The sequence below is a fragment of the Thauera sp. 63 genome (genome assembly GCF_000310165.2).
GTDB classification, from domain to species: Bacteria; Pseudomonadota; Gammaproteobacteria; order Burkholderiales; family Rhodocyclaceae; genus Thauera; species Thauera humireducens.
On record NZ_AMXC01000002.1, the window covers coordinates 222956 to 278520 of the forward strand.

The window sequence follows — 55565 nt, forward strand, 5'->3', positions numbered from 1 at the left end:
CTCATTCGCAGCCTCGGGCGGGCTCAGCCGGTCGATCCGGCGCCGACCGACAGCCAGCACAGGCAAAGCGTCATGATGCCGGCGCTGGCGCTGCAGGCCGACGCGCATACGCAGCGCGTACCCGACATGCCGGGGGAGACACGCGGCGTGCATCGTTCCGATCGTCTGGCGCGCATGCTGCCGGCAGAGGCCATGTTGCTCGGCCATCCCCGCCTGCGCTTCGTCTGGCATGCCCGTCGCGCCGAACGTACGCTGCTGTGCTATGAAGACGACGACCGTCTGCGCGAGCGGCATCACCACCCTCTGCCGGTGCCGCGCCCCCAGCCGCGTCCGGCGCCGGCCCCGCGGCTTGCGATGGGACCGATGCTGGTCTGCGTCGATACCTCGGGTTCGATGCAGGGTGGCGCCGAGGCGGTGGCCAAGGCCGTGGTGCTGGAGGCGGTGCGCACCGCCCACGCGCAGCGCAGGCCCTGTCGCGTCTTCGCGTTTGGCGGTGAGGGCGAGGTGGTCGAGATGTTGCTGGCGCTCGATCCCTCCGGTGTCGCGCAGCTTGCACGCTTTCTCGGTCAGGGCTTCCACGGCGGCACCGACATCTGCGGCCCGATCGAGCACGCCCTCGCGCGGCTGCAGGAAGAGGACTGGCGACTGGCCGACCTGCTGATCGCCTCCGACGGTGAATTCGGCGCCACCCCCGCGGTGGCGGCGCGTCTGCAGCAGGTGCGCCGTGAACAGGGGCTCCGCGTGCAGGGGGTGTTGATCGGCGACCGCGAAACCATCGGCCTGCTTGAGCTGAGCGACGCGATCTTCTGGGTGCGCGAATGGCGCCGCTTCGGCCCGGCGGTCGAGGCAGGCTGCCACGGCGAGGGGGGCGAGGGGGGCGGCTCGCCCGTGCATTCGAGCAGGCTGACGGCGGACTACTTTCCTGGTGCGCTGCGCACGCCGGACAATCTCGCCCGCACGCAGTCGCCCGAAACCGCTGCTGCGGCGGTGCGCGCCGGTCGGCGTCGCGACGCGGCGTCGTGACCACCTGCCTGAAGCCAACCCACAGACCGTGTCCGGGATCTCGCCCATGACCTTCGCTTCCGATCTCATCGCCGAACTCGAACGCGCCACGGCCGGCCACCCCGTGCCGCGCGTGCGTGCGCTCCACTTGCCGCCGCCCGAGGCGGCTGCGTCGAAGAATGGCGAATTCTGCGCGCTGGAACTCGACGACGGCGCGCTCGGCATCGCCTACGTGCTGCTCGACGACGCCCTCACGCGGCTGTGCGCTGCGGGCGACCGGGCGGGCGTGGCCGGCATGGATGCCCTGCAGCTTGCGCGCGAGTTCGTCGGCGGTGCCACCGACCTGCGGCGTACGCTCGGTTTCGCCGCGGCCAACGCGCTGTCGCGCAGTGTCATGGACCGCATCGGCTTTGCGCCGCCGAGGGCCACCGATTCGATCGGCGGCATCGCCCCGCAGGCTGGTGACCACATCGGCATGGTCGGGCTGTTCTCCCCTCTGCTGAAGCAGGTCACCGCCGCGGGTGCGCGACTGACGGTGGTGGAGTTGAACCCGGACTACGCCGGACAGTACGACGGCTACCGCGTCACGCTCGACGCGGCCGAGCTCGAAGGCTGCAACAAGGTGCTGTCGACCAGCACCATCCTGCTCAATCACTCGGTTGATCGCATGCTGGCGCATTGTCGCAACGCGACGCGCATCGCGCTCATCGGCCCGAGCGCGGGCTGCCTGCCCGATCCCTTGTTCGCGCGCGGCGTACGTGTCGTGGGCGGCAGCTGGGTGAGCGACCGCGCGGGCTTCGTCGATGCGCTGCGCAGTGGGGCGGCCTGGGGTGGGTTCGCCTACAAGTTCGCCCTCACGCCGGAAGACTGGGCCGTCGCCGATCGGCACTGGTCGGTGGCGTGACGGGCCGCGCCATGCCGTCCATCTACGACATCCTGGCCGAACAGCGCATCGCGGATGCGCTGCGTCGCGGCGAGTTCGACAATCTGCCGGGCGCGGGCAAGCCCCTGGTGCTCGACGACGAGCTCTTCGTGTCGCCCGAGCAGCGCATGGCGAACAAGGTCTTGCGCAATGCAGGCTTCAGTCCGCCCGAGGTCGGCCTGCGCAAGGAGATCGCGAAGTTGCGCGCCGAGATTGGCGAACTCGAGGACGGCGAACGGCGCAGCGCCCTGCGGCGCCGGCTGGCGATGCTGATCGTGCAACTGGGCGAGATTGCGCGCAGCGGGCCCTGACCGGGCTGTGATGCGCCGAGCGTGACATTGCTCACGCCGCGGAACGGCGTTGTCAATGTCACAATCGCGAGTCCGTTGAAGCCATGGAAGCGCCTGATGTCGGACAGGATCCTCACCGCAGTCGTCGCCAGTCTCGTGCTGGTCTTGCTGCTGCTCATCTACGGCATCGCCACGCTGGGCTCGAACACGGCGGATAGCGACCGCGTGCTGCCCGAACGCCACCATGCCCGCATTGGGCAGGTCGTGTTCCGTTCCGAAGGTGGAATGACGCGCATCAATCCCGCCGTTGCGTGCGCCACGCGCGACGCGTGCGAGCTGGTTGACCGGATCGCCGCAGAGGTCAAGGACGGCATCCAGGCGCTCGGCGGGGCGCACCCGGTTCACGCGCTCGAGACGACCGAAGGCAAGCTGCAGCTGCAATCCGCGCTCACGACCCATGTCCAGCAGCTTGTGCAACGGAACACCGGCAATCCGTCCGACATCGTGACGGTGTTCTTCGACGAGATCATCTCGACGACGGTCGATTGACGTGCCAGGCGGGGCGCGGAGGCGGCGCCCCGTGTCTCTGGCGCCCGCGCTTCGTCGTCTGCTATCGCCTAATGCATTCGCATATACTGTGCGCCGTTTTGCGGTGCAGCACGCTACGCCAGCGTTCGTGGCAGCGCTCGATTGACGCCGCCGCCAAGCAGATCGCCCCGATCGAACAAGGAGAATCACAGCATGAGCCGTCCTACCAAGATTGCGACCGCGCTGGTCGCGATCGCGCTGATCTACCCCGCCGCCACGTGGTTTTCCGGCCAACGCATCCAGGCGGTCCTGGACGAGCACTATGCGGACATGAAGTCGCACCCTTCGCTGAAGGTCAGCGAGCGGACCTATGAACGCGGTGTGTTCAGCAGCACCGAGAAGGTGAGCTTTGAAATGGCGATGCCGGTGGCGGCCGAGGACGGCACGGTGCAGGCGGGCGAGCCGCTGCGCATGACCATCAGCAGCCGCATCCAGCATGGTCCCGTGCCCGGTTTCGAAACGCTTGCCGCAGCCATGCTCGACAGCGAAGTCGTGCTGGAAGGCGAGGTCGGCGCTGCGCTGCGCGAGTCGCTGGGCGGCAAGGCGCCGCTGGTGGCGCGCACCGTGGTGAAGTTCGACGGCGGCGGACATTCGGCGATGACCAGCCCCGCCTTCGAGCTTGCCGTGCCCAACGGCACGGGCCAGGCCTTGCGCATCGGCTTCAGCGGCCTCAAGGCCGACATCGATTTCAGCGCCGGGATGCGCAGCTACACGATGAAGGGGACGGCAGACGGCCTGTCGATGGAAGACCCCGACATGCTGATAGAGCTGTCGGGGCTGGTGTTCGACGCGGACCAGTATCGTCTGTTCGACGACGAAGCCTGGCTGTATGCCGGCAAGCAGCGCGCGACGGTGGCTTCGATGAAGGCCGAGGCGAAGGAGGAGGGCGAGCTCGGCGACACCCGTTTCGAGCTGGAGCGCCTGAGCTACGACATCGATATGCCGGGCAAAGGCGAGTACCTCGACATCAAGGCACTGATGGGTACCGAAGTGCTGCGCGTGGCGGACGTCGACTACGGCCCCGCACACTACGACTTCTCGATCAAGCACCTGCATGGGCGCACGCTGATGGATCTGTATCGCAAGCTGCTGGAGATCAGCGGCAATCCTGCCCAGCTCGCCCTGCAGACCGAGGACCCGGCGGCGCTGTTCGCGCCCCTTGCCGGACCCGCGATGACGCTGCTGGCCCACGACCCCGAGTTCAGCATCGACCGCATCAGCTTCACCAGCCCCCACGGCACGGCGGCCCTGTCGGCTGAAGTCAGTCTCAAGGGCGTCCAGCCCGACGAGCTGAGCAATCCGCTGATGCTGCTCGCCAAGCTGCGCGCCTCCGCCGACCTTTCGGTGCCGCAAGGCCTGCTCCTGGCGTTCGCCAGCAACGAGGCAGAAGACCCGGAAGAGGCAGACCTCGCGGCCGCCCAGCTGCAGCAGCAGCTCGAGCTGCTGGAAGCCCAGGGCTATCTCCAGCGTCAGGGCGATCAGGTCAAGACCAGCGCGGCGTTCTCCCAGGGGCAGCTGACGGTGAATGGCAGGCCGTTCAATCCGCTGGCGATGGGCGGGCGCTGAGGCGACACGACCCCGGTCATAAGCGCTCCAAATCCGAGGATCACTGTGCAGCACGTCACAGCTCGGTCGGTGCGTCGGGCTGTCTGTCACAGAGCCGACGCAATCCGCATCTAGATTCCACGGCGCTCCGCTTTCGCCGTGAACTAGATGAAGATCCGACACCAACTGGTGAGCTTGCTCGTTGTCACCATCGCCGCCCTGATCGGGCTTTCCGTGCTTTCCTTTCTCCAGCTCAAGCGCACCGCTGAGCTGACGCGGGATCTGACCGATCGCGCCATTCCTGCGTTGGCTGCCGCCAATGAGCTGCGGTCGAGGGTCGTCCTCTACAACGAGACGACCGTCTCGGCCTTTCGGGCGCCGGACCTGTTGTCGACCGCCGAGCTTCGCGAGCGTGTGCAGTCAGGGCATGCCCAGATTGCGCAGCGCGTCTCCGAGCAGCTGGCCTACACGTCCGACCCGACGCAGCTCGGGCTCATCAGCCAGATTCGGGAGAGCCTGCAGCACTATGTCGAGGCCGGAGAGCAGGCGCTGGCGTTCGTGGGCGGTGATCAGGTCGAGCTGGCCCAGGCGGTGATATCCGGCAATGCCGAGCCCCACATCCGGGAAATCGAGCAAGTGCTCGAGACGCTGCTCGTCGAGAAGGGGCGGTCGCGCGACGAGGCGGTGCGGGCGCTGGAGACGGCGCAGCAGGATGCGCGGACACTGATGGGCATTGCGCTTGCCGTCACGGTGCTGTTGCTGCTCATCCTCGGTGTTCGCCTGTACCGGCGGATCGTGGGGCCCTTGCGGGTGATGGAGGCCAAGATGCATGCCATCGCGACGGACCTGGATTTCACGCAGCGCGTTCCGGTCGGTCGCGATGACGAGCTTGGACAGGCCGTTCGCACCTTCAACATGCTCATGGAGGCCGTGAGCGCGGCGCTCGGCGAGATGGCGGCCGTCATTCGCGACAACGAGGTCATCGCGCACGAGATGCAGCGCTCGGCGACGGAGGTGTCCCGCATCGCCGACGAGGGCAAGGGCTCGACCGTGGAGATCCGCGGCGCGGCGCGGGCGGTGCATGATCAGATCGAACAGATCGAAACGGCGACGAATACCGCGGGTGAGCTTGCTGCATCGTCCCGCGAACGTGCCATGACGAGCAGTGAGGCGACCGGCCGCACGGTCGAGGACATCAATGCGCTCGCAGCGAGCGTGGGGGCTGCGGCAGATCGCGTCTATGCGATGGAGTCGGTGGGCGCGAGCATCTCGACGCTGGTGGGCGAAATCCGGGACATTGCCGACCAGACGAACCTCCTCGTACTCAACGCCGCCATCGAAGCCGCCCGGGCTGGCGAATCCGGTCGCAGCTTCGCCGTCGTCGCCGACGAAGTGCGCAAGCTGGCTGAACGCGTCACGTCGGCCACACGCGCGATCACCGAGCAGGTGTCCGCCATCAATACCACGTCAGCCGAGTCGACGACCCTGATACGGCGCGTCGAGGCGGATCTGCGGCGCAACATCGCGCTTGCCGCTCAGGCCAAGTCCGCGATGGACGAGGTGCGGGCGTCGTCGCTCAAGGTCACGGCGGTGGTGGGTGACATCGGCGGCCAGGTTCAGGCCGGCTATCTCTCCGGCAGCGACATCCTGAGGCGTTCCGATACCATCGCGGGGCTGATGGCCGAGGCAGCCGATACGGCCGCAACCACCAGCGCGCTGGCCGACAACATGCGCCAGATGTCGGCCCGGATGCTGTCGATCGTGCACAGGTTCAGGGTCGGCTTGCCTGGTTGAGGGACATCGGGCGCGGTTTACCGTCGAGGCGTTCGCTGATCGCCAGCCTCGAGGAAGCGGGGTCTCTGGCCGTGATCGTCTATCCGCTGAGTACGCCTGCGCCGGAATGATCGAGGCATGGGGGCAGGTTTTCCATGCTGTCAGGATCATTGCCGGGCAGGCGGGGCCAGGACGACCGATCTGGCTGCCGAGGCAGCCCTTCGAGCTTACCTTGCGCTGGCGGTCTTCCGCTGCTCGCGGCTGAAACCGACTTCGCGCTCGGGATCGAGCAGGCGGTCGCCCGCGGCGTCGCGAATGCGGGTCGGCAGCCCCATGCCGTTCATCAGCTGGATGAAGGGCAGCGGATCGAGCTCCTCGACGTTGGCCATCTCGCCGATGTCCCAGGTGCCGTCGGCGATGAGCATCGCCGCCGCCACCGCTGGTACGCCAGCAGTGTAGGAGATCGCCTGGCTGCCCACTTCGCGGTAGCACGCCTCGTGGTCGCACACGTTGTACAGCAGCACTTCCTTGGCCTGGCCGTTGCGGGTGCCCTTGATCAGATCGCCGATGCAGGTCTTGCCGGTGTAGTCAGGCGCGAGCGAGGCCGGGTCGGGCAGCACCGCCTTCACCACCTCGAGCGGCACCACCTCCTGGCCGCGCGCGGTGCGCACCGGCTTCTCGGAGAGCAGGCCGAGATTCTTCAGCACGTTGAAGACGTTGATGTAGTGCTCGCCGAAACCCATCCAGAAACGGATGTTGGGCACGCCGAGGGTCTGCGACATCGAGTGCAGTTCGTCGTGGCCGGTGAGGTAGGCGGCCGATCTGCCGACCACCGGCAGGTCCCATTCCTTGCGATGCTCGAACATCGCGTTTGCCTTCCAGGCGTTGTCCTCCCACGACCACACGGTGGAGGTGAACTCGCGGAAGTTGATCTCCGGGTCGAAGTTGGTCGCGAAGTAGCGTCCGTGACTGCCGGCGTTGATGTCGATGATGTCGATCGACTCCACCTGGTCGAAGCAGTGGTCGACCGCGTAGCGCGCATAGGCATTGACCACGCCGGGGTCGAAACCGACACCGAGCACCGCGGTGACACGGGCGTCCTTGCACGCCTCGCGGCGCTTCCACTCGTAGTTGGCATACCAGGGCGGCGTCTCGCACACCTTGGCCGGGTCCTCGTGGATCGCGGTGTCGATGTAGGCCGCGCCGGTATCGATGCAGGCGGCCAGCACCGACATGTTGAGAAAGGGCGAGCCGACGTTGATGACGATCTGGCTGCGCGTGGCGCGGATCAGGAACTTGGTCGCCTCGACGTCCATTGCGTCGAGGGCGTGGGCCTTGAGCTGGCCCGGCTGCTGCATGCTGCCCTTGTCCTCGATGGAATCGATGATGGCCTGGCACTTTGCGAGCGTGCGCGACGCAATGTGGATATTGCCGAGAAGGGCATTGTTCTGTGCGCACTTGTGCGCCACCACGTGAGCCACGCCGCCCGCTCCGATAATCAGGACATTACGCTTCATTTACATCTCCCATCACTCTGGTTTGACCGCACTTCGTCAGGACAAGCTGCTGACGTAGTCGTCATACGAAAAATCGCGCACGAGGCGCACGCTGCCGTCCAGTTCGCGGACGGCGATGGCCGGCATGTGGATGCCGTTGAACCAGTTCTTCTTCACCATGGTGTAGCCGCCGGCATCTCCGATCGAGATGCGGTCGCCGACCTGCAGCGGGCGGGCGAAACGGCCCTCGCCGAAGATGTCGCCGGCCAGACAGGTTTTGCCGCAGATCTGATAGATGTGCTCACCCTGTCCATCGCCGATCGGCGCGGTTTCGCGGTAGATCAGCAGGTCGAGCATGTGGGCTTCGGTCGAGCTGTCGACCACCGCGAGCTGTTTGCCGTTGAAGCTGGTGTCGAGCACGCTGACTTCGAGCGTGGTGGTGTGGCGCACGGTGGCCTCGCCCGGTTCGAGATAGACCTGCACGCCCCATTTGCTGGAGAAGTGACGCAGACGCTCGCAGAAGGCGTCGAGCGCATAGCCCGGCGAGGTAAAGCTGATGCCGCCGCCCAGGCTCACCCATTGCAGCCGCTGCAGGATTGCGCCGTAGCGGCGCTCGACCTCGCACAGCAGCGCATCGAACCGCGCGAAATCGTCGTTCTCGCAGTTGTTGTGGATCATCACGCCGCTGAGGCGATCGATCACCGACAGGATGCGGGCAGGATCGGATTCGCCCAGCCGGCTGAAGGGCCGCGCCGGGTCGGCGAGATCGAATCCGGCGCAGCTGACGCCCGGGTTCAGGCGCAGGCCCACCGGCTTGCCCATTGCGGCGGGTGCAAAACGCTCGAGCTGATTGATCGAGTTGAAGATGATCTTGTCGCAGTGGGCGACGACTTCATCGATCTCGTGGTCGGCGAAAGCCACGCTGTAGGCATGAGTCTCGCCGCCGAACTTCTGCTGACCCAGTTTGACCTCGTACAGCGACGACGAGGTGGTGCCGTCCATGTGCTCGCGCATGAGATCGAACACCGACCAGGTCGCGAAGCACTTCAGCGCCAGCAGCACTTTTGCGCCGGACTGCGCGCGCACGCGGTCCATGATCTGAAGGTTGCGCAGCAGGGCCGACTTGTCGATGAGGTAGTAGGGGGTTGAGATCGTTTCTTGCATCAGGGTTCCTAGTGTTCGCCGGCGGTGAGCTTGGTCCGGCTGCCGCGTTTCTTCGCCGCTCTCGTCTCGCCGAGATGATCGATGATCACCGCGTTCTGATCCGGAAACGTCGCCACCAGCGCGAGCTGGCCACCGACACTCTCCACGTAGTGCCGCAGGGTGGACAGGAGCATGTCGCTGCGCTTTTCGAGGCGCGAGATGGTGTCCTGCCCGACGCCCAGCGTCTCCGCGAGGTCTTCCTGGGTCCGTTTCGCGCGTTTGCGCAGTTCCTTCAACGTAGCCAGCGGCAGGGCGACCAGCTCAGTGCTTCCATTGCGGCCGGCAGGACGTACCGGATCCTCGTCGCCGTGCTTTCTTGCCATGCCGAAGTCTCTTCGATCGCTTAAGGAGGCTGGATTATGGCATTAAAACCATATGCTTTCAATGCCATGTGTCTCTGCCGGCGGGTGGGCGTCGTAATGGCGGGTGCCAATCGGGCGGCGCCGCAGGAAACGGGGTGCTGCGTCGCAGCAAACATTGCATGCGTGTCACATTCGAGGACAAGAATCGCGCAGGTTCCGATCCTGGGCAGCGCATTCATGAGCATCAGACACAGTCTCGTATCCCTCATCGTCATCACCACTGCCTTGCTGATTTCGATCGGCGTGATCGGTGGCGGCCACTACCGTCACAACACCGAACTCATTCAGTCCCTGACCGACGATGCGATCCCCGGCGCATTGATTGCCGCCGACCTCAGTGCGGACCTCAAGCAGGCCGAGCTTGAACTGATCAAGCTGGTCATTGCGCCGACGCCGGACATCATCGAAAGCGTTGAGCGCAGCCTGCGCGCCCAGCATGCGCTGCTGGGCGAACGCCTCCGGTCCCTCAACCAGCTGCCCTCGTCACCGACGGAGCGCGCCCTGATCGAGCATGCATCGCAGCGGCTCGCGGACTATCAGGCCTCGACCGAGGACATCGTCGGCCTGGCGCGCTCGGGGCAGCGCCTGCTGGCCGAGGCAAGCCTTTACGCCAATGCGGCGGAATACGAGCGTGAGCTGCAGCAAGTGCTGGACACGCTGCGCATCGAGAAGCGCAGAAGCAAGGATCAGGTCGTCGAGGTGCTGGAAGCGGGGCTCGATAAGACGATCTGGGTGCTGGGCGGTGCAGGAGGGCTGACCCTCCTCGTGCTGATCGCGCTCGTCATGCGCCTGCATCGCAACATCGTCACGCCGCTGCGGGCGATGGAAGGCACCATGGGCGCCATTGCGAACTCACTCGATTTCACCCAGCGTGTGCCGGTGACGCGAAATGACGAGATCGGTCAGTCGGTGCGGGCCTTCAATACGCTGCTCGGTACCCTGCAGGCTAGCCTGGGGGCCATGATCGAGATCATCCGCAGCAACGAAGGTGCAACCGCCGAGATGCACCAGTCGGCCCAGGTTGTTGCGCACATCGCCTCCGAAGGCAGCGGCTCGTCGAAACGTATCCAGCAAGCGGTGCGCTCGATACAGGAGCACATCCGGGAGATCGACCGGGAATCGCGTCAGGCCGGGCGGATTACCGAGGAGTCCAGCCAGGCGGCGACGTCGCGCAGTGCCGTCATCCGCGAGACGGCGAACCGCATCGAGGCGTTATCGACGTGCCTCGAAGGCGCGTCGGGGCAGGTGTTCACCCTGGCCCGGGAGGTGGGCGAGATCGAAAGCGAGGTGTCCGAGATTCGCCAGATTGCCGATCAGACGAACCTTCTGGCACTCAACGCGGCGATCGAGGCCGCCCGTGCAGGAGAAACCGGCCGGGGTTTCGCAGTGGTTGCGGATGAAGTGCGCAAGCTCGCCGAGCGCTCGGCCGCTGCGACGGAGTTGATCAACCAGCGCCTCGGCCGCATCCACCATGCATCCCATGAGTCCACCGCGCTGATGGAGCAGGTCGGCGTTGAAATGGCGCACAGCGTCACCCTTGCGCGCTCGGCGGGAGAGGCGATCGAGAGCATTGAGCGTTCGGCGGTCAGGGTGATCGAGGTGGTCGGCGAGATCATTCGCCTGGTGCAAATCGGCCAGGGCTCGAGTTCCGAAATCGTCGAGCAAGTGGGCACCATCGACGTACTGCTCGATCAGGCCCATTCGGCGGCACGCCATACGAAGGGTGCCGCCGACCGCATCCGCGATATCTCGGTCGAGCTGGTAGCGATCGTGTCCCGCTTCCGTATTGAAACGGCAAGTGCGTCGGCGCGCGGGTGAGTGCGGGGAGGCTGATGCAAGGCCGGAAGGTGGCGCGCCGGCACGGGGTGATCCCGATCTCGGCAGCAGAGGCGGCCGTGGTATGGTGCCATTTGCCGGGCTGGGGGCTATCACTAAGGCGCAACAGTAAGCACGGTGTCCGGAAACGAAAAACCCACCGTCTCCGGTGGGTTCTCGTATCTACCATGTGCTTGCCGTGATTGTTGTCGCGTTGGCGAAACCACGATAAGCCTTCGAATTTTTGGGGCGACATACCGGGATCGAACCGGTGACACCTGGAGCCACAATCCAGTGCTCTACCAACTGAGCTAATGCCGCCACTACAGGACCCCGGTAAAACCGAAGCCCTCAAAACTTGTCCTGGCCTGCCCGGCAGGGATCGAACCTGCAACCCCCGGCTTAGAAGGCCGGTGCTCTATCCAATTGAGCTACGGGCAGATCCCGCGGGCATTTCGGAGTGTGAGCTGGTCGGGGTGGAGGGATTCGAACCCCCGACATCTTGCTCCCAAAGCAAGCGCGCTACCGGACTGCGCTACACCCCGAGAGCCGCGAACTATACAGATCTCTCCCGGAGGCGTCAAACATAAATAACAAAATTTTTTATGCGCGCCGGGCGCGTTGCCAGGCGCGGATCACGCGCAGCAGGTTGAGCAGTAGCCAGGTGAATTCGGCGGCCATCAGAAGTCCGGCCAGACGTGCGAGCAGCGGCTCGAAAATGCCGGCCACGAGCACGACGAGCACGACGAGATGGAGGCGGAGTTGCTGGCGGACCGGCGGGTCGGGGAGCAGCTTCTTCATGTTGGGCGCCTTCACGCCGGACTGGGTCAGATGCAGCCAGGTGAGGAAGGGGACGATCTTGTAAAGCATGGCACTGATTGCGCCACCGAAGCCGCCGTGCAGGATGAGGACGCCGGCGAGCACGCTCCAGTGGTCGGCGTCGTGTATGGCAGAGATGGCAAGGGCGACGAGCCCGAGGATCAGCGCCACCATTGCGCCGCGGAAACTGCGAAAGGGAGCGTCGGGTGTGCTGCGGCGGGTGCGCGATTGCAGGTGGAGCGTGAGCGCGGCAAAGCCGGCGACCACGCCGAGCAAGAGGAGGCCGAGCGCGATTGCAGCCATCCCTGCATCGGTGACGCGCGCGAGCGACCACAGCATCAAGCCGCCAAGCACGGCCGGGGCCCATATCATCGAGAAGCGCTGGGGGTAGCCGGGCGTGATCTGGAACATGGGAACCACGACCCAGCTGGTGGCCGCCAGCAGGACGCCGCCCCAGCCCAGCCAGCCCCACGCGGCGTGGAGGTCGACGACGGTGTTCAGGGAGACCGGAAGGGCCAGGCCGCGACCGAGGGCGAGGGCGAGCACGAGACCGAGTGTGGCCGTGATGGCGAGGCCGGTCAGGGCGAGGCGAAGATCGCGCGGAGCCCGTGTCGTACCGACGACCGACGGGGCGCCGATGAGCGCCAGCAGGCCGGCGCCAAGAAATATCGCGATGCCGCTGACCAGGAGCAGGCCGCCGCTGACGATGGCGCCCGGCTGACCAAACCCGAGCCCGGTGGCGAGTCCGGCGGCGCCGAGCGTGGCCAGCGCATGCGTCGCCGAGGCGACGCCCAGCGGTGCGGGGAAGCGTGCGCCGGCAACGACGGGCAGGATCTGCTGGAGTGCGCCCAGCATCACCTGCAGCATGAAGCCGGCGGCGATGAGGTGGACGAGCGCGAGCGCGCCCGGCGTCCAGCGCGACGCGAGGACGCCGTCACCGAGCGCCAGCACCACCCCTGCCGCAATCCCGAACACGGGCGCGGTCAGGAAGAAGCGCAGCGGTGCCGAAAGCGGCGGGGTGTCCTCGTAAGCCAGTCCGGGGTTGGCCGAACTCATGGCCTGCCGATCAGGATCGCCACGGTGCCATCGTCATGAAAATTGACCTCATGCCGATAACCGTCGCGATCGAGCAGCCGGATCAGCGGATGCGGCATGCGGTCGAGCAATAGGGTGAACTGCTCGCCAGCCTTGAGGTTGGCCAGCGCTTCCATGGCGCGCTCGAAGGGCTCGGGAGGCTCCAGGCCGCGTGCGTCGACGGTCGTGATGTTCATGTTGCGTGTTCCGCTGCAAGGGAGTTGGAAAGTTCGGCACAGAGTGTTGCACTGACGGCGCCGAGTCGGGCATCGCACATCGGATAGAGGATGTTCTCTTCCTTCATGTTGTGCTGCTGCATCATGATCAGCAGTGTCTCGGCCTCGCCAGCAAACTCATCGGCGTCTCGGGCCGCCAGCGCCTGCTGAAGGTGGGCGAGCGCGGCGCGCATGTCTGCATGTTCGGCCCGCATCACCTGGGTCGGCCCCTGGGTCATGCCGGTTGCCGCTTCGAAGGCGGGGAAGAGTCGCTGTTCCTCTGCGTCGAAGTGGGCGTTCAGTGCACGGGAGAAGGCTGCAAGCGCGTCGGCCGCGCCGGGCCAGTCACCTTTTGCGGCAAGTGCCTCGGCGCGGGCGAAGTCATGGTCGCACGCGCGGTGGTCGTGGGTCATCAAGTCGGCAATCGTGCTCATGTTCGGCTCCGGTGGGCATGAGGGCATTCTCCGCGGCGGGCGGCAGGCGGCATTGATGCGAGTCAAGTTGGTAGCCAACGCGGTGGACGGGAGTTGGGCAATCCGGGGCCGCCGGGGCACAATCCGGGCTTTCGTTCCGCTGGAGTCCGCATGCCGCGTGCTGTTCCGGCCGGCGCGTGGGTACGCATCTTCATCCCGTTCGCGCTCGGCTATTACCTGTCCTACCTGTTGCGCACGGTGAATGCGGTGATCTCGCCGGCGATCACCGGAGAGCTCGGCCTGAGCGCCGCGCAACTGGGCTTGCTGACGAGCATGTACTTCCTCGCCTTCGGCCTTGCACAGATTCCGGTCGGTATCGCGCTCGATCGCTACGGGCCGCGCCGGGTGGAGAGCGCCTTGCTGCTGCTTACCGGCGTGGGTGCCGTGCTGTTCGCGCTGGGCGACTCCATCGGTGGGCTGGGCGTGGCGCGCGCCCTGATCGGCCTGGGCGTGTCGGCCTGCCTGATGGGCGCGCTGAAGGGGTTCGCGCTGTGGTATCCACCCGAGCGGCAGAGCTCGATGACCGGTTTCGTCATGGCTTGCGGTGCGATGGGAGCGCTCACCGCAAGTGCACCGCTCGAAGCGGCGATGCCCTTGCTGGGCTGGCGCGGCGTGTTCTGGGGCATTGCCGCAGCGGCGCTGGCGACCTCGGTCATCCTGTGGCGCAGCCTGCCGCAGGAGGCTGCAGCGGGCGGGCAGGGGAGCCTTGGCGCGGTCTTGAAGAGCGTGGGCGCCGTCTTCGTGGCGCCCGCCTTCCTGCGCTTTGCCGGCTCCTCGCTGTTCTTCGTCGGTGGCTTCATGGCGTTGCAGAGTCTGTGGGCCGTGCCCTGGCTGATGCACGTCGAAGGGCTGGCGCTGGCCGATGCGGCGCGCACGCTGCTCCTGCTCAATCTGGGCATGCTGACCGGCCAGCTGTCGATCGGTGTGTTCGGTGTGCGCATGGCGCGCCATGGCGTGCGGCCACTGCAGATGCTGCATGTGGGCTATGGCGCGCTGCTGCTGGTGCAGGCGGCGATCCTGTTCGGTGTGGGGCCGGTATCGCTGCTCTGGTTCCTGATCGGCGCGCTGTCGGCGGTCAATTCGCAGGCCTACCTGGCGGCATCGAACGACTTCCCGCGCGAGATGTTCGGCCGCGTCAGCACCTCGATCAATCTCATGGTCTTTCTGGGGGCATTCGTCGTGCAGTGGGGCTTCGGTCTTGCACTGGACCTGCTGCGGACCTGGGGCTGGGCGATGCCACAGGCCCTGCGCTTCACTTTCGCCGCGTTGCTGGTGCTGCAGGTGGTGAGCTATCTCCCGCTGTTCCCGCGCCTGTGGCGGCGTGGGCAGGGCTGAGGTCGGCGTGGCAGGTTCAGGCTGCCTGGCCGCAGGCGACGCCCGACGACCAGGCCCACTGGAAGTTGTAGCCGCCGAGGTGGCCGGTGACGTCCATCACCTCGCCGACAAAGTACAGCCCGGGGAGCGCTCGTGCCTCCATCGTGCGCGAGGACAGCGCGTGCGTATCGACGCCGCCGAGCGTGACCTCCGCTTTCGCGTACCCCTGCGTGCCGGAGGGCGCCAGCGCCCATCCTGACAGCGTGGCGGCGATGCTGCGCAGATCGGCGTGACGGAACTCGTTCATCGGCCGGGTCCAGCCGTGCAGTTCGCACCACGCGTGGGCGAAGCGGCGCGGCAGGCGCTCGGACAGCAGGTTGGCGAGCAGGGTGCGTTCGGCGGCGTGCGCCAGCAGCCAGGTTTCGGCATCGACACCCGGCAGCAGGTCGAGCGTGACTGGCGCCCAGTCCGCGTCCTCGTAGGCCTGGGCCTGCCAGTAGCTCGAGACCTGCAGGATCGACGGGCCCGACAGGCCGCGGTGGGTGACCAGCGCCGCCTCGCGGAACACGGGCCCGCGGCAATGGGCCTCCACTTCGAGCGAGATGCCCGCAAGTGGGGCGAGTCGCGACAGGGTCTCGGGCGGCAGCGTCAGCGGCACCAGCGCCGGGCGCGGGGCGACGACCGCCAGGCCGAACTGCTCGGCGAGGCGGTAACCGAGCGGACTGGCGCCGATCTTCGGAATCGACAGGCCGCCGGTGGCCACGACCAGGCTGTGCGCGGTGAAGCGGCCGATGCTGGTGTTGACGATGAAGCGCTCGCTATCGGCATCGGTGCGCGACACCTCGAGCACCGTCGCCGGCATGGCCCAGTCGACGCCACCGTCGCTGCATTCGGCCTGCAGCATGTCGATGATCTGCTGGGCGGAATCGTCGCAGAACAGTTGGCCCCAATCCCTTTCGTGGAAATCGATGCCGTGGTGCTGTACAAGCTCGATAAAATCCGCCGCCGTGTAACGCGACAGGGCGGAGCGCACGAAGTGCGGATTGCGGCAGAGGTAGTTGTCTGCGGCGACGCGGCGGTTGGTGAAGTTGCAGCGACCGCCGCCAGAGATGCGGATCTTCTCGGCCAGCTTCTCCGCGTGGTCGACCAGCAGCACCCTGCGTCCGCGCTGGCCGGCCGTTGCGGCGCACATCATGCCGGCCGCACCAGCACCGATCACGATGACATCGTAACTTTGCTTTGCAGGGCGATCGATCGGGGCCTTCAAGTGCGCCACATGGATACCTTCGACGACGAAAGCGGCGCAGAATACGCGGTGTGCTGCAAAGCGGCAAATTACGGCCTTTTGCGCCGCGATGACGCTGCCTGATGGCAAAACGAGACCAAGAATATCAGCTTGTTGGAGCGCTTTATGACTGAAACCACCACCGGCACGACCATGCCACCCCGCAAACGGGGTCTGGTCCGTCCGGCGTTGTGGGCTGCGGGTGCGGTGATCGTCATCGGAGCGGCGGGCTTCTTTGCCGCGCCGCCGGTGGCCAGGCACTATGCCGTTAAGATTCTGGGCGAGACCCTGGGCCGGACGGTGACGATCGACGGGGTGGTGATCAACCCCTTCTCGGTCACCGCGGAGATCCAGGGGCTCAAGGTGATGTCGGCGGACGGGCAGTCGGAGGCCTTCGGCTTCGACGCCTTGCGCACCAACGTCGAGGTCGTCGAGTCGCTGATGCAGCGCGGCCTGGTGCTGCACGAGGTGGCGCTGAGCGGGCCGCGGCTGAACGTTGCGCTCGAGGGGGGCGGGCGGCACAGCTGGAGCGACGTTGCCGAGCGCATCGCGGCGCTGGCGAATTCGGGCGGGGAGGATGACGCCGAGGCCGGCAAGCCCGGCGCGCTGTTCTCGGTCGGCAATATCCGCGTCGCCGGCGGCCGTGTTTCGGTCGAGGACAAGCCGCGCGGGCTCAAGCACGAACTGGCGGAGCTCGAGGTCGGCGTGCCCTTCGTCTCGAACCTGCCGGTGAAGGTGGACGTCTTCGTCGAGCCGACACTGTCGGCCGTGCTCGATGGCAACCCGCTCAAGATGAGTGCGCGCACCAAGCCGTTCCAGACGTCGAACGAGACCATCCTCGACGTCGTGCTCGACAAGTTCGACCTCACGCCGTGGCTTGCCTATGCCCCGTTCGAGCCAGCCTTTCGCCTGCCCTCGGCGCAGCTCACGACGAACATCGAGGTGTCCTTCCGGCAACCGGCCGACGCTGCGCCCGAGCTGGTCCTGCGCGGGCCGCTGCGGCTCGACCAGTTCGTGCTGCAGGACAAGGCGGGCGAGCCGGTGGCGACGGTGCCCGAATTCGAACTCGAGTTCGCCGACGTTCAGCCGCTGATCGGGCGCTGGCATTTCACGCGCATGCGGGTCGCCCAGCCGGAGCTCGACCTGGTGCGGCTGAAGGAGGGCGGGCTCAATCTCGCCACGCTGCTGCCGGCTGCCGCGCCGGAGGCTAAACCCGAAAAGGCGAAAGGCGCAGGCAAGGGCGCGGCGGCCAACGATCAGGCCAGGCCCGCGGCCGAAGCGGCCAAGGCGTCCGGCGCCAAGCCCGATTTCCTGCTCGCCCATGCGCGCATCCGCGATGGCGTGGTGCGCTTCGAGGACCGCAGCCTGGCCGAGCCGTTCAAGGCGCGTATCGAGGCCATCAACCTCGACCTGCGCGACCTCGCGACCGAGGCCGACATGCCGGCTGAGATCCGCCTCGACTACGCCACCGACGGCGGCGAGAAGTTCGTGCATGAGGACCGCCTGCGGCTGGAGCCCTTCGAGTACGAGGGCATGCTCAACTTCGAGGCGGTCAAGGCCGCGCGTTATGCCCCTTACCTGGCGGCGGCCCTGCCGGGGGGCGAGGTGCGCGACGGCAGCCTGAGCGGCAATCTGCGCTATCGCGTCGCCCTGGATGACAAGGGCGAGGCGGACATCGACCTCAGCGCCGATGCGCTCGCCGTGCGCGACTTTGCGCTGGCGCTCAAGGGCGCCAAGGATGCCGCGGTCAAGGTGCCTGAGCTGGATGTGCGCGAGGCGGTCCTCGATCTCGGCGCGCAGCGCGTGAAACTGGCCGAACTCGGCGTCAAGGGCGCGGCGGTGTCGGCCGTGCGGCTGAAGAACGGCGACATCGATCTGCTCGGCCTGACCGGTCCGGCGAAGAAGAACGCGCCGGCCGGTGCGCCGTGGGTCGTCGCAGTGGACAAGCTGGCCCTGCAGGGCGTGTCGGTGCGCGTCGAGGACCGCAGCGTTTCGCGCCCGGTGGTGATGGCGGCGGACAACATCGACTTCGAGCTCGACGGTTTTTCCACCGAGAAGGGCAACCTCAGCCAGCTCAAGCTCGACTCCCGCATCAACAAGAACGGCAAGCTGGGCGTTTCCGGCAGTCTGGGCCTGGAGCCGCTCAAGGCGGATCTCAAGCTCGACCTGCGCAACGTCGACCTGCTGCCGATCCAGCCCTATGTGCTGCAGCAGACCAAGATCGCGATCTCGCGCGGCAACCTCACCACGCAGGGCCAGCTCAAGCTCGGCACCGGACGCCGTGGCGACCTGCTGGCGGACTTCCGTGGCGACGTCGCGGTGGGCAACTTCGCCTCCATCGATCGCCTGAACGCGACCGACTTCCTGCGCTGGCGCACGCTGCGCGTGGGCGGCATCAATGCGCGGCTCGAGCCGTTCTCGCTGGCGGTCAGGCAGGTCGCGCTGGATGATTTCTACACCCGCCTGATCCTCGACGAGGAGGGACGCCTGAACCTGCGCGAGATCCAGGGCACCGACGGCAAGGTGGCCGCCGCGAAGCCGGAGCCCGTCGCCGCAGCCGCCGATCCATTTGCCGACCCGGCCATGGCCGGCAACGCGCCGCGGGTGAAGGAGGGCGAACGCACCGCCGAGCTGCCGCCGCCGAGCGCGCCCCCGCCGCCGATCCGCGTCGACCGCATCGAGATCAAGCGCGGCAACATCGCGTTCAGCGACCGCTTCATCCGGCCGAACTACGACGTCAACCTCACCGACATGACGGGCACGCTCGTTGGCCTGTCGACCGATCCCAGCACCATCGCCAAGCTCGACCTGAGCGGCAGGGTCGACAAGGCGGCGCCGGTCAAGGTGACGGGTGAGCTCAATCCCTTCCGTCAGGATGCGCACCTCGACATCCTCGCTTCGGTGAAGGACTTCGAACTCACCGGCCTGTCGAGCTACTCCGGCAAGTACGTCGGCTACGGCATCGCCAAGGGCAAGCTGTCGGCCGAGCTCAACTACAAGATCGAGGAGCGCAAGCTCACCGCCACCAACCAGATCTTCCTCGACCAGCTCACCTTCGGCGACAAGGTCGACAGCCCCGACGCGGTGAACCTGCCGGTGCAGCTGGCGGTGTCGCTGCTGAAGAACGGCCGCGGCGAGATCGATCTGCATCTGCCGGTCACCGGCACGCTGGACGACCCGGAGTTCAGCGTGTTCGGCCTGGTGGTGAAGATGCTGTTCAACCTGATCGGCAAGGCCATCACCTCGCCGTTCGCGTTGCTCGGCTCGGTGATCGGCGGCGGTGAAGAATTGTCGCAGCTCGAACTGGCGCCGGGTGTCGCGGCGCCGGCCGAGGCGCAGCGTGAGAAGCTCGCGACGCTGGCCACGGCGCTGGTCGACCGCCCGGCGCTCAAGCTCGACATCACCGGCCGTGCAGATCCGGCGGTCGATACCGACGGACTCAAGCAGGCAGCGTTGCAGCGCATGGTCAAGGCGCAGAAGCTCAAGGCGCTGGTGGCGCAGGGGAAGGAAGCGCCCTCGCTCGACGAGATCCAGGTCGAGGACGCCGAGTATCCCGAACTGCTGAAGAAGGCGTACCGCGACACCGACTTCAAGAAGCCGCGCAACGTCATCGGCATGGTCAAGGACGTCCCGGTGCCCGAGATGGAGGCCCTGATCCTCGCCAACACGTCGGTCGACGAGCAGGCGCTGCGCACGCTGGCGCAGCAGCGCGCACAGGCGGTGCGTGACTGGCTGGTGGGCGAAGGCAAGGTGCCGGGCGAGCGCATCTTCGTGCTCGAGCCCAAGGTCGAGGCAGCGGGCGAGGCAGGGCAGGTCCAGTTCTCGCTGCGCTGAAGATTGGCGCGAATGCGGCAGGGACGGGGGCTTCGGCCCCCGTCGTCGTTTCGCGGGACTATGATGAAAACGCGAGCTTCAGTGCTGTGGCAAAGGGGAGGCCAGCATGGGCAACGTCTTCATCAGCTACCGGCGTGACGATGCGGCGGGTTACGCGCGTGCCATCTACGACCAGCTCACCGAGCGCTTCGACACGGCGCAGGTGTTCATGGACGTCGATGCGATCGAGCCCGGCCTGCCCTTCGACGAGGTGATCCGCAATGCGGTCGGCAAGTGCGAGGTGCTGCTGGTGCTGATCGGTTCGCGCTGGATGGAGGTGCAGCCGGATGGCCGCCGGCGACTCGACGACGAGCGCGATTTCGTGCGGCTGGAGATCGCCGCGGCGCTGGCGCGCAACATCCGTGTCATACCGGTCTTGCTCGATGGCGTGCAGATGCCGGCGGAGGAGCTCCTGCCCGAGCCGATGCGCGGCCTGGTCTGGCGCAATGCGCTCGAGGTCAGCAACACGCGCTTCACCTCCGATGTGAACCGGCTCGGCGATGTCCTGGCCAGGGTACTGGGCGAGGCGGAGGAAGGGCCGGCGGAGAGGGGTCAGGCAGAGAGGCCTGCGTCGGCCAGCGCGGAGGTGGTGACCACGCCTGCCCCGACGGGCGCGGACAGGGGGGACGCAGTGAAAGGGGCGCTTCCGACCGGTTCAGTGACGGCCGCAGCTGGTGAGGCACGGGATGTCGGTGGAAAGGGGGGCAAGGGTTCGCGCATCGCGCTGGTCGCGGGTGCCGTCGTGGTCGCGGGTGCGATCGCCGCGGTGCTGCTGTGGCCGGACAGGCGACCGCCGGTCGTCGTCCCGGACAAGCCGAAGCCGGCGCTGGCATTGGGCCTGCCGGACTACGGCGTGGTGTTCGGCAGTGACCGTACGCTGGATGCCGCGCGTGACGAGATCCGGCGCGCGAGCCGCAGCAGCGTTCAGGGGGCGGCCATCTATTTTCGCAACGGCTATTACGCCAGCATCGCGCCCGCCGATACGCGGGCCGAGGCGGATCGCATTCTTGGCATCGTTCGTGCCTTTCGCAGCGACGCCTACGCGACGCGGATGGAAACGTGGTGCAGGCAACCGACGGGGCGGGAAGGCTATATCGAGTGCGCCAGTACCGCCGGAGCCCCTTGAGCGGGCGAGCGCGACAATTCGCTGCGCGCGCTGCCAGGGCGCGGCGTTCGGATGTCAGCGTGCCGGCTGGCGGATCGGCTCGGCCAGGTTCAGGTTGCCGACTCCGTTCTGGCCCTTGATCAGGAAGGTGCCCACCGGCTGGTCGCTGCGGCACGGCGCGAGGCGACGGCCGTCGATCTCGGTGCGCTCCGTGCTCACGCCGTTCAGCGCCGGCGCGTAAGACGTGCTGAGTTCGCCCTGGAAGTTGTACTGGAAGTCGCCGGCGAATCTGCCTTCCACGGTCGCGATGCTGCCCTTCGCGTCGCATACCGCGCGGTAATACGTGTAGGCACCTTCTTTCGACCAGGCCTGATCGCGGCAATTGCCGAGTGCGTTGCCCGGTGTCGCCAGTACGTCGTCGCCGCCCTGCTTGCCGACGCAGATGTGAAAGCTCGAGGCCTTGGCCCTCTCCCCGGTGGGCCCGTGGTTGACGAGCCACAGCCCCGGCATTCGTTGAGGCGCCTCGGTCGGCGTCGGGCTTGCAAGCGCAGCCTGGGGAAGGGTGGCGATGATCAGCAGCGGGAGGAGGGCGCGCATGGTGACATCCGGCAGTGGGTTGGGGGCAAAGTCGGGGTCTCGCGGCGTTCGTCCTGACGCCCGCGAAACCCGGTGGCCAGACTAGCGCCTCGACGCGGCCCGGGCCTTGAGCAGGGACAATAATCGCCCGCGGCGGCGGGCTTCAGAACATTCCCATCTCGAGCCGCGCCGCTTCACTCATCATCTCGCGGCTCCAGGGCGGGTCCCACACCAACTCCACGCTCGCATCCTTCACGCCGGGCAGTTCAAGCAGCCGCGCGCGCGCCTCGTCGGCGATCAGCGTGCCCATGCCGCAACCCGGCGCAGTCAAGGTCATGCGTACCGCGAGGCGGTAGCCGCCCTCGGGCAGCGGTTCGGCCGTGCAGCCGTAGACCAGGCCGAGATTGACGATGTCGATCGGGATCTCGGGGTCGTAGCAGGTGCCCAGCAGCGTCCACGCGCTCTGCTCGACGGCCTCGGCGCTCAACTCGCCCGCGGCCGGTTCGGGCATCGGTGGCGGAAGCTGCGGCTCCAGTCCGAGGGCGTCGGCGTCGCGTTCGGCAATGCGGTAGAGGTTGCCGCCGCACATCACCGTGATCGAGCCGCCCAGACGCTGCGTGATCAGCGCGTAGGCGCCTTCGGGCAGGGTCTCGGGCTTGCCCCAGGGCACGCTCACCGCGTCGCAGTCGCGCGCGAGGACGCGGGATTCGGTTTCACCGTAGTGGTCACCCATGGTGCGGATCTCCGTTCAATCCAATCGGTTCATTCGGTGCGCGCCGGGTCCTGCGCGCCGACGATGGCGTTGTGCAGGGTGTGCCAGGCCAGCGTGGCGCACTTCACCCGCACCGGAAACTCGCGCACGCCGGCCAGCACCGCCAGCTTGCCGAAGTCGCGCTCGGGCGGCGGTGTCTCGGTGAGCAGCGCATGGAAGTCGTGGAACAGCGCCTCCACCTCGGCCACGGGCTTGCCCTTGATCGCCTCGGTCATCAGCGAGGCCGATGCGGTGGAGATGGCGCAGCCGTGGCCGACGAAGCTCACGTCCCTGACCACACCGTCCTCGATGCGCAGGAACACGGTGAGCTGGTCGCCGCACAGCGGGTTGTGGCCGTCGGCCTGGTGGTCGGCCTCCGGCATGGGGCGATAGTTACGCGGCTGGCGGTTGTGGTCGAAGATGACCTCCTGGTACAGCTCGCGCAGATCGGGTCCGGTGTCGTTCATTGGATTGGTCTCCGCCTTCATCCGTGCTTGCGCGTGCCGAACAGGTCCTGCGCCTTGTCGATGGCGGCGACCAGCGCGTCGATGTCGGCACGGGTGTTGTACATGGCCAGCGAGGCGCGCGCCGTGCCGGGAATGCCGAAGCGTGTCATCAGCGGCATCGCGCAGTGGTGGCCGGCGCGGACCGCCACGCCTTCGGCGTCGAGGATGGTGCCCAGGTCGTGCGGGTGGATGCCATCGACCAGGAAGGACAGGATGCCGGCCTTGTGTCGCGCCGTGCCCACCAGGCGTACCCCCGGGATTGCGCCGACCGCCGCCGTGGCGTAGTCGAGCAGGGCGTGCTCGTGCGCCGCGATCTGTTCGATGCCGACCGCGCGCACGTAGTCGATGGCTGCCGCCAGGCCGATGGCGCCGGCGATGTTGGGGGTGCCGGCCTCGAAGCGCTGCGGGGCGTCGGCCCAGGTGCTGCGCTCGAAGGAGACCGTGCGGATCATGTCGCCGCCGCCCTGCCAGGGCGGCATGGCCTTCAGGATGCCGCTGCGGCCATAGAGCACGCCGATGCCGGTGGGGCCGTAGAGCTTGTGGCCCGAGAAGGCGTAGAAGTCGCAGCCGATGGCCTGCACGTCCACCGCCTGGTGCGCCACGGCTTGCGCGCCGTCGACCAGCACCACCGCACCGGCGGCGTGGGCGCGGGCGGTGAGTTCGGCCACCGGGTTGATGCTGCCGAGCGCGTTCGACACATGCGTGATCGCCACGAGCTGGGTGCGATGGTTGAGCAGCGCGTCGAAGGCCGCGAGGTCGAGCTCGCCCGCGTCGCTGACCGGCACCACCTTCAGCACGGCGCCGGTCTGCTCGCACAGCAGCTGCCAGGGCACGATGTTGGAGTGGTGCTCCATCGTCGTGAGGAGGATCTCGTCGCCCGCGCGCAGCTCGGCACGGCCCCAGCTTTGGGCGACGAGGTTGATCGCCTCGGTGGTGCCGCGGGTGAAGACGATCTCGTCGGCGTGCGCAGCGTTGATGAAGCGCTGCACGGTGGCACGCGCGCCGTCGTACAGCTCGGTCGCGTGCTGCGACAGCCAGTGCACGCCGCGGTGGATGTTGGCGTTGGACTCGAGGTAGAAACGTCGCTCGGCTTCGATGACGGCCAGCGGCTTCTGCGTGGTGGCCCCGTTGTCCAGGTAGGCGAGGCGGCGGCCGTGCACCGGGCGCGCGAGGATGGGAAAGTCCGCCGCGACGTCGAGCGCAGTCACGCCAAGGCTCTGGCCGGTGCCGGAAACCGGAAGGTCGGTGAGCAGGGTCACAGCAGTTCCTCCAGCGTGGCGCCGCCGGGCAGGCGGGCGAGCAGGGCGGTGCGCGCATGCTTGCGCAGCGCGTCGTGGGCGATGCGCTCGATGACTTCCGCTGCGAAGGCGTAGGTCAGCAGCTGGCGTGCATGGACCTCGTCGATGCCGCGTGCGCGCAGGTAGAACAGCGCGTCCTCGTCGATCTGGCCGACGGTGGCGCCGTGGGCGCACTTCACGTCGTCGGCGTAGATCTCGAGCTCCGGACGGGCATCGGCCTCGGCCAGCCTGGACAGCAGCAGGTTGTCGCAGCGCTGCACGGCATCGGTGCGCTGGGCGTCCTGGGCGACGATGATGCGCCCGGCGAACACCCCGCGCGCGTTGCCATCGACCAGGCCGCGGTAGTACTCGCGGCTGGTGCCGAGCGGCCTGGCGTGCTCGATCAAGGTGTGGTGGTCGACGTGGCGCCGGCCATCGACGTGGTACAGACCGTTGAACAGCGTTTCGCAGCCTTCGCCGTTGAAGCGGGTGCGGATGTCGTTGCGCGCCAGGCGGGCGCCGAAGGACAGCGAGTGCGAGGCGAAATGCGATCCGCGCGCCTGCTCGGCCTCGATCTGCGCCACATGGATGGCCTGCGCGTCCTGCTGCTGCAGCTTGACGTGGGTGATGCGCGCGTCCTGCGCCGCCTGCACCCGGGTGACGACCGTGCCGAGCGTGGCGCCGCCGCCGACATGGTGTTCGACGACGCTTGCTTCCGAATTGGCGTCCGCGACGATCAGGTTGCGCAGGTGGCTGTCGGCCGCACCGGTGGCGCCGATGAAGACGAGATGCAGGGGTTGTTCCAGCGCCGTGCCGCGCGCCAGGCGCACGAAGGCACCGTCGCTGCACAGCGCCAGGTTCAGCGCGTAGGGGCTGGCGTTGTCGTCGGCGCTGCCGAAGGCGGCCTCGACGGCGTCGGGCGCGGTGTTCAGCGCATCCGACAGCGCGCCGGCCGTCACGCCGGCCGGCAGCGTGCCGATGGCCGACAGCGTCGGCGCAAACTGCCCGTCCACGAACACCAGCCAGTGGCCGCCGTCATCGAAGGCCGCGCGCAGCGTCGCCAGTGTGGCGGCCGGGGCAGCAGATTCGGGCGCGGCAAGTGCCTGCTGCTCGAGGAAGGCGAGCGAGGTGTGGCGCCAGGCCTCCAGACGGCTCGTCGGCCAGCCGAGGTCGGCGAAACGGGCGATCGCGTCGGCGCGGCGGGGAGTCAGCCAGGGCAGGGCGGCGCCGGGCAGGTGGGCGGCGCGCTCGCGCTGGCGCGCAACCCAGGTGTCGATCGCGCTCATGGCCGTGCTCCTGCCGCAGCCGTAGCGGCCTTGCCTTCGGCGTCGATCCAGCCGTAGCCGTGCTCTTCCAGTTCCAGCGCCAGTTCGCGACCGCCCGAGCGCACGATGCGGCCCTGCGACAGCACGTGCACCTTGTCCGGCACGATGTAGTCGAGCAGGCGCTGGTAGTGGGTGATGACGATCATCGAGCGTTCGGGTGAGCGCAGGCGATTGACGCCTTCGGCGACGATCTTCAGCGCGTCGATGTCCAGGCCCGAGTCGGTCTCGTCCAGCACCGCCAGCCTGGGTTCGAGCAGCGCCATCTGCAGCACCTCGTTGCGCTTCTTCTCGCCGCCCGAGAAACCCTCATTGACCGAGCGGTAGAGGAATTCCTCCTTCATGCCGACCGCCTTCATCTCGGCCTTCACCCGCGCGAGGAAGTCCATCGCGTCGTACTCGGGCAGGCCGCGGTGGCGGCGCACGGCGTTGACCGCGGCCTTGAGGAAGTAGGCGTTGGACACGCCGGGAATCTCGACCGGGTACTGGAAGGCGAGGAAGAGGCCAGCACGCGCGCGTTCCTCGGCGGGCAGGGCGAGCAGGTCGGTGCCGTCCCAGTCCACGCTGCCGTCGGTCACGGTGAAGGTGTCGCGGCCGGCCAGCACCTGGGCCAGCGTGCTCTTGCCCGAGCCGTTGGGGCCCATGATGGCGTGCACCTCGCCGCTGCCCACCTCCAGGTTCAGGCCCTTGAGGATTGCCTTGCCGTCGACGGCCGCGTGCAGGTTGTTGATCTTCAGCATCTTGGTTCTCCTTGGGGTCTCTCAGCCGACGCTGCCTTCGAGGCTCACGCCCAACAGTTTCTGCGCTTCCACCGCGAACTCCATCGGCAGTTCCTTGAACACCTCGCGGCAGAAGCCATTGACGATCATCGACACCGCGTCCTCGGCACTGATGCCGCGCTGCATCGCATAGAAAAGCTGGTCCTCGCCGATGCGCGAGGTGGTGGCCTCGTGCTCGACGTGGGCGCTGGGGTGGCGCACCTCGATGGTGGGGAAGGTGTGCGCCGCGCAACGGTCGCCGATCAGCAGCGAGTCGCACTGCGTGTAGTTGCGCGCGCCCTCGGCCTTGGGCGTGACGCGCACCAGACCGCGGAAGGTGTTGCTGCCGCGCCCTGCCGCGATGCCCTTGCTGAGGATGGTGCTGCGGGTGTTGCGCCCCATGTGGATCATCTTGGTACCGGTGTCGGCCTGCTGCAGGTTGTTGGTCAGCGCCACCGAGTGGAAGTCGCCCACCGAATCGTCGCCGCGCAGGATCACGCTCGGGTACTTCCAGGTGATCGCCGAACCGGTCTCGACCTGCGTCCACGAGATGTGCGAGCGTGCGCCGCGACAGTCGCCGCGCTTGGTGACGAAGTTGTAGATGCCGCCCTTGCCGTCCTTGTCGCCCGGGTACCAGTTCTGCACGGTGGAGTACTTGATCTTCGCGTCGTCGAGCGCGATCAGCTCCACCACTGCGGCGTGGAGCTGGTTCTCGTCGCGCATCGGCGCGGTACAGCCCTCGAGATAACTGACGGACGCGCCTTCCTCCGCGATGATCAGCGTGCGCTCGAACTGGCCTGTGTCGCGAGCGTTGATGCGGAAGTAGGTCGACAGCTCCATCGGGCACTTCACGCCCTTGGGGATGAAGACGAAGGAGCCGTCGGAGAACACCGCGGAGTTGAGCGCGGCGTAGAAGTTGTCGCCCGGTGGCACCACCGTGCCGAGGTACTGGCGCACCCGTTCCGGGTGTTCCTTCACCGCCTCGGAGAACGAACAGAAGACGATGCCGTGCTCGCCCAGCTCCTTCTTGAAGGTGGTGGCCACGCTCACCGAGTCGAACACCGCATCCACCGCCACGCCGGCGAGGCGCGCGCGCTCGTGCAGGGGTACGCCGAGCTTCTCGAAGGTGCGCAGCAGTTCGGGATCGACGTCGTCGAGGCTCTTGGGGCCATCCTTCTTCGACTTGGGCGCGGAATAGTAGACGATGTCTTGGAAGTCGACCGGCGGAAACTGCACCGCGGCCCAGGTCGGCGGTGTCATCGTCAGCCAGTGGCGATAGGCCTCGAGCCGCCAGTCGAGCAGCCATTCCGGTTCGCCCTTGCGCGCCGAGATCGTGCGGATGACGTCCTCGGACAAGCCCTTGGGCACGGTGTCGGTCTCGAGTCGCGTCTCGAAGCCCGCGGCGTATTCCTGCTCGAGGAAGGCACCGATCGCGTCGCCGCGCTTGGCGGGTGCCTGCGGCGGGGAGGTCAGGGTAGGGGCGTTCATCTTGCGTTCTCCTTTTTGCTTCAGCCGGCGTGGCGGGCGAGGCGGTCGGGGCCGCGCATGCGGTGTTCGGTGGCGGGGGCGGCGCTCCCCGGCGAAGGGGCGGGCGTCATCTCGGCGACGCTGACGGTCTGCAGTGCCTGGCGCACCACGGTGTTGATGCGGAGCCAGCTGTCGCGGATGCGGCAGCCGGTCTCGAGGTTGCAGGTGCCGCTGTTGGCGCTGCACTCGGTCAGCCCGAAGGGCTGCTCCTCGAGCGCGTCGATGAGGTCGGCGATGCTGATCTGCGCTGGCGGGCGCGCCAGCACGTAGCCGCCCCGCGTGCCGCGCTGGCTCAGCACCAGCCCGTGGCGACCGAGCGCCTTCAGGATCTTGCTGACGGTCGCCAGGCCCAGGCCGAGCGCGTCGGCGAGCTCCGTGGCGCTGATCACGCGCTCGGGCGTGGTCGCCATGTGCGTGACGATCAGGGTGCCGTAGTCGGTGAGCTTGCTGATGCGAAGCATGATGGGCGTCTCCGCGTTGAGGTGCTTATACTGTACTAAAACAGTACTGTATTTACAAGCGGGCAGGCAGGCCCGGGCAGGCAGACCCATTGGGCGCACCCTGGCCCAAGATGAAGTGCGAGCAGTCAGGAACGAAGGCAGCGCGATGGAACTGGAATGCGGTCGTACCTACGTGATCCGCCTGTGCAGTGGCGAGCTCCGCGAATGGCGCTTCGACGGCAGGGACGCGCGCGGCCTCGCGTGGTGGCGGGATGTCGAAACCGGTTTGGGCTTCTCGGAGGCCGGGCTGCTCTATGCGTGGGAGATCCTGCCTGCGGGAGAGGGCGATGGCTGAGCCGGTCCTGCTTCGTTGCGCGCTGTCGTATCCCGCTTCGCTCGCGGCGCCGGCGCTGGGCGTGCTTGCCGCGGGGCTCGCGTGGCCGGTCGGTGCAGGTGGGTGGAAGGTGGCGGCGGCCGTGCTCGCCGGCCTGATCGCCTGGACCCTGTTGGAGTACGTGCTGCACCGCTTCGTGCTGCATGGCGTGGAGCCTTTCCGCGCCTGGCATCTCGCCCATCACCGTGCTCCGAGCCAGCCGATCCGGGTGCCGCTGGCATTCAGCGCGGCGCTGGTGGTGACCGTGCTCGGCCTGTCGACTGCCCTGCTCGGGACCGACAGCCTCGCCGCGCCCCTGTCAGTGGGCCTGCTGATCGGCGACATGCTGCAGGAGACGGTGCATCAGGGCTTGCACGCGCAGGGTGTGTTCGGCCTGAGCCTGGTCCGTCTGAGCGCCCACCACGGCCATCATCACCATGTCGATGAGCGGGTCGCGTTCGGCACGATCACCACCTTCTGGGACCGTTGCTTCGGCACGATGCCGCGGAGCGGTTGAGGCAACCGGCCTCGCGCGCCGACCCGCCTCACAATCCGCGCGGCGCTCCGCGCAGTACGCGCCAGGCCAGCATCAGCCAGCCCAGGATCATCAGGCTTCCCCCCACCGGCGTCACCGCCCCCAGCCAGCGCGGCCCACCCAGCGCCATCGCATACAGTGTGCCGGCGAAGATCACCGTGCCTGCCGCCAGCATCGCGGCGGGCAGCAGGCTGCGCGGCAGCCGCGCCGCGCCCAGCGCCACCAGGCCGATGGCGTGCCACATCTGGTACTGCACCGCGGTCTGCCACCAGGCGAGCGCGGCATCGTCGAGCAGGCTGCGCAGCCCGTGGGCGCCGAATGCGCCCAGTGCGACGCCCAGCGCCGCGAGCACGGCGCCGGCGAAGAGCGGAAAGCGTGGGAAGTCGTTGTGCATGGGCGTAAAGGCGGGGGGACTGAGGCAAAGGCGGACACTTTAAACGATGGCCGGACATCGGCGGCCGTACGAAGCCGAATCGACATTGCTACCATCCCGGTGCCCGGGTTCGCGATTGCGGGCGTTGACGGAGACATTCCATGAAATCAGGGACCGGAATCATGACCGACGGTATGCGGCAATCGAAAGCCTTTTGCATCCCGCCGCTCGCATCTGCGGCGGCCTTGCAAGGGGCGGTTGACGTGCTGGAGCGGGCGGGAGCATGACCTCACGCGATGCGGCGCCCACGACCGAGGCGCAAGCGATGTCCGGCAGGGCCGCCACCAAGCTGTGGGCCGATCTGCGCGCGGCGCTGCGCGGCACGAACGCCGATTACACGCGCATCCCCCTCAAGCGCGCGGTGTTCCTGCTGGCCGTGCCGATGATGCTGGAGTTGGTGCTCGAATCGACCTTCGCGGTGGTCGACATCTTCTTCGTCGCCAAGCTCGGATCGTCCGCGGTGGCCACGGTCGGGCTGACCGAGACCTATCTGTTCCTGCTCTATTCGATCGCGATGGGGCTGGCGATGGCGGTGACGGCGATCGTCGCGCGCCGGGTCGGCGAGCATCGGGGCGAAGAGGCCGCGTTGTCGGCGGTGCAGGCCATTCTGGTCGCGGTCCTCGTCTCGCTGCCCTTTGCCGTGGGGGGCATCGTCTGGGCGCAGGATCTGCTGCGGTTGATGGGAGCGGACGCCTGGGCCATCGAACACGGCTACCGCTACACCCAGTGGATGCTCGGCGGCAACGCGGTGATCCTGCTGCTGTTCGTCATCAACGCGATCTTCCGCGGCGCAGGCGACGCGGCGACGGCGATGCGTGTGCTGTGGGTCGCCAATGCGCTGAACATCGTGCTCGACCCGATCCTGATCTTCGGCCTGGGGCCGATCCCGCCGCTCGGCATCGAGGGTGCGGCGATCGCGACCAATATCGGACGTGGCGCGGGCGTGCTGATGCAGTTGTGGATCCTCGTGCGCGGCAGCGAACACCTGCGCATCCGCCGCGCCAACCTGCGCTGGCATGGCGCGACCCTGATGCAGATCGTGCGTACCTCGCTCGGTGGCATCGGACAGATGATCGTCTCGATGACCGCCTGGATCTTCCTGATGCGCATCCTTGCCAGCGTGTCGACCGAGGCGGTCGCCGGGGCGACGATCACGCTGCGCATCATGATGTTCACGCTGATGCCGGCCTGGGGCATGTCCAACGCCGCCGCCACGCTGGTCGGCCAGAACCTCGGCGCGGGCGAGCCCGAGCGCGCCGAGGCCGCCGTGTGGCGCATCGGCTGGATGAACATGGCCTTCACGCTGGCCGTGTCGGTGGTGTTCTTCTTCCTGCACGACGAACTCGTCGCGCTGTTTTCCGATGACCCGCAGGTCATCGCCATTGGCGGCGAATGGCTCGCCATCCTGGCGTATTCCTACTTCGTCTACGGCTGGTGGATGGTGTCGGTGCAGGCCTTCAACGGCGCGGGCGACACGATGACGCCGACGTGGATCAACCTCGTGTTCTTCTGGCTGATCCAGATCCCGCTTGCGTGGGCGCTTGCGCTGCCCCTGGGTTGGGCGCACTCGGGCGTGTTCTGGGGGGTGTTCATCTCCGAGACCGCAGTCGGCCTGTTCACGCTGTGGCTGTTCAGCCGGGGGCGCTGGAAGACAGCACAGGTCTGACTGCGGCAGGCCGGATGCTCAGGCGGACGGGGCAATCCGCAGCGGAATCGTGACCGGTCCGTCATTGACCAGTTGCACCTTCATGTCGGCGGCGAAGCGCCCGGTCTGGACGACGGGGTGCGCGACCTGCGCCCGGGCGACGAAGTGTTCGTACAGCGCCTGCCCGGTCTGCGGGTCGGCGGCGTTGGTGAAGCTGGGGCGATTGCCGCCGGCGGTGTCGGCCGCGAGGGTGAACTGGCTGACGATGAGCAGGCCGCCTTCCACGTCCTGCAGCGAGCGGTTCATCTTGCCGGCCTCGTCGGAAAAGATGCGCAGCTTCAGCAGCTTGGCGAGCAGTTTGTCGGCCTCGGCGGGGGTGTCGCCGCGCTCGGCGCACACCAGCGCGAGCAGGCCGGGGCCGATCTCGCCGATGGTTTCGCCATCGACGATCACGCGTGCTTCGGAAACGCGTTGCAGCACTGCGAGCATTCGGGCTCCTTCACAAGAAAGACGCCACCCGCAGGTGGCGTCGAGCGCGATGGCGGCCGTCGCGCGGGCGACGGCGGCTGGGGGTCAGACCGCGGCCAGCGCCTGCTCGAGGTCGGCGATGATGTCGTCGATGTGCTCGATGCCGATCGACAGGCGCACCATGTCGGGCGACACGCCGGCCTTGGCCAGTTCCGCCGGCGACAGCTGGCGGTGGGTGGTCGAGGCGGGGTGGCAGGCGAGCGACTTGGCGTCGCCGATGTTGACCAGGCGGGTGATGAGCTTGAGTGCGTCCTGGAAGCGGCCGCCGGCTTCCAGCCCACCCTTCACGCCAAACGACAGGATGCCCGAGGCACGGCCGCCCATGTACTTCTGCACCAGGCCGTGGTCGGCGTGGTCGGGCAGACCGGCGTAGTTCACCCACTCGACCTTGGCGTGCTTCTTCAGGTACTCGGCGACCTTGATCGTGTTGGTGCAGATGCGGTCCATGCGCAGCGCCAGCGTTTCGATGCCCTGCAGGATCAGGAAGCTGTTGAAGGGCGAGATCGCCGCGCCGGTGTTGCGCAGCGGCACCACCCGCGCGCGGCCGATGAAGGCGGCGGCCCCGAGCGCCTCGGTGTAGACCACGCCGTGGTAGGACACGTCCGGCTCGTTCAGGCGCTTGAAGCGCGCCTTGTGCTCGGCCCAGGGGAACTTGCCCGAATCGACGATCACGCCGCCGATGGAGTTGCCGTGGCCGCCGAGGTACTTGGTGAGCGCATGCACCACGATGTCGGCGCCGTGTTCGAAGGGGCGGCACAGGTAGGGCGAGGGCACGGTGTTGTCCACAATCAGCGGCACGCCGGCCTTATGTGCGATTTCGGCCAGGCGACCGATGTCGGTGACGTTGCCCAGCGGGTTGCCGACCGATTCGCAGAAGATCGCCTTGGTGCGCTCGTCGATGAGCGCGGCGAAGCTGTCCGGGTCGCGGTAGTCGGCGAAGCGCACCTGGATGCCGAACTGCGGCAGGGTGTGGGCGAAGAGGTTGTAGGTGCCGCCGTACAGCGTCGACGCCGAGATGATATTGTCGCCGGCTTCGGCGATGGTCTGGATCGCGTAGGTGATCGCCGACATGCCCGAGGCCACGGCCAGCGCGCCGATGCCGCCTTCCAGTTCGGCGACGCGCTGCTCGAGCACCGCGGTGGTCGGGTTCATGATGCGGGTGTAGATGTTGCCCTGCACCTTGAGGTCGAACAGGTCCGCGCCGTGCTGGGTGTCGTCGAAGGCGTACGAGGTGGTCTGGTAGATCGGCACCGCGACGGCCTTGGTGGTCGGATCGGGCGAATAGCCGCCGTGCACGGCGATGGTTTCGAGCTTCATGTGTCAGGTCTCCCCTTCGGTGAAAGTGCCGGGGAGTATAGCCAGCGCGCGGGGGATATCGAAATAACCGAACAATCCAAGCCGCAGCTTCAAGCTTGCGCTGACTATGGGCCTGCGGGGCCCGAGCCGGTAAACTCCGCGGCCTTACTCACGTGATATCGCCCGGGAAGCTCATGGCCCAACTCATCCTCAACCCCGGCAAGGAACGCTCCTTGTTCCGCCGCCATCCCTGGATCTTCGCCGGTTCGGTCGACCGCCTCGACGGCCGCGCGCGGCCGGGCGACACGGTGACGGTGGTCACGGCCGAGGGCAAGGCGCTGGCGCGCGCGGCGTGGTCGCCCGAATCGCAGATCCGCGCACGGGTGTGGAGCTTCGACGCCGAGGCGGCGATCGACCACGCCTTCTTCAAGCGCGCGGTGGCGGCCTCGGTCGCGCGCCGCGCGGCGATTCCCGCGCTGCGCGGGCAGGAGGGCGTGCGCCTGATCCACGGCGAGTCCGACGGGCTGCCCGGCGTGATCGCCGACCGCTACGGCGACGTGGTGGTGCTCCAGCTCACCAGTGCCGGCGCGGACAAATGGCGCGAGGCCATCGTCGCCGGGCTGGTCCAGGCCACCGGCTGCGCAGCGATCTACGAGCGTTCGGATTCCGAAGTGCGCGGGCTGGAAGGTCTGGCGCCGCGCACCGGCTGCGTGCATGGCGAACTGCCGGCGGGCGGGCTGACCATCGTCGAGAACGGCGTGCGCATGGAGGTGGATGTGGAAGGCGGCCACAAGACCGGCTTCTACCTCGACCAGCGCGACAACCGCCTGCTGACCGGCCAACTCGCCGCCGGGCGCGACGTGCTCAACTGCTTCTGCTACACCGGCGGTTTTTCGCTGCAGGCGCTGGCCGGCGGGGCGAAGTCGGTGCTGTCGATCGATTCCTCCGGGCCGGCGCTGGAGTCGGCGCGACGCAACCTCGCGCTTAACCCGCAACTGGACGCCAGTCGTGCCGACTGGCACGAGGCCGACGTGTTCAAGGCGCTGCGCAACCTCAAGGACGAAGGCCAGCGCTTCGACCTGATCGTGCTCGATCCGCCCAAGTTCGCGCCCTCGGCCGCGCACGCGGATCGTGCCGCACGCGCCTACAAGGACATCAACCTGTTCGGTTTCCGCCTGCTCAACCCGGGCGGCATCCTGATGACCTATTCCTGCTCGGGCGGCATCGGCCAGGAGCTGTTCCAGAAGATCGTCGCCGGCGCCGCCACCGATGCCGGCGTCGATGCGCGCATCATCTACCGCCTGTCGGCCGCGCCGGACCATCCGATCGGGCTGGCGGTGCCGGAGGGCGAGTACCTCAAGGGCCTGGCCTGCCAGGTGGGTTGAGCTGCGCCGCGACCGCCAGATCCCGAGGCAAGGACACGCTGCCGTGCCCGATCGTCCGGCCTCAGGCATCATGGCGCCCCTCGCACTCCGATAACCGCAAACAAGGCCCCGCATGTACCCCATCCACGATACCGACGCCCAGTTGCTGCTGGCCACCCTGATTGCCTCGAAGCGGCGGCCTGCTGCGCTGGCGGAGATCGTGGTCGCCGCCGAATTCATGGGCTGCCCCGTGACCGCGCCCAAGGCCTGGGCGAGCGCGTTCGAACGCTTTTCCACCCACGGTCTGCTGGTGGCCGAGGGCGAAGGCTACGTGCTCACGGCGGTTGCGCAGGCGATGGCCGGCGGTTTGCCGAAGAAGGCGGAGACCGACGAGCGCGTCTTCCTGGTGCGCGAGAAGCTGTCCGCCTACAAGCCGCTCGCCGAAAGCGCGCCGATCGAGATGAGCGCCGAGCAGTTCGAGGCCGCCCTCGCGGAACATGCCGCGCTGTCGCAGCAGGGTGGCAAGAACCTGCTGATGCCCAAACCCAAGCGCGATGACGACGACCGTCCGCGCCGCCCGCAAGGCCGTCGCCCGTTTGGCAACGCCCGCCGCCGTTCGTGATGGCGCATCGCTTGCGCGAGGCCTGCCTGCAATGATTCCGTCCGCGGCATCCCCTCCGCCTGCCGACAGTCGCGGTTCGCGCGTGGCACTGATCTTCGCGCTGACGGCGGAGCGACTGTCGATCTGGTACGAGCACGGCCAATGGCCGACCGAGGCCCAGGGCGCCACGCTGGCGGCGGACTGGCTGGCGCGCACCAGGCGCACCCTGCCGCTGGCCGAGCGCCGCCACCTGTCCGACCTCAGCGACCAGCTCGCGCGCCAGATCGCCGGCACCTTGTCGCGCGAGGCGGGGCTGTACACCACCCACGAAATGATGGAAGCACTGGACCCGAACTACGAGTCCGAGCTGGCGCAATCGCTGATGGCCGAGTGCCAACGCCTGCTCGACGCCGATCCCGGTCCGGGGCAGGCGTAAGTAGGGTGCTTCGGCATCAGCCGAAGCGGGTCGGCGGCACCTCTTCAACCACGCTGTCGGCTTCCGTCATCGGCTCGCCGGCCACCGTGTGCAGCGGAATCACCCCGGCCCACACCGGCCAGTCGAGGTCCTCCGCGTCGTCCTTCACCCCCCAGTCGCGCACCTTGGCGGCGGCTTCGCTGAGCGCGATGCGCAGCAGGCCGGTGGCGTTCAGTTCCTTGTCAGTGATCGGGCGCAGCGTGTCCCAGCGACCCGGGTAGAGGCCGTCGATGAAGGCGCGCAGGCTGCCGAGCTTGTGCGCGGGATCGGTCACCAGCTCGAAGCGGCCGTAGATGACGACCGAGCGGTAGTTCATCGAGTGGTGCATCGCCGAACGCGCCAGCACCAGCCCGTCGGCCAGTGCGATCGTCACGCAGGCCTCGCCTTCGGTCAGCGCCTTGAGCATGCGCGAGGCCTTGGCACCGTGGATGTAGAGATGATCGCCCTCGCGCCAGTGGATCGTGGGGATCGCATGTACGATGCCGTCGATCTGGAAGGCGACGGTACAGATCATCGCGGCGTCGACGATGGCAGCGACCGTAGCGGCGTCGTAGTGCGCGCGCTCCGGCAGGCGGCGGATGCGGGAGCGCGGAGAGGGAGCGGACGGGGGCATGGCGAGGCGACTCCGGTGGTTTCGATGGTGTCATCGTAGGGTCTCGGTGGTACCTTACATAGCGCCACAAAAGTCATGATTCATGGAGCCACGATGGAACTCAACTGGCTGCTGTCCCCGCCCCTGCCCGCGGCCGTGCCGCGCCAGCGCGTGCTCTACCTGCGCCTGCGCGAGGGCGTGCTGTCGGGACGGCTGTCCGCCGGTATGCGCCTTCCTGCCAGCCGCAGCCTGGCCGCGACGCTGGGGGTCGCGCGCAACACGGTGCTGTTCGCGTACGAGCAGCTGGTCGCCGAGGGTTGTCTGGTCGCGGACCGCCAGGGTACCTGCGTGGCGCCGCTGCCGGCGCGGGGCGCGGCATGTGTGACGACGGCCGCTTCATCAACGGCGCCGCCCGGGCTTTCCGTACGCGCCTCGGCAGCATGCCAGCGCGAGCCCGCGCGTGATGCCGAGGCGCTGCCGTTCTCGCCCGGTGTGCCGGATTTCGGTGCATTCCCTTTCCGCAGCTGGCGCGCCTGCCTCGAGCGCGTGTGGCGCGATGCCGGCTGGCGTCAGCTGGGCTATGCCGCGCATGGCGGCGACCCGCAGTTGCGCGAGGCCCTGGCGGATCATCTGACCGCCGTGCGCGGGCTGGCCGTGACGCCCGGGCAGATCGTCGTCACCAGTGGCACGCAGGCCGCGCTCGACCTCTGCGCCCGGCTGCTGGCCGATCATGGCGACACCGCGTGGGTGGAGAATCCCGGTTATCTTGCTGCCCGCGTCGCCTTCGGGCTGGCCGGCCTGCAGGTGCATGACGTCACCGTCGATGCGCAAGGCTTGGCGCCGGACGAGGAGGACTGGGGCCGCCATCGCCCGCGGCTGATCATGGTGACGCCCTCGCACCAGTACCCCACTGGCGGCGTGATGCCGCTGTCGCGCCGCCTGGCCCTGATCGAGCGTGCCCGCGACGCTGGTGCCTGGATCGTCGAGGATGACTACGACAGCGAGTTCCGCCGCGGCGGCCCGGCGCCGCCCGCGCTGTTCGGCCTGCAGCCCGATGCGCCGGTCGTCTATGCCGGCACCTTCAGCAAGACGCTCTATCCCGGGCTGCGACTCGGCTATCTGGTGCTGCCGCGGGCGATTGCCGACGACTTCGTCCATGCCGCGGCACTGGCCACGCGCGCCGGGCAGGGCATCGAGCAGCGTGCGCTGGCCGACTTCATCCGGCGCGGCCACTACATCACCCACCTGCGTCACATGCGCGCACGCTACAACAGCCGGCAGGCGGCACTGCGCACGGCCCTGCAGCAGGCCTTCGGGCCGGATGTGGCCTTGTCCGGCGGGGAGGCCGGGCTGCATCTGGTGATGTGGCTGCCTGATCAGGTGCGCGACGTGACCGTGGCGCAACGCGCTGCCGCGCTGGGCCTGGGCGTGCGGGCGCTGTCCGCCTACGCCCGGCCGCCGGTGCGCTGCAACGGCCTGGTGCTGGGCTACGGCAATCTGGACGAGGGCAATGTCGGCGAGGCAGTGCGGCGCCTGAAGCGGGCGCTGGACGACCGGCCCTGAGACCGCATTGCCGGGCCAGTTTCAGCCCTGCGCGGTGCTCGATCCGCCGCCCAGCGCCCGGTAGAGCTGCACGACCGACTGATGCAGCAGGCGACTGGTCTGCGACAGCGCCAGCTCGCTGTCGAAAAGCTGACGTTCGGCGTCGATTACCTCGAAATAGCTGGAGATGCCAGCGAGGTAGCGCGCGTTGGTGACACGCAGGCGCTCCCGGTTGGCGTGAACGACCTTGCGCGTGGCGTCGCGTTGCCGGCTGAGCTGCTCGAAGGCGACCAGTGCGTCACTGACCTCGCGGAAGGCCTGGCGAATCGTGGCCTTGTACTGTTCCACCTGGATGCGCTGCTGCGCTTCGGCGGCGGCCACGCCCGAGCGCAGGCGTCCGGCGTCGAACAGGGGCAGGCCGACGGCAGGCTGGAGCGACCATGCCTGGCGGCCGCTGTCGAACAGCTGGGCAAGGTCGGTGGTGGCGAACCCCAGCAGCGTGGTCAGGGTGATGCGCGGCAGGAAGGCCTTGCGTGCGGCGTCCAGATTCGCGCCCGCGCCACGAAGCGACGCTTCCGCGGCGCGGATGTCCGGGCGTCGCTGCAGCAGCTCGGACGGCAGCCCGGTGGTGACCTGCGCAGGCGGCGTGAGCGTATCGAGGTGTGACGCGCGCCTGATGGTGCCCGGATTGCGCCCGAGCAGGACGGCGAGTGCGTTTTCGGTCTGGGCAATGCGTCGCGCCTGGTCGGCAAGCGCCTGCTCGGAGCCCGCCAGCAGCGATTCCGCCTGACGCACGTCGAGAATGGACGAGACGCCCTCGTCGAAGCGCGCACGGGTCAGGCGCAGCGCCTTGCGCCGGCCATCGATCGTGCGGCGGGTGATCTCGTGCTGGGCGTCCAGATCGAGGAGCTCGAGGTACAGCGAGGAGACTTGGGCGATCAGGCTGGTGCGCACGCCATCTGCCAGGGCCGCGTTGGCCAGCACCTCGCGCCGTGCCGCTTCGGTGCGTGCCTCGAGCCGCCCCCACAGGTCGATCTCCCACGCGGGCATCGTCAGGCCGACCGAGGCATTCTCGCTGATCGTGTTCTCGCGCGGATCGAAGCCTGGCAAGCGTTCGCGGGATGCGCTCGCAGAAGCATCGATGCCCGGGAACAGGGCGGCGCGCTCGATGCCGTACTGCGCGCGGGCAAGCTCGATGCGTTCGATCGCGATGCGCAGGTCGGCATTGGCGGCGAGGGCTGCGTCGATGAGCGCGTGCAGCTCGGGAATGGGCAGCAGGGCGTGCCAGGGCAGGGTGGCGAGACTGTCCGGCAGCGCGTCGGGGTTCGGAAGGGGACGGGCTTCGCCCGTCCTCGCGTCGCCCGGCTGAGCTTCCGGGGGCCGGTGCCAGGTTTCCGGCAGGTCGATTGCCGGCGCAACGAAGGGGGCCGACTGGCAGCCGCAGAGCATTGCCACGGCAATCAGGGGCAGGCTGCGCCGCTTCAGCATGGTGAGGGCGATGGGGGACCGGGACATGCGCGTCGGACTCATGCTGCGCTCTCCGGGCCGGGCGTGGTGCAGGTGGTCGTGCGCATCTCGTCCCCGCGGATGCGGAAGAAGCTGGCGTACAGCAGGGGCACCACCACGAGCGTGAGGCCGGTCGCGAAGATCAGGCCGAACATGATCGTCACTGCCATGCTGCGGAAGAAGGGGTCGACCAGCAGCGGCGCCACGCCGAGCACCGTGGTCGCTGCGCCGAGGAAGACCGGGCGCGCACGGCTGGCCGAGGCGTCCAGCAGCGCGAGCAGGCGCGGCTTGCCGTCGCGGATCTCGACGTCGATCTGGTCCACCAGCACGATCGCGTTCTTGATCAGCATGCCGGTCAGGCTCAGGAAGCCGAGGATGGCCATGAACTCGAAGGGCGCCTGGAACAACAGCAGCCCGACCGCAACGCCGACGACCGCCAGCGGCACGGTGAGCCAGATCACCGCGGTCTGGCGCAGACCGTTGAACATCACGATCACCGCCACCACCATCGCTGCGAAGCCGAAGGGCGCAGCGGCTGCGAGTCCGGCATTGGCCTCGGCCGAGGCCTTGTACTCGCCATGCCATTCCAGCGCGTAGCCCGGCGGCAGGGCGATGGCCTCGATCCGAGGCCGCAGGCGCTCGAAAAGCGGCGCGGACAACTGACCCGCAGGCGGGTCGCACTGCGCCTTGATGGTCGGGAAGCGGTTCTCGCGCCGGATCAGTGCGTCTTCCCACACCGTGTCGATGCGCTCGATGAACTGGCTCACCGGCACGTACTTGCCGGCGGTGGCGCTGAACACCTGGGCGTTGCCGAGATCTTCCACGCCGCGGCGTTCGTCCGCCGGCGAACGGGCGAGGATGGGAATCAGACGCTCGTTCTCGCGATACACGCCGATCTGCTGGCCGACGTAGTTGCGCTCGAGCGCGGCTGCGATGTCCGAGGGCAGCACGCCGGCGCGCTGTGCCGCCTCGACCGAGAAGCGTGGACGCACCACCGGCACCGACTGGCGCCAGTCGTCCTGGATGGCCACGGCATCGGGGTCGGCGGCCATGATCGCCTTGGCCTCGTCCGCCAGCCGGCGCAGCACCGCCGGGTCGGGGCCGCGGAATGCGGCTTCGATCTTCTTCCCTCCGCCGCGGCCAAGCATGAACTTCCACACCTTCACGCTCGCGTCCGGAAAGGCGGCTTCTAGCTCGGGCTGCAGGCGTTCGATCAGGCCGGCGATGTCCTCGAAGCGCTCGACGTCGACCAGCAGCTGCCCGTAGGCGGGGTTGGGGTCCTCGGGGCTGTAGGTCAGCATGAAGCGCAGCCCGCCCTGGCCGATGAAGCTCGAAACGTGGGTAACGCCGGGCGCCGCGCGCACCTTCGCCTCGGCCTGGTCGACGACCGCCGCGGTGGCGTGGATGTCGGTGCCCTGCGGCAGCGTCAGGTCGACCACGAACTGCGGCCGCGCCGAATCGGGCATGAAGCCCGCCGGCACGTGGCCGAACGCGACGACGCCGGCGGCGAGCAGGCCGGCCAGCGCAATGCCGCTCGCGGCACGGTGGGCCAGCACGCCCTGCAGCAGGCGGCGATAGGCGCGCAGCAGCCGGCTTTCGTCGGCGACCGTCTGCACCTTCACCTTCAGGAAGGCGGCGCACAGCAGCGGGGTCAGCGTGATGGCGAACAGCCACGACAGCAGCATCGAATACAGGATTACCCAGAACAGTGAGCCTGCGTATTCGCCCATGTCGGAGGGGGAGAGGCCGATTGCGCTGAAGGCGAGGATGCCGACCACCGTGCCGCCCAGCAGCGGCCATACGGTCGCGCGCACCACCGCGCCCGCCGCGGCGGCTACCTGTTCGCCCTTTTGCAGCCGCACCAGAATGCCGTCGGTGACCACGATGGCGTTGTCCACCAGCATCCCCAGCGCGATGATCAGCGCACCGAGCGAGATGCGCTGCATGGCGATGCCGTCCATCAGCATCGCGATCAGGGTGCCGGCCACGGTCAGGACCAGCACCGCGCCGATGATGAGCCCGCTGCGCAGTCCCATGAACAGCAACAGCACCACCACCACGATCACTACCGCGGCCACCAGGTTGTCGACGAAACCCGACACCGCGGCGCGCACGGAGTCCGACTGGAAGGAGACCACGTTCAGCTCCATCCCGATCGGGCGCTGGCCTTCCAGCTCGGCCAGCCTGCGCTTGACCGCATCGCCCATCTCGACGACGTTGCCGCCCTGCACGTTGGAGATGCCCAGCCCGATTGCCGGTCGGCCGTCATGGCGCATCAGCGCGGCGGGTGGGTCGACGTACTCGCGGCGGATGTCGGCCACGTCGCGCAGGCGCAGCAGGCCGCCGTTGGCGTCACCGGCCACCACGAGCTGACCGAGGGCTTCCACCGAGACGACGTCATCGGCCGGCTGGATCTGCAGTCGCAGCGGGCCGGCGCCGACCGCCCCCGCAGGCGCGATCAGGTTCTGCGCGCGCAGTGAGGCATGGATCCGGTCCAGCGGCACGCCCAGTTGCGCGGCGCGGGCGCTGGACACCTCGACGTAGATCGCCTCCTTGCGCTCGCCCAGCAGCGCAACCCGCGCCACACCGGGCACCAGCACCAGCTCGCGGCGCAGGAGGTCCGCGTAGTCCCACAGCTGGCGCGGGCTGTAGCCGTCGCCGGTGAGGGCGTAGAAGAGCGCGAAGACGTCGCCGAAGTCACTCTTCACCACCGGCTCCGCTGCGCCTGGCGGCAGCGCGCGCGCGGCCTCGGCGATCTTGCTGCGCAGCTTGTCCCACACCTGGTCGAGTTCGGCCTGGGTGCGCGAGAAGGCCAGTCTGGCCTCGACCTTCACCAGCGATTCACCGGCGCGCGACACCGAGGTGATCTCCTCCACCTCCTGCATCTGCTGCACCGCGCCCTCGATCAGGTCGGTGATCTCCTCGGCCACCTGTGCCGGCGAGGCGCCCGGGTAGGCAGTGACGACCACCGCCTGGCGGATGACGAACTCCGGGTCCTCGAAGCGTCCCAGCCGCTCATAGGACAGCCAGCCGCCCACCAGCACCAGCAGCGTGACCATCCAGGCGACGACCGCCTTGCGGATCGTGTATTCGGCGATGTTCATGTCTGCGTCCCGGACTCAGCGGGATTCGAGCGGGCGCACCGGCATACCCTCGCGCAGCGCGCCGATGCCGGCGGCGACGATGCGATCGCCCGGGGCGAGGCCGGCGTCCACGGCGATCTCGGCGCCGACGATGGCGCCGGTGCGGATCGCCCGGCGTGCGACCCGCCCGTCGTTCCCGACCACCCATACACCCGGCTGGCCGTGTGCGTCGGCGGCGACGGCGGCGAGCGGCACGGTGATTGCGGCGCTCGCTCCGGAGGCGTCGGTCGTTTCAGCCGTATTCGCCGCCGGCTCCACGCTTACCGCCATCCCCGGCAGCAGGTTCGTGCCTGGCGGCGCCGAGCGCACCGCAAGCACCACCACATAGGTCTGCGTCAGCGGATCGGCCTCGGCTGCGAAGGACTTCAGTTCGAGCGTCAGCGCCTGCTCCGGGGCGCCAGTGCCGTTCTCCACCGCGCGGTCGCCTTCCAGAAAGGCGACCGCGCCTTGCTGCGGCCGCATGTGGCGCACCAGGCGCTCCGGCACGTTCACCACCACCTCGAGCGCGCGCAGGTCCTGCAGCTCGGCGATCGGCTGCTTGGCCTGCACGTTGGTAAAGGGTTCGACACGGCGGCGGGTGATCACGCCCTCGAAAGGCGCCTTGATGACCGTGTCGGCGAGGTCGCGCTCGGCAGCGGCGAGGCTGGTTCGCGCGGTTTCGAGGCGGGCGCGCCGGTCATCGACCTCGGAGCGCGCGACCGCCATCTCGGTGTCCCACAACCGCTGGTAGCGCGCGAGGTCGCTGCGCGCGCGCTCGAACTCGGCACGTGCAGCGTCGAGCCGCGATCGGTAGATGTGGTCGTCCAGGTGCGCAACGACCTCCCCGGCCTTCACCTGCCGCCCTTCCTCGAGGCTGAAGCGGTCGACGAAGCCGGGTACGTCGAACGAGAGCTCGGCGCGCTTGGCCGCGCGGATGCGTCCTGGCAAGCGGAGTCCGCCGTCCGTGGCCGCCTGCGACCCAACCGCGAGGATCAGGGCCGGGCGTACCGGATCGAGCGCCGCCTCGGGGGCTGGGGGCTCACTGCATCCTGTGAGCACTGCGAGCAGGATCGTGCCGGCTACCGGAGCGAGGCGTGCCAGCTGGCGGTGTCGCTGCGAGGACACGGCGGTGGACGATGGACTGCGTCGGAACTCAACCATGGAGCAGCACTCGTGCGTGGATGAAGCGGTCGTGGAAATAGATCCCGTCGATCCGTCGCGCAACGTCGTTGGCGGCGCCGGGCGGCAGGTCGAGTTCGACGATGAACCACGGCGTGTCGGGGTCGCCCTCGCGGATGACCTCGATCGTACCGACCGGGCCGAAATGGCTCATGCGCTCGCGCAGCGTGTCGAGGTTCGTTTCGGGACTCAGGCCCGACAGGAGCAGCTTCATTCTGGCACTCCGGCGTTGCACCGGGGCACCCCGGCAGCGTCCCCGAAGGATAGACCAGCTGCGCTGAGAATCGGGGGCGGTCGGCCCATTTCGGGTCGGCGAGATGGCGCCGTCCGGCCTTCACGAGGACGAGAAGGCCGACTAGAGTCAGAGCGGGGCGCAGGCGCGACCCTCACGCCGCCCCGATCGGCGGCCCCTGATGGACGAATGGAGGTTTGAGCGATGCCGGTTCCGAACGAAACGTCCGTGTTGATCCAGACCCTGTCGCCCGATAGCGAACGTGAGCTGGCGGATGCCGTCGAGGACCTCGAGGCGGCGGGCCTTGGGTGCTCTGTCGAGCATCAGGACCTGGGGCCACAGGCCTTCGTCGAATGGCTCTTCCCGACCGCGGTTCTGATCTGGGTGGGGGAAAAGTACTTCGGTGCCATGCTGGCCGAGGCCGGCAAGGATCACTACCAGATACTCAAGCGCGGCCTGGGCAGGCTCTACGACAAGGCCCTGAGCCGCGGCGCCTCGGTGATCCGTCGCTTGCGAAGGCAGGACGGTTCGCTGGTGGCCGACGCGTATTTCTCGGGCAACCTGTCTTTCGCCTATGCCTCTCCCGAGGGCTGGACGGTGAAGCTGCTGTTTCCGCTGGATGTCTCGGCCTCGCAATACGAGCGGGCCTGCGTGGCCTTCGCCGGCCTGATCGCGGACCATGCGCGCGACCGCGCGGGATCGGCGTTGGAGGCCGAGATCCAGGCGCTTGCAGAGGAGAAGGCCGCGATCCTGCCGGACGAGATCACGCCCGCACACCTGCGCGGCAGCGTGCGGCTGCTGGTGTTCTGGAATTCCGGAGAGGGCTGCTTCCATGTGCCGGACCCGGGCGAATCCGGCTATCGCGGCGAACTGGTGTCGCGTCCTTTGGGGGGCGCGGGCCAGGCTTGCGCGGCACCCGGGACGCACGGGTAGGGCGCATCACTTCCCGCTGCGAATTCCCATTAGCGGCCCGCCTGCGGCAAAGCCGCATGTTGGGGCGGGCGCAGACCGGATTCCTGATCCAGGGTTTCGACCCGGTTGCGACCCTTGTGCTTTGCGGCGTACATCGCCTTGTCTGCGCGGTCGAGCATGGCGTCCGCGTCGTCGTGCCTGCACGAGCTTGCGACGCCAATGCTGACTGTCAGCACCATCGTGGCGCCACCGAGCTGCAATGGGTTCGCTTCGATCGCTGCACGCAGACGCTCGGCGGTTGCGAGGGCGTCATGGAGTCCGCTGCCGGCCAGGAGAATGGCGAATTCCTCGCCCCCGAACCGGCCGATCACATCTTCGTTGCGCAGCGTCGTCACGGCAGTGCGGACGAAATGGCGCAGGGCTTCATCACCCCCCTTGTGGCCCACGCTGTCGTTGATGGACTTGAAGCGGTCCAGGTCGACGAGCAGCACCGCGACGGACCGGGCGCTGCGCGCGCCCTGGCTGAGGGCCTTGTCGAACAGGTTCAGGAAGGAGCGCCGGTTGAAGACATCGGTCAGCGGGTCACGTTCGGCCAGACGGCGCAGTTTCGCCGCGCTGTGCTCGTTGGCCAGCATCAGGATGCAAAAGGCCATCAGCATCAATGCGACGATCGACTCGAGCACGACGAACTGCGAAATCGTCAGCACGTTCGTCGCGTCGAACAGGCCTGCGTTGCCCGGGCTGAAAAGCAGCGGTCGCAGCAACAGGAAAACACCATGTGCGCCGCTGGCGAGCGCGAACAGGTAGCGCCCCGGATAGTGCGCGATGCTGCCCGTCGCCAAGGCTCGGCCGCTCAGCAGGAAGAGACTGCCGGCTGCAAGGCTCGATATGGCAAACCGTGCGCCCGGATGGGCTTGTCCGATCGTGAAATACAGAGACAGGGCGACAACGCCGGTGAGGGCTCCGGCGACGTAGCGGCGCGGCAGCGGGGGGCGGCCGACATAGGCGCGCGCACTGGCAAGATTGAGATAGGCGACGAGGAAGGTCAGCGTCTGCACCGCGGCGACAAAAGCCGCTTCGTGCAGGCGGCCGTGCGCAAGGAGTAGACCGCAGAGCGCGAAGCCGCTCAGGTAGGCCAGCCCCCAGCTGCCGAGGCCGGGAATGCGGCGGTTGAAGTGCCACATCACCGCGAGCACCATCGTGACGATGCACATCAGGATCGCAGCCATGACCAGCAGGGTGTGGCTATGCACTCGGCTTCCTTCTATTTTTTCTTCGGGATCTGCGATTCAGCCGGGTCGCCGCCCGGCTCGTCTGGCGGCTCGACTATGGTGTGCCAACCCGGCGGGCGGCGACGCACGGCGGTCTGCGACGGGTGGGTGTTCAGTAAAAAGACATCATTTGTGGCGATACAGATTAAAAGAACAAAAAGACGGAAAGGGAGAAAACACGCATTTCTGCGTGTGAAATTGCACGGGGCCGAGGTGGAATCCACCCCGGCCCCGCTTCAGTGTACCCGCGGCAATCGCGATCAGCGTGCGCCGTAGCGTTCAAGCCAGTGTGCGTACGGCGCCGGCAGCACCCAGGTCGGGCGATCGATCTTCAGTGCGCGGGCCGCCTGCATCGGCCAGTGCGGGTTGGCGAGGTGGGCGCGGCCGACCATGACGAGGTCGAGCTGGCCCTTGGCGACCGTGCCGTCAGCCACTTGCGGATCGTCGATGCCCCAGGCGGAGGCGACGGGCAGGCCGGCTTCGGCACGCACGCGGCCGGCGATGGGGGCGAGGAAGGCCGGCCCCCAGGGGATGTTGGCCTGCAGGGTCGAGAAGCCGACGCTGACGCTCAGCAGGTCGAGCCCGCCCTGCTTGAAGTTGCGCGCCAGCTCGATCGATTCCGCCAGCGTTTCCTCGTCGCGGCCGTCGTACTCGATGACGCCGAAGCGGGCGGTCAGAGGCAGGTGCTCCGGCCACACCTCGCGCACGGCGGCCAGCGTCTCGAGCAGGAAGCGGCTGCGGTTCTCCAGGCTGCCGCCGTAGGCGTCGTCGCGCTGGTTGGCGTGCACCGAGAAGAAGCTCTGGCCGAGGTAGCCGTGGGCGAAGTGCAGTTCCAGCCACTCGAAACCGGCGTCGCGCGCCCGCCGGGCGGCAGCCACGAAGTCGGCGCGCACGCGGGCGATGTCGTCCAGCGTCATCGCCTTGGGCACCTTGGGCAGGTTGGCACCGAAGGCGATCGCCGAGGGCGAGATCGTGCCCCAGGCGCGCGGGTCGCCCTCGGCGATGTGGTCGTCGCCTTCCCACGGACGGTTGGCATTGGCCTTGCGGCCGGCGTGGCCGATCTGGATGCCGGGCACGGCGCCGGCGGCCTTGATCGACGCGGCGATGGGGGCCAGTGCCGCAGCCTGGGTGTCGTTCCACAGGCCCAGGCAGGCCGGACTGATGCGACCCTCGGGCGAGACGGCCGTGGCTTCGACGATGACGAGGCCGGCGCCGCCGCGGGCGAGCGCCGGGTAATGCACCTGGTGCCAGTCGTTGGCGACGCCGTCGGTGGCCATGTACTGGCACATCGGCGGAATGGCGATGCGGTTGCGCAGGGTGACGTCCTTGAGCTTCAAGGGTTGAAACAGTGCGGTCATGCGTGATCCTTTTTCGGGGTTCTTGTGCGAGTCGGTTGGGGTTGAGGGTGGGGCCGTGCTTACACGCAGGCTTCGAGGATGCGGCGGCTGGTGGCGAGGTCGATGTCGCGGTGTTCGCCGAGCTTCTTCATGCCGTGGGCCTCGAGCTGGGCGACGATGCGGTCGACCGCGTCGGCGGCGATGCCGTAGTCGGACAGGCGGGTCTTGACGCCGAGCGACTCGAAGAAGGCGCGCATGCGGGCGATGGCCGCGTCGATGCGCTCGTCCTCGGTGCCGGTGTGGATGTCCCACACGCGTGCGGCGAACTGCAGCAGCTTGGCGCGCTTGGCGTCGCGACGCTGCTGGAGCAGGTTGGGCAGCACGATGGCCAGCGTCTGCGCGTGGTCGAGACCGTACAAGGCGGTGATCTCGTGGCCGATCATGTGCGTCGCCCAGTCCTGCGGCACGCCGGCGCCGATCAGGCCGTTGAGCGCCTGCGTGGCGGTCCACATCAGGTTGGCACGCACCTCGTAGTCCTCGGGCGTGGCCAGCGCCTGCGGGCCGACTTCGATCAGCGTCTGCAGCAGGCTTTCTGCGTAGCGATCCTGCACCGGTGCATTGACCGGGTAGGTCATGTACTGCTCCATCACATGCACGAAGGCATCGACCGCGCCATTGGCGATCTGGCGCGGGGGCAGCGTGAAGGTCTTGACCGGGTCCAGCACCGAGAAACGCGGGAACACCAGCGGGCTGGCGAAGCTGAGCTTGGCCTGCAGCGACTTGCGGGTGACGACCGAGAAGCAGTTCATCTCCGAGCCGGTGGCGGGCAGCGTCAGCACACAGCCCATCGGCAGGGCCTGGGTGACGTGCTTGCCACCGGTCTCGAGGATGGTCCACGGTTCGCCGGCGTAATTCACCGCTGCGGCGACGAACTTGGTGCCGTCGATGACGGAGCCGCCGCCGACGGCGAGCAGGAAGTCGAGCTTCTCGCGGCGGATCTGCTCGACCGCGCCCATCAGGGTCTCGTAGGCCGGGTTGGGTTCGATGCCGCCGAAGCGCTGCACGGTACGTGCGCCGAGCGCGGCCTCGACCTCGGCCAGGGTGCCGTTGCGTTCGGCGCTGCCGCCGCCGTACAGCACCATCACGCGGGCGTCGGCCGGCACGAGTTCGTCGAGGCGGGCGATGCTGTCCTTGCCGAAGACGATGCGGGTGGGGTTGTAGTAATCGAAGTTCAGCATGTCGGCTCCTTGCGCCGCCGTGTCGGCGGCCTCTGGGATGGAGAAATTAGACTGGTCGTCTAGCGTTCGGGCAAAAAAATCAGGGTTCGAGCAGATGCTGGGTGGCCGCCCAGGCATGCTCGAGCGGGCTTTCGTCGCGGTGCAGCTTGGCCAGCAGGCTGGCGCCGAGCCAGAGCTGGTACAGCGTGCGTGCCGTGGGCAGGGGCTCGAGCGCCGGCAGCGAGCCGTCGGCGACGCCGCTCTCCACGCAGTCGGCGAGGCGGCCGATGATGCGGTCGGTGCCGTCGCGCAGCGTGAGCCGCATCGCTTCCGACAGGTCCGCAACCTCGGCGCCGAGCTTGACCACGAGGCACTTCTGTTCGTTGCAGTTCTCCTGCGCCTGGGTGCTGCGCCACTGGCCGAAATAGCGCAGGAGCTGCGTCCTGCCGTCCAGCCCGGGCGTGCCGAACAGGGTGTCCAACTGGCCCAGGTAGTTGTCGAAGTAGTCCTGCAGCAAGGCCTGGCCGAAGGCTTCCTTCGACTTGAAGTAGTGATAGAACGAGCCCTTGGGCACGTCCGAGGCCTGCAGCAGTTCCGCGAGACCGACGCAGGAGAAGCCCTTGGCCGCGATGATGCGGTTACCGGTGTCGAGGATGTGCTGGCGGGTATCGGTGTGGCGAGAACTCATGGCGGCGGATCATACGCGCAAATTAGACCGGTCGTCTAGTTTTGCTGGCCGCGAAGGTGAACGCGGGTGGAACCTCGATCCCTTAAAGCGGTACATTTCAGTCTCGCATCAGAAAACAAGAAACTGCTCATGAAGAAGAACCTCTGGCTGCTGGCCATCGCCCAGGGCCTGTTCCTGACCAACAACGTGGTCTTCATCGCCATCAACGGCCTGGTGGGCCTGACCCTGGCGCCGCTCGCGTGGATGGCGACCCTGCCTGTGATGGGTTACGTGGTCGGCGGTGCGATGTCCACCGGCCTGGTGGCGCGCAGCCAGCAGCGCTGGGGACGCAAGACGTCCTTCCAGCTCGGCCTGCTGGTGGCGCTGCTGACGGCGCTGCTGTGTGCGCTGGCCCTGTACCTGCGCAGCTTCTGGCTGCTGGTGGCGGGCACGGTGATCGCCGGCTACTACAGCGCAAATGGTCAGCTCTACCGCTTCGCCGCCGGCGAGTTGGCGCCGGCGTCCTTCCGCGAGAAGGCGGTATCGCTGGTGCTGGCGGGCGGACTGCTGGGCGCGGTGGTCGGCCCCAATCTGGCCAATTACACGCGCGAGGCGATGGGCGCGCCTTTCCTTGGTTCCTATCTCGCGCTGGCCGTGGTCGCCTTGATCTCGATGGTGGTGATGGCCGGTATCCGGTTTCCGCCCGAGCCGCCCAAGGCCGCGGGCAGCGATGGGGGGCGTCCGCTGGGCGAGATCATGCGCCAGCCGGTGTTCATCGTCTCCACCGTGGGCGCGGCGCTGGGCTATGGTGTGATGAACCTGCTGATGGCGGCGACGCCGCTGGCGATGGACGTGTGCGGCATGCCGTTCTCGGATGCGGCGCTGGTGCTGGAATGGCACGTGATCGGCATGTTCGCGCCGGGCTTCTTCACCGGTCACCTGATCAAGCGTTTCGGTGTGCTGCAGGTCATGGGCGTGGGCGTCGCGCTGAATTTCGCCTGCATCGCGGTCGCGCTGTCGGGGCAGGACCTGCACCAGTTCCTGATCGGTCTGTTCCTGCTCGGCGTGGGCTGGAACTTCCTCTTCACCGGCAGCACCACGCTGGCGATGCAGGCCTATCGCCCCGAGGAAAAGGACAAGGCGCAGGCGGCGATCAACTTTGCGGTGTTTGCCACCATGGCGGTGACCTCGTTCGCGTCCGGCGCGCTGGTCACGACCCAGGGCTGGACGCTGCTGAACGTGGGTTCGCTGGTGCCGGTGGTGCTGACCGGCGTGGCGCTGATCTGGCTGGCGATGCATCGCCGGCGCGAGGCGGCCAGCGCCTGAGCCGGGCAGCGGGGGCGGCCCGCGTTCAGCTCTGCATCTTGCCGATGGTGCTGCGCAGGCGGTGGTGGGCGAGGGCGAAGAAGATTCCGCCGATGGCTGCCACCATCAGGAATTCCGGCCACACGACGTCGATGCCGGCGCCACGGAACAGCACGCCCTGTGCGAGGCTGACGAAGTGGGTGGTCGGCGTCAGCGACATCAGCCCGCGCACGACGTCGGGCATGCTCTCGCGCGGCGTCAGTGCGCCGGACAGGATCTGCAGCGGCAGCAGCACCAGGATGCTCATCAGCCCGAACTGCGGCATGTTGCGCGCCAGCGTGCCCATGAAGACGCCGATCGAGGCCGCGGCGAACAGGTAGAGCAGGGTGGCCGCGGCGAACAGCACGGCCGAACCCGGCACGACCACGCCGAGCACGCCCTTCACCACCACCTGCAGCGAGAAGGACGAGGCGATCAGCACCACGACGCCCATCGACCATACCTTGGACAGCATGATCTCGAAGGGCGTCACCGGCATCACCAGCAGGTGCTCGATGGTGCCGTGCTCGCGCTCGCGGATCAGCGCGGCGCCGGTCAGCAGGATGCCGAGCAGGGTGATGTTGTTGATGATCGCGGTGACCGCGGCGAACCAGCTTTCGGTGAGGTTGGGGTTGAACATCGCGCGCTCGACCAGTTGCACTGGCTGCACCGCGGTGCTGCGGTAACGCTGCACGAAGGCGCGGATCTCGTCATTGACGATGTTCTGGATGTAGCCGGTGCCGGTCTGCGCCTGGCTCTGGCGCGTGGCGTCGACGTTGAGCTGCAGCGCGGGGGTGCGCCCGGCCAGCACGTCGCGCTGGAAGTTGGGCGGGATGTCGAGCACGAAGGTGTGCAGGCCGGCGTCCATGCCCTTGTCGATGTCGGCCAGCGTCACGTGCTCGGGCGGAATGAACTGCGGCGGCTGCAGCGCGGCGATGATGCGGGTGGAGAGCTGCGACTGGTCCTCGTCGACGACCGCGATCGAGGCGCGGTGCAGGCTCTCGGGCTTGGCGCGGGCGTCGGCATACACCGACACGGTGAACATGAACACGATCAGGAACAGCATCGTCCAGTCGCCGAGCAGGCTGTGGAATTCCTTGATGCCGAGGTGCCAGGTGTTGTGCAGCGTGCGCTTGCGCGTGGCCATGGTCCGTCCTCCTCAGCGCGCCTGTTTCTTCAGCAGCAGCGCCGAAGCCACGGTCAGCACCGGAATCGCCACCAGCAGTGGCACGAAGGAGGCGCCCAGGTCGCCGAAATCGAGCGCCTTGGCGAAGGTGCCGCGGCTGATGGTGAGGAAGTGCGTCGTCGGGTAGATCTGGCCGAGCACCGCGCCCGCGCCTTCGAGCGAAGACACCGGGTCGAGCATGCCGGAGAACTGGATCGCCGGCAGCAGGGTGCCTATCGAGGTGCCGGCCATCGCCGCGACCTGGCTGTTGGTCAGCGTCGACATCAGCAGGCCCAGGCCGGTGGTGGCGGTGACGTAGATCAGGGCGCCGAGGAAGAAGGCTGCCAGGCTGCCCTTGAAGGGCACGTCGAAGAGCGTGACCGCGAGCACGAACATCAGCACGCAGTTGAGCATCGACAAGCCGATGTAGGGCAGCTGCTTGCCGAGCAGGAACTCGAGCTTGGTCACCGGCGTGGTGTAGACGTTGAGGATGGAGCCGAGCTCCTTCTCGCGCACCACGCCCAGCGCGGTGAGCATGGAGGGGATGAAGACCAGCAGCATCGGGATCACCGCCGGCACCATGGCGATGAGGCTGCGCATCTCGGGGTTGTAGCGATAGCGCACGGCGATGTCTGCCAGCGCGGCGGGCCGCGTACCGGTGGAGGCGGTGACCGCCTCGGTCAGCGTCTGCGCATGCACGCCCATCACGTAGCCGCGCGCCACCTCGGCGCGCATCGGCATGGCGCCGTCCAGCCAGACGCCGATCTCCGGTCGCGCGCCGCGCGCCAGGTCGCGACCGAAGCCGGGCGGGATCTCGATGGCCATTGCCAGCTCGCCCGCGCGCATGCGGCGGTCGATGTCGGCATGGCTTTCCAGCGGCGGCTTCTCGAGGAAATAGCGCGAGCCGGCGATGTTGAGCGTATAGCTTTCGCTCGCCGTGCTGCGGTCGAGGTCGAGCACCGCGTAGCTCAGGTCCTCGACGTCGGTGCTGATGCCGTAGCCCATCACCAGCATCAGGATCACGGTGCCGAGCAGCGCCAGCGTCAGGCGGAAGGGGTCGCGCCGCAGCTCGGTGGCCTCGCGCGTGCTGAAACTGAACAGGCGGCCAAGGCTGAAGCGGGCGGGGGCCGTCGGGTGGGGCGCAGGGGTGGCGGCCGTGCCGTCGGACACGGCCGCCGGGGCGTCGGGCGGCAGCAGTTGCACGCCGCTCGCTTCGGCCAGATAGCCGACGAAGGCGTCTTCCAGGCTGTCGGCGCCGCGCCGCGCCATCAGCGCGGCCGGCGTGTCGCTGGCGAGGATGCGGCCGGCGTGCATCAGCGAGATGCGGTCGCAGCGCTGGGCCTCGTTCATGAAGTGGGTGGTGATGAAGATCGTCACGCCGTCCTTGCGCGACAGGTCGACGATAAGCGCCCAGAAATGGTCGCGCGCCACCGGATCGACGCCGGAGGTCGGCTCGTCGAGGATCAGCACGTCGGGCCGGTGCAGCACCGCCACCGCCAGTTGCAGGCGCTGGCGCAGGCCCAGCGGCAGCGCGTCGGGCAGGGCGTCCATGACCGGCTCGAGATCGAAACGGCGGGCCAACTCGGCGATGCGCGCATCGCCCTCGGCCTGCGACAGCTCGAACAGGCGGGCATGCAGTTGCAGGTTGCGCCGGACCGACAGTTCGCCATACAGCGAGAAGGCCTGCGACATGTAGCCGACGCGGCGGCGGGTGTCGATGTTGCGTGCATCGAGCACCTCGCCCAGCAGGCGCGCCTCGCCGCGGCTGGGCGGCAGCAGGCCGGTGAGCATCTTCATGGTGGTGGACTTGCCGCAGCCGTTCGAGCCGAGGAAACCGAAGATCTCGCCACGTCGCACCTGCAGGTTGACGTCGTCGACCGCGATGAAATCACCGAAGCGCATCTGCAGGTCGCGCGCCTCGATGACGACCTCGCCGGCGGTGAGCGGCGGAATCGTCAGCGCCTCGTGGTCGCCGCGGCGCTCGGGCGGCAGCAGCGCGAGGAAGGCTTCTTCCAGCGTGTCGGTACCGGTCTGGCCGTGCAGTGCGGCCGGCGTGCCGGTGGCGAGCACGCGGCCGGCGTCGACTGCCACCAGCCAGTCGTACTGCTCGGCCTCTTCCATGTAGGCGGTGGCGACCAGCACGCTCATACCCGGGCGGCGCGCGCGGATGCGGCCGATCAGTTCCCAGAACTGGCGGCGCGACAGCGGATCGACGCCGGTGGTGGGCTCGTCGAGGATCAGCAGGTCGGGATCGTGGATCAGCGCGCAGCACAGGCCGAGCTTCTGCTTCATGCCGCCGGACAGCTTGTTGGCCGGGCGGTCGGCGAAGTCGGCGAGGCCAGTGGAGGCGAGCAGTTCGGCGATGCGCTCATCGCGTTCGGCGCGTGACTGGCCGAACAGGCGGCCGAAGAAATCGATGTTCTCGAACACCGACAGTGTCGGATAAAGGTTCTTGCCCAGGCCCTGCGGCATGTAGGCGATGCGCGGACACACGGCGCCGCGGTGGCGCGCGCTGGCCATGTCGCCGCCCAGCACCTCGACCGTGCCGTGCTGGATCTGGCGCGCGCCTGCGATCAGCCCGAGCCAGGTCGACTTGCCGACGCCATCGGGGCCGATGAAGCCGACCATGCGGCCAGCGGGGATGTCGAGCGTGACGCCGTCCGCGGCGAGCACGTCGCCGTAGCGATGCGAGAGTTCGGCGAGGCGCACGACCGGCGGTTGGGCGTCGCCACCGGGCATCACGTGCTGGCGGGTATCCGTTCCCATCGCGCCGCCCTCCCGGGTCACGGCAGCTTCACCTGCAGCGTCTCGGGCCAGGGCTGGGTGTCGTTCAGCCGCACGTGGGCGACGCCGGGCAGGCCGGTCTTGACCTGCTCGGGGTACTTCGCCAGCAACTCGGGATCGACGCGCGCCTTGACGCGGAACACCATCTTCTGGCGCTCGCTCTGGGTCTCGACTGCCTTCGGCGTGAACTGGGCGACGCTGGCAACGTAGGATACGTTCGCGGGAATCACGTAGTGCTGGGCGGCATCGAGCACGATGCGCGCCTCGCTGCCCATCGCCACCCGTCCGGCGGCCATCTCGGGCAGGAAGAAGGTCATGTACACGTCGCCGACATCGACCAGGCTGACGACCTTGCCGCCGCCGGCGACCACCTCGCCCGGCTGCACCACACGGTACTGCACGCGGCCGCTGCGCGGCGCCTTCAGCACGCTGTCCTCGATCTCGGTTTCCAGGCGGGCGACCACGGCCTTGGCCGCCTCGATCGCGGCGCTGGCTTGCGCCACCTGGGCGTCGGCAGCGCGCACGCCGGCCTGCGCGGCGGCGATCTGGGCGTGAGCCACGCTGATGTTGGCCTCGGCGTTGCGCACGCGCGCGGCGTTGTCGTCGGCCACCTGCTCGGAGATGGCGCGATCGGCGCGCAGGGCCTGCGAGCGAGCGCTGGTCTTGCGCGCGATGTCGAGTTCGGAGCGGCGCTGCACCAGCACCGCCTCGGCCATCGCGACGTCGGCCTTGCGCTGGGCGACCTGGGCGAGTGCGGTTTCGCGCGCACTCATGGCATTGGCGACCTCGGCGCGGGCCTGGGCGAGTTGGGCCTCGAGCGCCTTCGCGTCCATGCGGGCCACGATGTCGCCTGCCTGCACGAAGTCGCCTTCATTGACAAGGATGTCCTGCACGCGGCCGGCTGCCTTTGCCGCCACATCGACCTCGGTGGCTTCGATGCGGCCATTGCCGCGGACGACGTTGCCGTCCTCGTCCTGCGGGCGCAGGAACGACCACGCGACGATGGCGACGAGGGCAAGACCCGCGGCGAGGGTCCATGCCGCCTTGCGTTTGTTTTCGGTTTTCATGGCATCTTTCCGGTCTGTGGGCCGCGGCGCATAGCCGTGGCCGGGTCGTCGGGCCGCTGCAGACGGG

50 protein-coding genes and 3 tRNA genes (1 of these 53 cut by a window edge) are annotated in these 55565 nt (G+C 68.0%); 20 read left to right on the forward strand and 33 right to left on the reverse strand.

Annotated features, from left to right (window positions below):
• The 6 genes from C664_RS03230 to C664_RS03255 form a co-directional block, all read left to right on the forward strand.
• On the forward strand, positions 1-1023 hold the 3' portion of the coding sequence (locus C664_RS03230; protein ID WP_004253200.1) for a VWA domain-containing protein. The gene continues 594 nt to the left of window position 1, outside the view; the window shows 1023 of its 1617 coding nt (coding positions 595-1617); the start codon falls outside the window, past its left edge; the stop codon is at positions 1021-1023.
• Between the two features lie 46 nt (positions 1024-1069).
• On the forward strand, positions 1070-1906 hold the full coding sequence (locus C664_RS03235; protein WP_004253203.1) for a Rossmann-like domain-containing protein: 837 nt from the start codon (positions 1070-1072) through the stop codon (positions 1904-1906).
• Between the two features lie 11 nt (positions 1907-1917).
• Positions 1918-2235, forward strand: a complete 318-nt coding sequence (locus C664_RS03240) for a J-domain-containing protein (RefSeq protein ID WP_004253205.1) — start codon at positions 1918-1920, stop codon at positions 2233-2235.
• A gap of 96 nt (positions 2236-2331) precedes the next feature.
• Positions 2332-2763: a flagellar basal body-associated FliL family protein gene (locus C664_RS03245; RefSeq protein WP_004253208.1), complete on the forward strand. Its 432-nt coding sequence runs from the start codon at positions 2332-2334 to the stop codon at positions 2761-2763.
• A 192-nt stretch (positions 2764-2955) separates the two neighbouring features.
• Positions 2956-4368, forward strand: a complete 1413-nt coding sequence (locus C664_RS03250) for a YdgA family protein (RefSeq protein WP_004253209.1) — start codon at positions 2956-2958, stop codon at positions 4366-4368.
• Between the two features lie 147 nt (positions 4369-4515).
• Positions 4516-6141, forward strand: a complete 1626-nt coding sequence (locus C664_RS03255; RefSeq protein ID WP_004253211.1) for a methyl-accepting chemotaxis protein — start codon at positions 4516-4518, stop codon at positions 6139-6141.
• 206 nt (positions 6142-6347) lie between these two features.
• Here the strand turns inward: C664_RS03255 and C664_RS03260 are convergent, their stop codons facing one another.
• From C664_RS03260 to C664_RS03270, 3 genes are read right to left on the reverse strand one after another with little or no spacing between them, the layout of a single operon-like run.
• Positions 6348-7637: a saccharopine dehydrogenase family protein gene (locus C664_RS03260; protein WP_004253213.1), complete on the reverse strand. Its 1290-nt coding sequence runs from the start codon at positions 7635-7637 to the stop codon at positions 6348-6350.
• 36 nt (positions 7638-7673) lie between these two features.
• On the reverse strand, positions 7674-8780 hold the full coding sequence (locus C664_RS03265; protein ID WP_004253215.1) for a carboxynorspermidine decarboxylase: 1107 nt from the start codon (positions 8778-8780) through the stop codon (positions 7674-7676).
• 8 nt (positions 8781-8788) lie between these two features.
• Positions 8789-9142 carry a helix-turn-helix transcriptional regulator gene (locus tag C664_RS03270; RefSeq protein ID WP_004253217.1) on the reverse strand — a complete coding sequence of 118 codons (354 nt, stop codon included), beginning with the start codon at positions 9140-9142 and terminating at the stop codon, positions 8789-8791.
• 216 nt (positions 9143-9358) lie between these two features.
• Between C664_RS03270 and C664_RS03275 the strand changes: the two genes are divergently transcribed.
• Positions 9359-10999 (forward strand): methyl-accepting chemotaxis protein, encoded by a 1641-nt coding sequence (locus C664_RS03275; RefSeq protein ID WP_004253219.1) that lies wholly within the window; start codon positions 9359-9361, stop codon positions 10997-10999.
• Between the two features lie 242 nt (positions 11000-11241).
• Here C664_RS03275 and C664_RS03280 read toward each other — a convergent pair.
• The 6 genes from C664_RS03280 to C664_RS03305 all read right to left on the reverse strand — a co-directional run bounded on the left by C664_RS03280 (position 11242) and on the right by C664_RS03305 (position 13538).
• A tRNA-His gene (locus C664_RS03280) sits at positions 11242-11317 on the reverse strand.
• A 43-nt stretch (positions 11318-11360) separates the two neighbouring features.
• A tRNA-Arg gene (locus C664_RS03285) sits at positions 11361-11437 on the reverse strand.
• Positions 11438-11464: 27 nt separating this feature from the next.
• Positions 11465-11541: transfer RNA gene (locus C664_RS03290), tRNA-Pro, on the reverse strand.
• A 58-nt stretch (positions 11542-11599) separates the two neighbouring features.
• Positions 11600-12871: a hypothetical protein gene (locus C664_RS03295; protein WP_004253221.1), complete on the reverse strand. Its 1272-nt coding sequence runs from the start codon at positions 12869-12871 to the stop codon at positions 11600-11602.
• Positions 12868-13086, reverse strand: coding sequence for a DUF2249 domain-containing protein (locus C664_RS03300; protein ID WP_004253224.1), 219 nt, complete (start codon positions 13084-13086; stop codon positions 12868-12870). Before C664_RS03300 ends, C664_RS03295 begins: the two co-directional genes overlap by 4 nt.
• Complete coding sequence (locus C664_RS03305) at positions 13083-13538, reverse strand: hemerythrin domain-containing protein (protein WP_004253227.1); 456 nt, start codon at positions 13536-13538, stop codon at positions 13083-13085. The genes C664_RS03300 and C664_RS03305 overlap by 4 nt, the downstream gene beginning before the upstream one ends.
• A 150-nt stretch (positions 13539-13688) precedes the next feature.
• Between C664_RS03305 and C664_RS03310 the strand changes: the two genes are divergently transcribed.
• The gene (locus C664_RS03310) at positions 13689-14912 is read left to right on the forward strand and encodes an MFS transporter (RefSeq protein ID WP_004253230.1); all 1224 of its coding nucleotides are present in this window, start codon (positions 13689-13691) and stop codon (positions 14910-14912) included.
• 16 nt (positions 14913-14928) lie between these two features.
• On the opposite strand, the gene C664_RS03315 is transcribed toward C664_RS03310, so the two are convergent.
• The gene (locus tag C664_RS03315) at positions 14929-16167 is read right to left on the reverse strand and encodes an NAD(P)/FAD-dependent oxidoreductase (protein ID WP_004253234.1); all 1239 of its coding nucleotides are present in this window, start codon (positions 16165-16167) and stop codon (positions 14929-14931) included.
• A gap of 135 nt (positions 16168-16302) precedes the next feature.
• On the opposite strand from C664_RS03315, the gene C664_RS03320 reads away from it, so the two are divergent.
• Positions 16303-20010, forward strand: a complete 3708-nt coding sequence (locus C664_RS03320) for a DUF748 domain-containing protein (protein WP_004253237.1) — start codon at positions 16303-16305, stop codon at positions 20008-20010.
• 106 nt (positions 20011-20116) lie between these two features.
• Positions 20117-21175, forward strand: a complete 1059-nt coding sequence (locus C664_RS03325; RefSeq protein WP_004253239.1) for a toll/interleukin-1 receptor domain-containing protein — start codon at positions 20117-20119, stop codon at positions 21173-21175.
• A gap of 54 nt (positions 21176-21229) precedes the next feature.
• On the opposite strand, the gene C664_RS03330 is transcribed toward C664_RS03325, so the two are convergent.
• The 8 genes from C664_RS03330 to C664_RS03365 all read right to left on the reverse strand — a co-directional run bounded on the left by C664_RS03330 (position 21230) and on the right by C664_RS03365 (position 28332).
• Entirely contained in the window at positions 21230-21751 is a 522-nt protein-coding gene (locus C664_RS03330; RefSeq protein WP_004253241.1) for a DUF3617 domain-containing protein, read from the reverse strand.
• Between the two features lie 142 nt (positions 21752-21893).
• Positions 21894-22463, reverse strand: coding sequence for a putative Fe-S cluster assembly protein SufT (gene sufT, locus C664_RS03335; RefSeq protein ID WP_004253244.1), 570 nt, complete (start codon positions 22461-22463; stop codon positions 21894-21896).
• Positions 22464-22492: 29 nt separating this feature from the next.
• The gene (gene sufU, locus C664_RS03340) at positions 22493-22948 is read right to left on the reverse strand and encodes a Fe-S cluster assembly sulfur transfer protein SufU (RefSeq protein ID WP_004253246.1); all 456 of its coding nucleotides are present in this window, start codon (positions 22946-22948) and stop codon (positions 22493-22495) included.
• A gap of 17 nt (positions 22949-22965) precedes the next feature.
• Positions 22966-24246, reverse strand: coding sequence for a cysteine desulfurase (locus tag C664_RS03345; RefSeq protein ID WP_004253249.1), 1281 nt, complete (start codon positions 24244-24246; stop codon positions 22966-22968).
• Entirely contained in the window at positions 24243-25550 is a 1308-nt protein-coding gene (sufD, locus tag C664_RS03350; protein WP_004253253.1) for a Fe-S cluster assembly protein SufD, read from the reverse strand. The genes C664_RS03345 and sufD overlap by 4 nt, the downstream gene beginning before the upstream one ends.
• Entirely contained in the window at positions 25547-26326 is a 780-nt protein-coding gene (gene sufC, locus C664_RS03355) for a Fe-S cluster assembly ATPase SufC (protein WP_004253254.1), read from the reverse strand. The genes sufD and sufC overlap by 4 nt, the downstream gene beginning before the upstream one ends.
• A 21-nt stretch (positions 26327-26347) precedes the next feature.
• A complete protein-coding gene (sufB, locus tag C664_RS03360; protein ID WP_004253257.1) occupies positions 26348-27832 on the reverse strand; it encodes a Fe-S cluster assembly protein SufB in 1485 nt (494 codons plus the stop codon).
• 20 nt (positions 27833-27852) lie between these two features.
• Positions 27853-28332 (reverse strand): SUF system Fe-S cluster assembly regulator, encoded by a 480-nt coding sequence (locus tag C664_RS03365; protein ID WP_004253259.1) that lies wholly within the window; start codon positions 28330-28332, stop codon positions 27853-27855.
• 145 nt (positions 28333-28477) lie between these two features.
• On the opposite strand from C664_RS03365, the gene C664_RS03370 reads away from it, so the two are divergent.
• Together C664_RS03370 and C664_RS03375 are read left to right on the forward strand one after the other, a co-directional pair.
• A complete protein-coding gene (locus C664_RS03370) occupies positions 28478-28666 on the forward strand; it encodes a hypothetical protein (RefSeq protein WP_004253261.1) in 189 nt (62 codons plus the stop codon).
• Complete coding sequence (locus tag C664_RS03375) at positions 28659-29201, forward strand: sterol desaturase family protein (protein ID WP_004253263.1); 543 nt, start codon at positions 28659-28661, stop codon at positions 29199-29201. Before C664_RS03370 ends, C664_RS03375 begins: the two co-directional genes overlap by 8 nt.
• 28 nt (positions 29202-29229) lie before the next feature.
• On the opposite strand, the gene C664_RS03380 is transcribed toward C664_RS03375, so the two are convergent.
• A complete protein-coding gene (locus C664_RS03380; RefSeq protein WP_004253266.1) occupies positions 29230-29613 on the reverse strand; it encodes a DUF423 domain-containing protein in 384 nt (127 codons plus the stop codon).
• 140 nt (positions 29614-29753) lie between these two features.
• On the opposite strand from C664_RS03380, the gene C664_RS21145 reads away from it, so the two are divergent.
• Together C664_RS21145 and C664_RS03385 are read left to right on the forward strand one after the other, a co-directional pair.
• Positions 29754-29879: a hypothetical protein gene (locus C664_RS21145; protein WP_269745290.1), complete on the forward strand. Its 126-nt coding sequence runs from the start codon at positions 29754-29756 to the stop codon at positions 29877-29879.
• Complete coding sequence (locus C664_RS03385) at positions 29876-31318, forward strand: MATE family efflux transporter (RefSeq protein WP_004253268.1); 1443 nt, start codon at positions 29876-29878, stop codon at positions 31316-31318. Before C664_RS21145 ends, C664_RS03385 begins: the two co-directional genes overlap by 4 nt.
• 18 nt (positions 31319-31336) lie before the next feature.
• Here C664_RS03385 and dtd read toward each other — a convergent pair whose 3' ends face one another.
• On the reverse strand, positions 31337-31786 hold the full coding sequence (dtd, locus tag C664_RS03390; RefSeq protein ID WP_004253270.1) for a D-aminoacyl-tRNA deacylase: 450 nt from the start codon (positions 31784-31786) through the stop codon (positions 31337-31339).
• Positions 31787-31870: 84 nt separating this feature from the next.
• Positions 31871-33142, reverse strand: a complete 1272-nt coding sequence (locus C664_RS03395; RefSeq protein WP_004253274.1) for a bifunctional O-acetylhomoserine aminocarboxypropyltransferase/cysteine synthase — start codon at positions 33140-33142, stop codon at positions 31871-31873.
• Positions 33143-33315: 173 nt separating this feature from the next.
• Here C664_RS03395 and C664_RS03400 point away from each other — a divergent pair, with 173 nt between their 5' ends.
• The 3 genes from C664_RS03400 to C664_RS03410 all read left to right on the forward strand — a co-directional run bounded on the left by C664_RS03400 (position 33316) and on the right by C664_RS03410 (position 35522).
• Entirely contained in the window at positions 33316-34506 is a 1191-nt protein-coding gene (locus C664_RS03400) for a class I SAM-dependent rRNA methyltransferase (RefSeq protein ID WP_004253277.1), read from the forward strand.
• 112 nt (positions 34507-34618) lie between these two features.
• Positions 34619-35107, forward strand: a complete 489-nt coding sequence (locus tag C664_RS03405; protein WP_004253280.1) for a hypothetical protein — start codon at positions 34619-34621, stop codon at positions 35105-35107.
• A gap of 31 nt (positions 35108-35138) precedes the next feature.
• Entirely contained in the window at positions 35139-35522 is a 384-nt protein-coding gene (locus C664_RS03410; protein WP_004253283.1) for a hypothetical protein, read from the forward strand.
• 16 nt (positions 35523-35538) lie between these two features.
• Here the strand turns inward: C664_RS03410 and C664_RS03415 are convergent, their stop codons facing one another.
• On the reverse strand, positions 35539-36174 hold the full coding sequence (locus C664_RS03415; RefSeq protein WP_004253286.1) for a pyridoxamine 5'-phosphate oxidase family protein: 636 nt from the start codon (positions 36172-36174) through the stop codon (positions 35539-35541).
• 93 nt (positions 36175-36267) lie between these two features.
• Between C664_RS03415 and pdxR the strand changes: the two genes are divergently transcribed.
• Positions 36268-37716, forward strand: coding sequence for a MocR-like pyridoxine biosynthesis transcription factor PdxR (gene pdxR, locus C664_RS03420; protein ID WP_004253289.1), 1449 nt, complete (start codon positions 36268-36270; stop codon positions 37714-37716).
• Between the two features lie 21 nt (positions 37717-37737).
• Here the strand turns inward: pdxR and C664_RS03425 are convergent, their stop codons facing one another.
• Genes C664_RS03425 through C664_RS03440 form a run of 4 tightly spaced genes read right to left on the reverse strand, consistent with a single transcriptional unit; the run spans position 37738 to position 43716 of the window.
• A complete protein-coding gene (locus C664_RS03425) occupies positions 37738-39210 on the reverse strand; it encodes an efflux transporter outer membrane subunit (protein ID WP_038010859.1) in 1473 nt (490 codons plus the stop codon).
• Between the two features lie 11 nt (positions 39211-39221).
• Positions 39222-42305 (reverse strand): efflux RND transporter permease subunit, encoded by a 3084-nt coding sequence (locus C664_RS03430; RefSeq protein ID WP_004253294.1) that lies wholly within the window; start codon positions 42303-42305, stop codon positions 39222-39224.
• A 15-nt stretch (positions 42306-42320) separates the two neighbouring features.
• A complete protein-coding gene (locus C664_RS03435; protein ID WP_004253297.1) occupies positions 42321-43484 on the reverse strand; it encodes an efflux RND transporter periplasmic adaptor subunit in 1164 nt (387 codons plus the stop codon).
• On the reverse strand, positions 43477-43716 hold the full coding sequence (locus C664_RS03440) for an RNA recognition motif domain-containing protein (RefSeq protein ID WP_004253299.1): 240 nt from the start codon (positions 43714-43716) through the stop codon (positions 43477-43479). The genes C664_RS03435 and C664_RS03440 overlap by 8 nt, the downstream gene beginning before the upstream one ends.
• A 249-nt stretch (positions 43717-43965) precedes the next feature.
• Here C664_RS03440 and C664_RS03445 point away from each other — a divergent pair, with 249 nt between their 5' ends.
• Positions 43966-44667 (forward strand): hypothetical protein, encoded by a 702-nt coding sequence (locus C664_RS03445; protein WP_157353920.1) that lies wholly within the window; start codon positions 43966-43968, stop codon positions 44665-44667.
• 29 nt (positions 44668-44696) lie between these two features.
• Here C664_RS03445 and C664_RS03450 read toward each other — a convergent pair whose 3' ends face one another.
• The 4 genes from C664_RS03450 to C664_RS03465 form a co-directional block, all read right to left on the reverse strand.
• The gene (locus tag C664_RS03450; RefSeq protein ID WP_004253305.1) at positions 44697-45899 is read right to left on the reverse strand and encodes a GGDEF domain-containing protein; all 1203 of its coding nucleotides are present in this window, start codon (positions 45897-45899) and stop codon (positions 44697-44699) included.
• 278 nt (positions 45900-46177) lie between these two features.
• Positions 46178-47275, reverse strand: a complete 1098-nt coding sequence (locus C664_RS03455; protein WP_004253307.1) for an NADH:flavin oxidoreductase/NADH oxidase — start codon at positions 47273-47275, stop codon at positions 46178-46180.
• A gap of 59 nt (positions 47276-47334) precedes the next feature.
• The gene (locus C664_RS03460) at positions 47335-48492 is read right to left on the reverse strand and encodes an iron-containing alcohol dehydrogenase (protein ID WP_004253310.1); all 1158 of its coding nucleotides are present in this window, start codon (positions 48490-48492) and stop codon (positions 47335-47337) included.
• Positions 48493-48571: 79 nt separating this feature from the next.
• The gene (locus C664_RS03465; protein WP_004253313.1) at positions 48572-49159 is read right to left on the reverse strand and encodes a TetR/AcrR family transcriptional regulator; all 588 of its coding nucleotides are present in this window, start codon (positions 49157-49159) and stop codon (positions 48572-48574) included.
• Positions 49160-49288: 129 nt separating this feature from the next.
• On the opposite strand from C664_RS03465, the gene C664_RS03470 reads away from it, so the two are divergent.
• Entirely contained in the window at positions 49289-50464 is a 1176-nt protein-coding gene (locus tag C664_RS03470) for an MFS transporter (protein WP_004253315.1), read from the forward strand.
• A 25-nt stretch (positions 50465-50489) separates the two neighbouring features.
• Here C664_RS03470 and C664_RS03475 read toward each other — a convergent pair whose 3' ends face one another.
• Genes C664_RS03475 through C664_RS03485 form a run of 3 tightly spaced genes read right to left on the reverse strand, consistent with a single transcriptional unit; the run spans position 50490 to position 55498 of the window.
• Positions 50490-51629 (reverse strand): ABC transporter permease, encoded by a 1140-nt coding sequence (locus tag C664_RS03475; protein WP_004253317.1) that lies wholly within the window; start codon positions 51627-51629, stop codon positions 50490-50492.
• 12 nt (positions 51630-51641) lie between these two features.
• A complete protein-coding gene (gene rbbA, locus C664_RS03480; protein WP_004253320.1) occupies positions 51642-54413 on the reverse strand; it encodes a ribosome-associated ATPase/putative transporter RbbA in 2772 nt (923 codons plus the stop codon).
• A gap of 17 nt (positions 54414-54430) precedes the next feature.
• The gene (locus C664_RS03485) at positions 54431-55498 is read right to left on the reverse strand and encodes an HlyD family secretion protein (RefSeq protein ID WP_004253323.1); all 1068 of its coding nucleotides are present in this window, start codon (positions 55496-55498) and stop codon (positions 54431-54433) included.
• Positions 55499-55565: the final 67 nt, after the last annotated feature.

What these genes read in the sequence shown, in the direction of transcription:
- C664_RS03235 (WP_004253203.1), top strand. Translation starts at nt 1,070, where the DNA reads ATGACCTTCGCTTCCGATCTCATCGCCGAACTCGAACGCGCCACGGCC.
- C664_RS03240 (WP_004253205.1), top strand. Translation starts at nt 1,918, where the DNA reads ATGCCGTCCATCTACGACATCCTGGCCGAACAGCGCATCGCGGATGCG.
- C664_RS03245 (WP_004253208.1), top strand. Translation starts at nt 2,332, where the DNA reads ATGTCGGACAGGATCCTCACCGCAGTCGTCGCCAGTCTCGTGCTGGTC.
- C664_RS03250 (WP_004253209.1), top strand. Translation starts at nt 2,956, where the DNA reads ATGAGCCGTCCTACCAAGATTGCGACCGCGCTGGTCGCGATCGCGCTG.
- C664_RS03255 (WP_004253211.1), top strand. Translation starts at nt 4,516, where the DNA reads ATGAAGATCCGACACCAACTGGTGAGCTTGCTCGTTGTCACCATCGCC.
- C664_RS03260 (WP_004253213.1), bottom strand. Translation starts at nt 7,637, where the DNA reads ATGAAGCGTAATGTCCTGATTATCGGAGCGGGCGGCGTGGCTCACGTG.
- C664_RS03265 (WP_004253215.1), bottom strand. Translation starts at nt 8,780, where the DNA reads ATGCAAGAAACGATCTCAACCCCCTACTACCTCATCGACAAGTCGGCC.
- C664_RS03270 (WP_004253217.1), bottom strand. Translation starts at nt 9,142, where the DNA reads ATGGCAAGAAAGCACGGCGACGAGGATCCGGTACGTCCTGCCGGCCGC.
- C664_RS03275 (WP_004253219.1), top strand. Translation starts at nt 9,359, where the DNA reads ATGAGCATCAGACACAGTCTCGTATCCCTCATCGTCATCACCACTGCC.
- C664_RS03295 (WP_004253221.1), bottom strand. Translation starts at nt 12,871, where the DNA reads ATGAGTTCGGCCAACCCCGGACTGGCTTACGAGGACACCCCGCCGCTT.
- C664_RS03300 (WP_004253224.1), bottom strand. Translation starts at nt 13,086, where the DNA reads ATGAACATCACGACCGTCGACGCACGCGGCCTGGAGCCTCCCGAGCCC.
- C664_RS03305 (WP_004253227.1), bottom strand. Translation starts at nt 13,538, where the DNA reads ATGAGCACGATTGCCGACTTGATGACCCACGACCACCGCGCGTGCGAC.
- C664_RS03310 (WP_004253230.1), top strand. Translation starts at nt 13,689, where the DNA reads ATGCCGCGTGCTGTTCCGGCCGGCGCGTGGGTACGCATCTTCATCCCG.
- C664_RS03320 (WP_004253237.1), top strand. Translation starts at nt 16,303, where the DNA reads ATGACTGAAACCACCACCGGCACGACCATGCCACCCCGCAAACGGGGT.
- C664_RS03325 (WP_004253239.1), top strand. Translation starts at nt 20,117, where the DNA reads ATGGGCAACGTCTTCATCAGCTACCGGCGTGACGATGCGGCGGGTTAC.
- C664_RS03330 (WP_004253241.1), bottom strand. Translation starts at nt 21,751, where the DNA reads ATGCGCGCCCTCCTCCCGCTGCTGATCATCGCCACCCTTCCCCAGGCT.
- sufT (WP_004253244.1), bottom strand. Translation starts at nt 22,463, where the DNA reads ATGGGTGACCACTACGGTGAAACCGAATCCCGCGTCCTCGCGCGCGAC.
- sufU (WP_004253246.1), bottom strand. Translation starts at nt 22,948, where the DNA reads ATGAACGACACCGGACCCGATCTGCGCGAGCTGTACCAGGAGGTCATC.
- sufD (WP_004253253.1), bottom strand. Translation starts at nt 25,550, where the DNA reads ATGAGCGCGATCGACACCTGGGTTGCGCGCCAGCGCGAGCGCGCCGCC.
- sufC (WP_004253254.1), bottom strand. Translation starts at nt 26,326, where the DNA reads ATGCTGAAGATCAACAACCTGCACGCGGCCGTCGACGGCAAGGCAATC.
- sufB (WP_004253257.1), bottom strand. Translation starts at nt 27,832, where the DNA reads ATGAACGCCCCTACCCTGACCTCCCCGCCGCAGGCACCCGCCAAGCGC.
- C664_RS03365 (WP_004253259.1), bottom strand. Translation starts at nt 28,332, where the DNA reads ATGCTTCGCATCAGCAAGCTCACCGACTACGGCACCCTGATCGTCACG.
- C664_RS03370 (WP_004253261.1), top strand. Translation starts at nt 28,478, where the DNA reads ATGGAACTGGAATGCGGTCGTACCTACGTGATCCGCCTGTGCAGTGGC.
- C664_RS03375 (WP_004253263.1), top strand. Translation starts at nt 28,659, where the DNA reads ATGGCTGAGCCGGTCCTGCTTCGTTGCGCGCTGTCGTATCCCGCTTCG.
- C664_RS03380 (WP_004253266.1), bottom strand. Translation starts at nt 29,613, where the DNA reads ATGCACAACGACTTCCCACGCTTTCCGCTCTTCGCCGGCGCCGTGCTC.
- C664_RS21145 (WP_269745290.1), top strand. Translation starts at nt 29,754, where the DNA reads ATGAAATCAGGGACCGGAATCATGACCGACGGTATGCGGCAATCGAAA.
- C664_RS03385 (WP_004253268.1), top strand. Translation starts at nt 29,876, where the DNA reads ATGACCTCACGCGATGCGGCGCCCACGACCGAGGCGCAAGCGATGTCC.
- dtd (WP_004253270.1), bottom strand. Translation starts at nt 31,786, where the DNA reads ATGCTCGCAGTGCTGCAACGCGTTTCCGAAGCACGCGTGATCGTCGAT.
- C664_RS03395 (WP_004253274.1), bottom strand. Translation starts at nt 33,142, where the DNA reads ATGAAGCTCGAAACCATCGCCGTGCACGGCGGCTATTCGCCCGATCCG.
- C664_RS03400 (WP_004253277.1), top strand. Translation starts at nt 33,316, where the DNA reads ATGGCCCAACTCATCCTCAACCCCGGCAAGGAACGCTCCTTGTTCCGC.
- C664_RS03405 (WP_004253280.1), top strand. Translation starts at nt 34,619, where the DNA reads ATGTACCCCATCCACGATACCGACGCCCAGTTGCTGCTGGCCACCCTG.
- C664_RS03410 (WP_004253283.1), top strand. Translation starts at nt 35,139, where the DNA reads ATGATTCCGTCCGCGGCATCCCCTCCGCCTGCCGACAGTCGCGGTTCG.
- C664_RS03415 (WP_004253286.1), bottom strand. Translation starts at nt 36,174, where the DNA reads ATGCCCCCGTCCGCTCCCTCTCCGCGCTCCCGCATCCGCCGCCTGCCG.
- pdxR (WP_004253289.1), top strand. Translation starts at nt 36,268, where the DNA reads ATGGAACTCAACTGGCTGCTGTCCCCGCCCCTGCCCGCGGCCGTGCCG.
- C664_RS03425 (WP_038010859.1), bottom strand. Translation starts at nt 39,210, where the DNA reads ATGTCCCGGTCCCCCATCGCCCTCACCATGCTGAAGCGGCGCAGCCTG.
- C664_RS03430 (WP_004253294.1), bottom strand. Translation starts at nt 42,305, where the DNA reads ATGAACATCGCCGAATACACGATCCGCAAGGCGGTCGTCGCCTGGATG.
- C664_RS03435 (WP_004253297.1), bottom strand. Translation starts at nt 43,484, where the DNA reads ATGGTTGAGTTCCGACGCAGTCCATCGTCCACCGCCGTGTCCTCGCAG.
- C664_RS03440 (WP_004253299.1), bottom strand. Translation starts at nt 43,716, where the DNA reads ATGAAGCTGCTCCTGTCGGGCCTGAGTCCCGAAACGAACCTCGACACG.
- C664_RS03455 (WP_004253307.1), bottom strand. Translation starts at nt 47,275, where the DNA reads ATGACCGCACTGTTTCAACCCTTGAAGCTCAAGGACGTCACCCTGCGC.
- C664_RS03460 (WP_004253310.1), bottom strand. Translation starts at nt 48,492, where the DNA reads ATGCTGAACTTCGATTACTACAACCCCACCCGCATCGTCTTCGGCAAG.
- C664_RS03465 (WP_004253313.1), bottom strand. Translation starts at nt 49,159, where the DNA reads ATGAGTTCTCGCCACACCGATACCCGCCAGCACATCCTCGACACCGGT.
- C664_RS03470 (WP_004253315.1), top strand. Translation starts at nt 49,289, where the DNA reads ATGAAGAAGAACCTCTGGCTGCTGGCCATCGCCCAGGGCCTGTTCCTG.
- C664_RS03475 (WP_004253317.1), bottom strand. Translation starts at nt 51,629, where the DNA reads ATGGCCACGCGCAAGCGCACGCTGCACAACACCTGGCACCTCGGCATC.
- rbbA (WP_004253320.1), bottom strand. Translation starts at nt 54,413, where the DNA reads ATGGGAACGGATACCCGCCAGCACGTGATGCCCGGTGGCGACGCCCAA.
- C664_RS03485 (WP_004253323.1), bottom strand. Translation starts at nt 55,498, where the DNA reads ATGAAAACCGAAAACAAACGCAAGGCGGCATGGACCCTCGCCGCGGGT.